Annotated in this window: 58 protein-coding genes, 1 tRNA gene and 1 pseudogene (1 of these 60 running past the window's edge); 52 read left to right on the forward strand and 8 right to left on the reverse strand. The window is 38.6% G+C overall.

Annotated features, from left to right (window positions below; translation table 11 throughout):
• The 19 genes from parE to BMG01_RS02655 all read left to right on the forward strand — a co-directional run.
• Positions 1 to 20, forward strand: partial view of a DNA topoisomerase IV subunit B gene (parE, locus tag BMG01_RS02565; RefSeq protein ID WP_004910877.1) — the end only. It extends 2,047 nt beyond the left edge of the window; 20 of the gene's 2,067 nt are visible here — the last part of the coding sequence; its start codon lies beyond the left edge, outside the window; the stop codon is at positions 18 to 20.
• 51 nt (positions 21 to 71) lie between these two features.
• Complete coding sequence (gene parC, locus BMG01_RS02570) at positions 72 to 2,510, forward strand: DNA topoisomerase IV subunit A (RefSeq protein ID WP_036067851.1); 2,439 nt, start codon at positions 72 to 74, stop codon at positions 2,508 to 2,510.
• A 49-nt stretch (positions 2,511 to 2,559) separates the two neighbouring features.
• Positions 2,560 to 3,468, forward strand: coding sequence for a manganese-dependent inorganic pyrophosphatase (locus tag BMG01_RS02575; RefSeq protein ID WP_004910881.1), 909 nt, complete (start codon positions 2,560 to 2,562; stop codon positions 3,466 to 3,468).
• Between the two features lie 161 nt (positions 3,469 to 3,629).
• The gene (rpmG, locus tag BMG01_RS02580) at positions 3,630 to 3,779 is read left to right on the forward strand and encodes a 50S ribosomal protein L33 (protein ID WP_002815032.1); all 150 of its coding nucleotides are present in this window, start codon (positions 3,630 to 3,632) and stop codon (positions 3,777 to 3,779) included.
• Positions 3,779 to 4,048, forward strand: a complete 270-nt coding sequence (gene rpsN, locus BMG01_RS02585; protein WP_004910882.1) for a 30S ribosomal protein S14 — start codon at positions 3,779 to 3,781, stop codon at positions 4,046 to 4,048. Before rpmG ends, rpsN begins: the two co-directional genes overlap by 1 nt.
• 258 nt (positions 4,049 to 4,306) lie before the next feature.
• On the forward strand, positions 4,307 to 4,783 hold the full coding sequence (gene rimP / locus BMG01_RS02590; RefSeq protein WP_010295229.1) for a ribosome maturation factor RimP: 477 nt from the start codon (positions 4,307 to 4,309) through the stop codon (positions 4,781 to 4,783).
• A 23-nt stretch (positions 4,784 to 4,806) separates the two neighbouring features.
• Positions 4,807 to 5,907: a transcription termination factor NusA gene (gene nusA, locus BMG01_RS02595; RefSeq protein ID WP_004910886.1), complete on the forward strand. Its 1,101-nt coding sequence runs from the start codon at positions 4,807 to 4,809 to the stop codon at positions 5,905 to 5,907.
• Positions 5,908 to 5,964: 57 nt separating this feature from the next.
• Positions 5,965 to 6,261 (forward strand): RNase P modulator RnpM, encoded by a 297-nt coding sequence (gene rnpM / locus BMG01_RS02600; protein WP_010295225.1) that lies wholly within the window; start codon positions 5,965 to 5,967, stop codon positions 6,259 to 6,261.
• Positions 6,251 to 6,571, forward strand: a complete 321-nt coding sequence (locus BMG01_RS02605) for a ribosomal L7Ae/L30e/S12e/Gadd45 family protein (RefSeq protein ID WP_036066420.1) — start codon at positions 6,251 to 6,253, stop codon at positions 6,569 to 6,571. Before rnpM ends, BMG01_RS02605 begins: the two co-directional genes overlap by 11 nt.
• Entirely contained in the window at positions 6,572 to 9,079 is a 2,508-nt protein-coding gene (infB, locus tag BMG01_RS02610) for a translation initiation factor IF-2 (protein ID WP_036067849.1), read from the forward strand.
• A gap of 44 nt (positions 9,080 to 9,123) precedes the next feature.
• Positions 9,124 to 9,477, forward strand: a complete 354-nt coding sequence (gene rbfA / locus BMG01_RS02615) for a 30S ribosome-binding factor RbfA (RefSeq protein ID WP_004910896.1) — start codon at positions 9,124 to 9,126, stop codon at positions 9,475 to 9,477.
• A gap of 93 nt (positions 9,478 to 9,570) precedes the next feature.
• Positions 9,571 to 10,758, forward strand: coding sequence for an aminotransferase class I/II-fold pyridoxal phosphate-dependent enzyme (locus tag BMG01_RS02620; RefSeq protein ID WP_036067847.1), 1,188 nt, complete (start codon positions 9,571 to 9,573; stop codon positions 10,756 to 10,758).
• Positions 10,755 to 11,294, forward strand: a complete 540-nt coding sequence (locus BMG01_RS02625; protein ID WP_036067844.1) for a PTS sugar transporter subunit IIA — start codon at positions 10,755 to 10,757, stop codon at positions 11,292 to 11,294. The genes BMG01_RS02620 and BMG01_RS02625 overlap by 4 nt, the downstream gene beginning before the upstream one ends.
• Positions 11,272 to 12,180, forward strand: a complete 909-nt coding sequence (truB, locus tag BMG01_RS02630) for a tRNA pseudouridine(55) synthase TruB (RefSeq protein WP_036067841.1) — start codon at positions 11,272 to 11,274, stop codon at positions 12,178 to 12,180. The genes BMG01_RS02625 and truB overlap by 23 nt, the downstream gene beginning before the upstream one ends.
• A 2-nt stretch (positions 12,181 to 12,182) precedes the next feature.
• The gene (ribF, locus tag BMG01_RS02635; protein ID WP_036067839.1) at positions 12,183 to 13,130 is read left to right on the forward strand and encodes a riboflavin biosynthesis protein RibF; all 948 of its coding nucleotides are present in this window, start codon (positions 12,183 to 12,185) and stop codon (positions 13,128 to 13,130) included.
• 121 nt (positions 13,131 to 13,251) lie between these two features.
• Positions 13,252 to 14,277 (forward strand): heat-inducible transcriptional repressor HrcA, encoded by a 1,026-nt coding sequence (hrcA, locus tag BMG01_RS02640; protein WP_036067837.1) that lies wholly within the window; start codon positions 13,252 to 13,254, stop codon positions 14,275 to 14,277.
• A gap of 17 nt (positions 14,278 to 14,294) precedes the next feature.
• On the forward strand, positions 14,295 to 14,855 hold the full coding sequence (gene grpE, locus BMG01_RS02645) for a nucleotide exchange factor GrpE (RefSeq protein ID WP_036067834.1): 561 nt from the start codon (positions 14,295 to 14,297) through the stop codon (positions 14,853 to 14,855).
• A 79-nt stretch (positions 14,856 to 14,934) separates the two neighbouring features.
• On the forward strand, positions 14,935 to 16,782 hold the full coding sequence (gene dnaK / locus BMG01_RS02650) for a molecular chaperone DnaK (RefSeq protein ID WP_004910910.1): 1,848 nt from the start codon (positions 14,935 to 14,937) through the stop codon (positions 16,780 to 16,782).
• A 66-nt stretch (positions 16,783 to 16,848) separates the two neighbouring features.
• On the forward strand, positions 16,849 to 17,754 hold the full coding sequence (locus tag BMG01_RS02655; RefSeq protein WP_036067832.1) for a DnaJ C-terminal domain-containing protein: 906 nt from the start codon (positions 16,849 to 16,851) through the stop codon (positions 17,752 to 17,754).
• Between the two features lie 65 nt (positions 17,755 to 17,819).
• Here BMG01_RS02655 and def read toward each other — a convergent pair whose 3' ends face one another.
• Entirely contained in the window at positions 17,820 to 18,398 is a 579-nt protein-coding gene (def, locus tag BMG01_RS02660) for a peptide deformylase (RefSeq protein WP_004913995.1), read from the reverse strand.
• Positions 18,399 to 18,453: 55 nt separating this feature from the next.
• On the opposite strand from def, the gene BMG01_RS02665 reads away from it, so the two are divergent.
• From BMG01_RS02665 to BMG01_RS02680, 4 genes are all read left to right on the forward strand, one after another.
• Entirely contained in the window at positions 18,454 to 18,726 is a 273-nt protein-coding gene (locus BMG01_RS02665; protein ID WP_004913994.1) for a UPF0223 family protein, read from the forward strand.
• Positions 18,723 to 19,508, forward strand: a complete 786-nt coding sequence (locus BMG01_RS02670) for an inositol monophosphatase family protein (RefSeq protein ID WP_004913991.1) — start codon at positions 18,723 to 18,725, stop codon at positions 19,506 to 19,508. Before BMG01_RS02665 ends, BMG01_RS02670 begins: the two co-directional genes overlap by 4 nt.
• A gap of 62 nt (positions 19,509 to 19,570) precedes the next feature.
• Complete coding sequence (gene typA, locus BMG01_RS02675) at positions 19,571 to 21,409, forward strand: translational GTPase TypA (protein ID WP_004913990.1); 1,839 nt, start codon at positions 19,571 to 19,573, stop codon at positions 21,407 to 21,409.
• Between the two features lie 50 nt (positions 21,410 to 21,459).
• Positions 21,460 to 21,548: transfer RNA gene (locus BMG01_RS02680), tRNA-Ser, on the forward strand.
• 213 nt (positions 21,549 to 21,761) lie between these two features.
• Here BMG01_RS02680 and BMG01_RS02685 read toward each other — a convergent pair.
• Together BMG01_RS02685 and BMG01_RS02690 are read right to left on the reverse strand one after the other, a co-directional pair.
• The gene (locus BMG01_RS02685) at positions 21,762 to 22,529 is read right to left on the reverse strand and encodes a hypothetical protein (protein ID WP_084013412.1); all 768 of its coding nucleotides are present in this window, start codon (positions 22,527 to 22,529) and stop codon (positions 21,762 to 21,764) included.
• A 17-nt stretch (positions 22,530 to 22,546) separates the two neighbouring features.
• Positions 22,547 to 23,260, reverse strand: coding sequence for a helix-turn-helix domain-containing protein (locus BMG01_RS02690; RefSeq protein ID WP_084013413.1), 714 nt, complete (start codon positions 23,258 to 23,260; stop codon positions 22,547 to 22,549).
• A 140-nt stretch (positions 23,261 to 23,400) separates the two neighbouring features.
• Between BMG01_RS02690 and BMG01_RS02695 the strand changes: the two genes are divergently transcribed.
• From BMG01_RS02695 to BMG01_RS02765, 17 genes are all read left to right on the forward strand, one after another.
• Complete coding sequence (locus tag BMG01_RS02695) at positions 23,401 to 23,601, forward strand: hypothetical protein (RefSeq protein WP_084013414.1); 201 nt, start codon at positions 23,401 to 23,403, stop codon at positions 23,599 to 23,601.
• Between the two features lie 100 nt (positions 23,602 to 23,701).
• Positions 23,702 to 24,592 carry a bifunctional DNA primase/polymerase gene (locus tag BMG01_RS02700; RefSeq protein WP_084013415.1) on the forward strand — a complete coding sequence of 297 codons (891 nt, stop codon included), beginning with the start codon at positions 23,702 to 23,704 and terminating at the stop codon, positions 24,590 to 24,592.
• Positions 24,576 to 25,829, forward strand: coding sequence for a VapE domain-containing protein (locus tag BMG01_RS02705; protein WP_084013416.1), 1,254 nt, complete (start codon positions 24,576 to 24,578; stop codon positions 25,827 to 25,829). Before BMG01_RS02700 ends, BMG01_RS02705 begins: the two co-directional genes overlap by 17 nt.
• 258 nt (positions 25,830 to 26,087) lie before the next feature.
• The gene (locus tag BMG01_RS02710; protein WP_084013417.1) at positions 26,088 to 26,315 is read left to right on the forward strand and encodes a hypothetical protein; all 228 of its coding nucleotides are present in this window, start codon (positions 26,088 to 26,090) and stop codon (positions 26,313 to 26,315) included.
• A 3-nt stretch (positions 26,316 to 26,318) separates the two neighbouring features.
• Entirely contained in the window at positions 26,319 to 26,492 is a 174-nt protein-coding gene (locus BMG01_RS11160) for a hypothetical protein (protein WP_158083646.1), read from the forward strand.
• 2 nt (positions 26,493 to 26,494) lie between these two features.
• Positions 26,495 to 26,866 carry a hypothetical protein gene (locus tag BMG01_RS02715; RefSeq protein WP_084007652.1) on the forward strand — a complete coding sequence of 124 codons (372 nt, stop codon included), beginning with the start codon at positions 26,495 to 26,497 and terminating at the stop codon, positions 26,864 to 26,866.
• Between the two features lie 256 nt (positions 26,867 to 27,122).
• Positions 27,123 to 27,524 (forward strand): HNH endonuclease signature motif containing protein, encoded by a 402-nt coding sequence (locus BMG01_RS02720; protein WP_084013418.1) that lies wholly within the window; start codon positions 27,123 to 27,125, stop codon positions 27,522 to 27,524.
• 330 nt (positions 27,525 to 27,854) lie between these two features.
• Positions 27,855 to 28,331 (forward strand): phage terminase small subunit P27 family, encoded by a 477-nt coding sequence (locus tag BMG01_RS02725; protein WP_036067823.1) that lies wholly within the window; start codon positions 27,855 to 27,857, stop codon positions 28,329 to 28,331.
• The gene (locus tag BMG01_RS02730) at positions 28,328 to 30,163 is read left to right on the forward strand and encodes a terminase large subunit (RefSeq protein WP_084013419.1); all 1,836 of its coding nucleotides are present in this window, start codon (positions 28,328 to 28,330) and stop codon (positions 30,161 to 30,163) included. Before BMG01_RS02725 ends, BMG01_RS02730 begins: the two co-directional genes overlap by 4 nt.
• Positions 30,164 to 30,175: 12 nt before the next feature.
• Complete coding sequence (locus BMG01_RS11285) at positions 30,176 to 30,340, forward strand: hypothetical protein (RefSeq protein WP_198493692.1); 165 nt, start codon at positions 30,176 to 30,178, stop codon at positions 30,338 to 30,340.
• Entirely contained in the window at positions 30,337 to 31,410 is a 1,074-nt protein-coding gene (locus BMG01_RS02735) for a phage portal protein (protein ID WP_084013420.1), read from the forward strand. Before BMG01_RS11285 ends, BMG01_RS02735 begins: the two co-directional genes overlap by 4 nt.
• Positions 31,407 to 31,967, forward strand: coding sequence for an HK97 family phage prohead protease (locus BMG01_RS02740; protein WP_084013421.1), 561 nt, complete (start codon positions 31,407 to 31,409; stop codon positions 31,965 to 31,967). Before BMG01_RS02735 ends, BMG01_RS02740 begins: the two co-directional genes overlap by 4 nt.
• A 10-nt stretch (positions 31,968 to 31,977) precedes the next feature.
• Positions 31,978 to 33,141 (forward strand): phage major capsid protein, encoded by a 1,164-nt coding sequence (locus BMG01_RS02745; RefSeq protein WP_084013422.1) that lies wholly within the window; start codon positions 31,978 to 31,980, stop codon positions 33,139 to 33,141.
• 56 nt (positions 33,142 to 33,197) lie between these two features.
• On the forward strand, positions 33,198 to 33,491 hold the full coding sequence (locus BMG01_RS02750; RefSeq protein WP_084013423.1) for a head-tail connector protein: 294 nt from the start codon (positions 33,198 to 33,200) through the stop codon (positions 33,489 to 33,491).
• 2 nt (positions 33,492 to 33,493) lie between these two features.
• Complete coding sequence (locus BMG01_RS02755; RefSeq protein WP_084013424.1) at positions 33,494 to 33,847, forward strand: phage head closure protein; 354 nt, start codon at positions 33,494 to 33,496, stop codon at positions 33,845 to 33,847.
• A gap of 6 nt (positions 33,848 to 33,853) precedes the next feature.
• Positions 33,854 to 34,042 carry a hypothetical protein gene (locus BMG01_RS02760; RefSeq protein WP_002814981.1) on the forward strand — a complete coding sequence of 63 codons (189 nt, stop codon included), beginning with the start codon at positions 33,854 to 33,856 and terminating at the stop codon, positions 34,040 to 34,042.
• A 118-nt stretch (positions 34,043 to 34,160) separates the two neighbouring features.
• Positions 34,161 to 35,282, forward strand: a complete 1,122-nt coding sequence (locus BMG01_RS02765) for a site-specific integrase (RefSeq protein ID WP_084013425.1) — start codon at positions 34,161 to 34,163, stop codon at positions 35,280 to 35,282.
• A gap of 207 nt (positions 35,283 to 35,489) precedes the next feature.
• Here the strand turns inward: BMG01_RS02765 and BMG01_RS02770 are convergent, their stop codons facing one another.
• The 5 genes from BMG01_RS02770 to BMG01_RS02790 all read right to left on the reverse strand — a co-directional run bounded on the left by BMG01_RS02770 (position 35,490) and on the right by BMG01_RS02790 (position 39,093).
• Entirely contained in the window at positions 35,490 to 36,668 is a 1,179-nt protein-coding gene (locus tag BMG01_RS02770) for a site-specific integrase (RefSeq protein WP_080539875.1), read from the reverse strand.
• A 228-nt stretch (positions 36,669 to 36,896) separates the two neighbouring features.
• The gene (locus BMG01_RS02775) at positions 36,897 to 37,733 is read right to left on the reverse strand and encodes an Abi family protein (protein WP_051586137.1); all 837 of its coding nucleotides are present in this window, start codon (positions 37,731 to 37,733) and stop codon (positions 36,897 to 36,899) included.
• Positions 37,734 to 37,991: 258 nt separating this feature from the next.
• Positions 37,992 to 38,303 (reverse strand): hypothetical protein, encoded by a 312-nt coding sequence (locus BMG01_RS02780; RefSeq protein WP_004912382.1) that lies wholly within the window; start codon positions 38,301 to 38,303, stop codon positions 37,992 to 37,994.
• A gap of 8 nt (positions 38,304 to 38,311) precedes the next feature.
• Positions 38,312 to 38,746 carry a hypothetical protein gene (locus BMG01_RS02785; protein ID WP_004912386.1) on the reverse strand — a complete coding sequence of 145 codons (435 nt, stop codon included), beginning with the start codon at positions 38,744 to 38,746 and terminating at the stop codon, positions 38,312 to 38,314.
• Positions 38,743 to 39,093 (reverse strand): helix-turn-helix domain-containing protein, encoded by a 351-nt coding sequence (locus BMG01_RS02790; RefSeq protein ID WP_004912390.1) that lies wholly within the window; start codon positions 39,091 to 39,093, stop codon positions 38,743 to 38,745. Before BMG01_RS02790 ends, BMG01_RS02785 begins: the two co-directional genes overlap by 4 nt.
• 287 nt (positions 39,094 to 39,380) lie before the next feature.
• Between BMG01_RS02790 and BMG01_RS02795 the strand changes: the two genes are divergently transcribed.
• The 12 genes and pseudogenes from BMG01_RS02795 to BMG01_RS02840 all read left to right on the forward strand — a co-directional run.
• Positions 39,381 to 39,596: a hypothetical protein gene (locus tag BMG01_RS02795; protein WP_004912392.1), complete on the forward strand. Its 216-nt coding sequence runs from the start codon at positions 39,381 to 39,383 to the stop codon at positions 39,594 to 39,596.
• 19 nt (positions 39,597 to 39,615) lie between these two features.
• A complete protein-coding gene (locus BMG01_RS11165; RefSeq protein ID WP_004912395.1) occupies positions 39,616 to 39,765 on the forward strand; it encodes a hypothetical protein in 150 nt (49 codons plus the stop codon).
• A gap of 96 nt (positions 39,766 to 39,861) precedes the next feature.
• Positions 39,862 to 40,089: a helix-turn-helix domain-containing protein gene (locus tag BMG01_RS02800; RefSeq protein ID WP_004912399.1), complete on the forward strand. Its 228-nt coding sequence runs from the start codon at positions 39,862 to 39,864 to the stop codon at positions 40,087 to 40,089.
• Entirely contained in the window at positions 40,067 to 40,798 is a 732-nt protein-coding gene (locus tag BMG01_RS02805; RefSeq protein WP_004912402.1) for a BRO family protein, read from the forward strand. Before BMG01_RS02800 ends, BMG01_RS02805 begins: the two co-directional genes overlap by 23 nt.
• Positions 40,795 to 40,974 (forward strand): hypothetical protein, encoded by a 180-nt coding sequence (locus tag BMG01_RS02810; RefSeq protein WP_004912405.1) that lies wholly within the window; start codon positions 40,795 to 40,797, stop codon positions 40,972 to 40,974. Before BMG01_RS02805 ends, BMG01_RS02810 begins: the two co-directional genes overlap by 4 nt.
• Positions 40,975 to 40,992: 18 nt before the next feature.
• Entirely contained in the window at positions 40,993 to 41,247 is a 255-nt protein-coding gene (locus BMG01_RS02815; protein ID WP_004912409.1) for a hypothetical protein, read from the forward strand.
• Positions 41,248 to 41,363: 116 nt separating this feature from the next.
• Positions 41,364 to 41,582 carry a hypothetical protein gene (locus BMG01_RS02820; protein ID WP_004912412.1) on the forward strand — a complete coding sequence of 73 codons (219 nt, stop codon included), beginning with the start codon at positions 41,364 to 41,366 and terminating at the stop codon, positions 41,580 to 41,582.
• Positions 41,572 to 41,727 carry a hypothetical protein gene (locus tag BMG01_RS11170; protein WP_155816959.1) on the forward strand — a complete coding sequence of 52 codons (156 nt, stop codon included), beginning with the start codon at positions 41,572 to 41,574 and terminating at the stop codon, positions 41,725 to 41,727. The genes BMG01_RS02820 and BMG01_RS11170 overlap by 11 nt, the downstream gene beginning before the upstream one ends.
• A complete protein-coding gene (locus BMG01_RS02825) occupies positions 41,720 to 41,917 on the forward strand; it encodes a helix-turn-helix transcriptional regulator (RefSeq protein ID WP_004912419.1) in 198 nt (65 codons plus the stop codon). Before BMG01_RS11170 ends, BMG01_RS02825 begins: the two co-directional genes overlap by 8 nt.
• The gene (locus BMG01_RS02830; RefSeq protein ID WP_004912422.1) at positions 41,914 to 42,123 is read left to right on the forward strand and encodes a helix-turn-helix domain-containing protein; all 210 of its coding nucleotides are present in this window, start codon (positions 41,914 to 41,916) and stop codon (positions 42,121 to 42,123) included. The genes BMG01_RS02825 and BMG01_RS02830 overlap by 4 nt, the downstream gene beginning before the upstream one ends.
• Positions 42,124 to 42,285: 162 nt before the next feature.
• Positions 42,286 to 42,684: a hypothetical protein gene (locus tag BMG01_RS02835; protein ID WP_004912431.1), complete on the forward strand. Its 399-nt coding sequence runs from the start codon at positions 42,286 to 42,288 to the stop codon at positions 42,682 to 42,684.
• A pseudogene (locus BMG01_RS02840) lies at positions 42,681 to 42,862 on the forward strand (hypothetical protein); the annotation flags it as partial. The gene BMG01_RS02835 and the pseudogene BMG01_RS02840, both read left to right, overlap by 4 nt.

Consider the following 42,862-nt stretch of genomic DNA (forward strand, 5'->3'; position numbering starts at 1 on the left):
CATGGCAAAATGACGATTAAGTCACGCAGTCGTTATTTTTACAGTTATAAATCAAGGAGAACCAAAGTTAAATGGCAGATCGTATAACTGATCTATCACTGGAAACAGTGATGGGAGAACGCTTTGGGCGTTATTCCAAATATATTATTCAAGAACGCGCATTACCAGATATTCGTGATGGTCTAAAACCAGTTCAGCGACGTATCTTATTTGCGATGGATCAAGACGGCAACACGTATGATCATCCATACCGTAAATCGGCAAAATCGGTTGGTAATGTGATGGGTAACTTTCATCCACACGGGGATTCATCAATCTATGAGGCGATGGTTCGCTTATCTCAAAGTTGGAAAGTGCGTGAACCATTAATTGATATGAACGGTAACAATGGTTCAATTGACAATGATCCAGCTGCTGCCATGCGTTACACAGAAGCACGTTTATCCAAAATTGCCGGTGAGATGATGGCTGATTTGGGACAAGAAACGGTTGACATGGTGTTGAATTTTGATGATACCACCTATGAGCCAACAGTTTTGCCGTCACGTATTCCAAGTTTATTTATCAACGGTGCGACCGGTATTTCTGCTGGTTATGCGACTGAGATTCCGCCACATAATCTCAAAGAAATCAATGCGGCGTTGACGTATTTGCTGGATCATCCAGAAGCAACGTTATCACAATTAATGCGTTACGTTAAAGGCCCTGATTTTCCAACAGGTGGTATTATTCAAGGCTTGGATGGTATCAAAAAAGCTTATAAGACTGGACGCGGTAAAATTGTTGTTCGCGCTAAAACAGCTATTTCAACGCTGAAAGGCGGGAAACAAAAAATTGAAGTTACTGAATTGCCATACGAGGTTGTCAAATCAACATTAGTTTCTAAAATAGATGCTATTCGACTCAATAAAGAAGTTGCTGGTATTGCTGAAGTGCGCGATGAGTCTGATCGTGAAGGCATGTCCATCGTCATTGAACTTTCAAAAGATGCGAATGCTGAAGGTATTTTGACGTATTTGTTCAAAAAGACTGACCTACAAATATCGTATAACTTTAACATGGTCGCCATTCATGATCAGCGACCTGTTCATGTTGGCCTAAAGGACGGTTTATCTGCTTTCTTGGATTTCCGAAAAGAAGTTGTCCTAAAACGATCTGCATATGAATTAGCAAAAGCTCAGGCGCGGCAACATATTGTTGAAGGTCTAATTCGCATGCTATCAATTTTGGACGAGGTTGTGGCGACAATTCGTGCTTCAAAAAACCGCAAGGATGCGACGCAAAACTTAATCGACAAGTTTCAATTTACGCAACCACAGGCGGAAGCAATTGTTACCTTGCAGTTGTATCGTCTAACAAACACTGATGTCACGCAATTAGAGGAAGAATTTGCGCAATTAAATGACAAAATTGCACGACTGAACTTGATTTTAACGGATGAGAGTGCACTAAAAGATGTGATTCGTGCTGAGATAGCGGCTATCACGAAAGGATATGCTTCTCCTCGTCGTAGTGAAATTGAGGCAGAAGTTGAAACGCTAGTGATTGATACAGCGGTTACGATTGCTGAAGAAGATGTCCGTGTATTGGTCTCACGAAATGGCTATTACAAGCGTTCATCGATTCGTTCATATAAAGCTTCAGATAACGAAAATGGCTTGGCGGATGATGATTTAACAATATTTGAGGGAACCCTCAATACCACGGCGTATTTGCTGATGTTCACTAATAAAGGGAATGTCATTTATCGACCAGTTCATGAGTTACCTGATACCAAATGGAAAGATACTGGTGAGCATTTTTCTCAGCAGCTTTCTAATTGGGTGAGTGACGAGTATGTCATCAAAGCAATAGCACTTACGGATATTGACCAAGGTGGCGATTTCTTATTAGTAGCCAATGATGGTTATATTAAGCAAACGTCAGTTTCAGATATTGTGCCGAAATCTTATAAGAAAAAGTCAGCCATGGCGATTAAGCTAAAACAGGAAACGAGTTATTTAGTGAACGTTGTTTATGTTGATAAGGTTGCTAAACAGGACGTATTGTTACTATCTCATAATGGTGTGGGATTGCGTTTTGCACTGTCTGACGTACCAGAAATTGGTGCGCGAACGGCAGGTGTCAAGGCGATGGATTTGCGTGATGGAGACACCATCAAAGCAGCACTATTAATTACTGATAACCAGCAAAAAGTTGCAATAGCCGCAACAAATGGGGCGTTTAAGTATATGCCCGTTTCTGAAATTAGCCGTTCAAAGCGTGCCAACAAGGGACTGCTGATTTTCACTCAAAAGAAGACAGTAGCTTATCATGTGGCAACAGCAACAATTTTTGACGAGACAGTTACTGCACTATCAATTCTGACAACGCGCTATCAAGTTCAAGAAATTCAATTGAGTGATTACCGACCATCTCAACGGATAGGAAATGGTCAGTATGTTGTAGATGTTGATAAAAATGGGACACCATGGATAATGACACCGCTAACATTGGTAACGACAAATTGACAATTTTTTGTTAAAATGAAACTATATTAATCTAGGAGATATAAAATTCATGGCTAAGACTTTAGTTTTTGGGCACAAAAACCCTGATACAGACACAATTGCTTCGGCGATTGCCACATCTCATTTATTACGTCACCTATACAACTGGGACACAGAAGCAGTTGCACTAGGGACACCAAACGAGGAAACAAAGTTCGCTTTGAGTTACTTTAAACTAGAAGCACCTCGCGTCATTACAAGTGCTGATACCGATGATGTTGTCTTAGTCGATCACAACGAGGCAGCGCAATCAATTGATAATTTAGCTGATGTGACAGTAGCAGCTATATACGATCACCATAAATTCAATTTTTCCAATAGCACGCCACTTTATATTGTGGCTAAGCCTTGGGGTTCAGTAGCTACTATTTTATACTTTGAATTTAAAAATAATGACATTACAATTCCAGCTAACATAGCTGGCTTGATGGCATCGGCTGTCATTTCAGATACTTTGTTGCTTAAAAGCCCAACGACCACTGAAGCTGATAAAGTTGCTTTGTCAGAATTGTCAGAAATAGCTGGTCTTGAAGACTATGAAAAGTATGGTTTAGATTTGTTGAAGGCAGGGACTGACCTTTCTTCACGTACTGATAAAGAGTTGATTGATGGCGATGCAAAGTCATTTGACATGGCTGGTCACCAATTCCGCATTGGACAAGTGAACACTGTTGATATTGATGACGTTTTGGCACGCCAAGCGGGTATTGAAGATGCCATCAAGTCTGAAGGCTACGAGGACTTTTTGTTTGTCATTACAGACATTTTGAATTCTAATTCAAAAGCAATTTATCTAGGGGATGCAAACGATGCCATTGAAAGTGCTTTCAATGCGAAATTAGCAGGCAATGTCATTGATTTACCAGGTGTAGTGTCTCGTAAAAAACAAGTTGTCCCACCACTTGAGCAACAATTTTAAGATTTTTTAAAAATCTTAAGCTGAGATATAAACTTTTACGAACAAAATTTCGTCAAGTTAGAAAAAAGGGCTTTACAGTGCCCAATAGTTCATGTATAATAGTTATTTGTATTGACAAGCAAATAAAAATTTTTAAGAAAACACACTAAGGAGCAAGGATTATGCGTATCCACGTCGTTTTAGGAAATGATGAAACTGGTGAGCGTATTTACTTGACGTCTAAAAACCGTCGTAATACGCCTGACCGCCTCGAGTTGAAGAAGTACTCACCAAAACTTCGTAAAGTAGTGACATTTAAGGAGATTAAGTAATGGCAAAAAAGTCAAAAATTGCTAAGGCACAAAAGCGTGAAGCTTTAGTTGCAAAGTATGCTGAAAAGCGTGCTGCATTGAAAGCATCTGGTGATTTCATCGGTTTGGCTGCTTTGCCAAAAGATTCATCTCCAGTACGTGTTCACAATCGTGATTTGATTGATGGTCGCCCTCATGCTTACATGCGCGAATTTGGTATGTCACGTTTGAACTTCCGTCAATTGGCACACAAGGGTCAAATTCCTGGTGTGCGTAAGGCTTCTTGGTAAGCACTTATATATTATTTTAAAAAGCCGGCTTGCGGCTTTTTTTATTTGTGAAAACAAACAGTGAATTTGCATTTTTTTCATAAATAAGCTATAATCAAGATAGTTAATTTACATAGCAATTGTAAATGAGCGGGTCACTTTGTAAAAAGAGGCCGGCTCATTTTTTATGAGATTAGCGCTTGCTGTCAATACACACGAACAGGTATTCAAATGTGTACCAAAAATAGTAGTCTGAATTTAGTCGAAAGGAGAAAGCAAATGACCAGTAAAACGGAACAAGTTGTTATAGACTTGATCACACCAATTTTAAAGACTCATGATGATTTGCTGTGGGATTTGACGATCACTAAAGAAGGTGGTCAAAAGATTTTACGCATACTGATTGACAAACCTAACCATGAATTTATTACGATGGATGAGTTAACAACTTTTACACAAGATGTTAATGAATTATTAGATACGGTTGATCCAGATCCAATACCTGAAGCATACATGTTAGACATTTCTTCACCCGGAGCCGATCGTCCATTGAAAGAGAATTGGCATTTTGAATGGGCGAAAGAAGCAAACGAGAACATACTAGTGTCTCTATTCACCAATAAAAATGGTCAAAAGAGGTGGCAAGGTAAAATTCAGTCGCTTGATCAAGATGGTTTAGTCTTAAAGACTGAAAATGGTGATTTGCCTTTGACTTTCGATGAGATAGCAAAAGCGATATTAGATGTTCAGTTTTAATCGGTAAAAAATGGAGAAATCGAATGAGTAAAGAATTAGTAGATGCACTTGATGCTCTTGAGGCAGAACGTGGTATTGATCGTTCGGTTGTTGTTGATGCTTTAGAGGACGCCCTAAAAGCAGCTTACAAAAAGCAATACAACACCGCCGATAATGTTGAAGCAACGTTTGACGATAAAAAGGGTAACATTAGTATTAAGCAAGTGAAAAACGTCGTCTTAGATGATGATTTGGAAGATGATGAAACTGAAATTTCATTGTCTGACGCTTTGGCTTTGAATAGAGCCTATGAAGCTGGTGACGAAATTCGATTTGATGTCACGCCTAAAGACTTTGGTCGTATGGCTGCACAAGCAGCCAAACAAGTGATTGTCCAAAAAATGCGTGAAGCAAGTCGTCAAGCGGTTTATAATAAGTTTGCTGAATATGAAAACGAAATTATTACCGGTGAAGTCGATCGACAAGATTCACGTTTCTTGTATGTGAACTTGCCAGGTAATCAAGAAGCTGTCATGGCCCCCAATGATCAAATGCCAAATGAACGTTACCACATGGGTGATCGTATAAAGGTTTTGGTTAATAAAGTTGAAAATAATGCCAAGGGGCCACAAATTTTTGTTTCACGTACAGCCCCTGACTTGGTTAAGCGTTTATTTGAACAAGAAGTGCCAGAGGTTTACGATGGTACGGTTGAAATTATGTCGATTGCACGTGAAGCAGGTGATCGTTCAAAAATCGCTGTTTACACGCATGATGGTGATTTAGATCCTGTGGGCGCTATGGTTGGTCAACGTGGTGCACGTGTTCAAAGCGTTGTCAACGAATTAGCCGGCGAAAATATGGATATTGTAGAGTGGGTTGAAGACGAAGCGCAATACATTGCGAACGCTTTGAATCCTTCTGAAGTCACGGACGTTATTTTTGATTCCGAAAATGACCGCGCAGTGACCGTCATTGTTCCTGATAATCAATTGTCATTAGCAATTGGTAAAAAAGGTCAAAATGCACGTTTAGCAGCTCGATTGACAGGATTTAAGATTGACATCAAATCAGAAAGTGAAGCGGCCGAATCATTGGCGCAAAAGCCATCTGACGACACACCGGTTGACGAAAGCGAAGAATAATTTGAAAGGATACATGGTGTGTGAAATCACAGATCTCACACCTAATGTTTTAAAACTATGAAACCTCGTAAAATACCAATGCGAAAAGACATTGTAACAGGTGAAATGTTTCCTAAAAAAGATCTCGTTCGTGTCGTTCGCGACAAAGAAGGTAAGGTCACTTTAGATCCTACAAGCAAGGCAAATGGCCGTGGTGCATACATTAGTTTAGATGTGGCCGTAGCGGAAAAAGCTAAACAAAAGCGTATCTTTGATAAAGCGTTTGAGGTGAAAGTGCCTGATCAGTTTTATGACGAACTGATAGCATACGTTGACCATCAGCAAGCGCGTCGGGAGTTGTTCGGTGATCAGTAAGGACGAACAAATCTTAAATTTGCTAGGTTTGGCAATGCGTGCTGGAAAATTAGTGTTGGGAACGGCACCAACTCTTGCAGCTATTCGTGGACAAAAAGTGTCATTGGCATTTTTTCCAAGCGACGGTGGCGCAAGCCAAGCTAAAAAATTAGCCGACAAATCATCGTTTTACAATGTCAGATTAATACAAGACTATACTAAACAGCAATTGACAGATGCCATCGGTGTTAATCGGGGTGTGTTTGCAGTTGCGGATCATGGTTTTAGTCACAAAATTAAACAATTAATATCAGAAAAGGAGCGGAACTAAATGGCAGAAGAAAAGAAATTCTCAGGCTCAAACCGTCCTGCAAGAAAACAGGCAGTGCCAGAACGTAAGGAATTGCCCGCATCGCAACGACGCCATGCGGCTAAGTTAGCAGATGGTGCAACACCAGCTCAAAATAGTTCACGTCCAGCACGTCAGGGACGTCCAAATAACAATAATGGTCAAGGTCACCAAAACAACGGTAGCCAAGGTCAAAAGCGTACTACATCTCAGAATCGACCAAATAATAATGGTCAGAGTCGTTCAAATACAAACAACGCTAACCGTAATAGTAGCCGACCAGGTTCACGAGTGGCCCCATCTGAAGGCCGTCCAATGGTTCGTGAAAAGAAAAATTGGTCAACCAAGCCACGTGCCGGACAAGTAGATTATTCAGCTAAACCTGATAATAGTCTCAAACAGTACGTGAATGAAAACGAAAAAAAGCGTCAAGCCTCTGAAGCAGTTAAACATCCCAAAAAGGCTGCTGCTAAACCAGCAACGCAACCTAAAGCGCAACCTGCAGCCGCAGCACAACCAGCAACTCCTGCCGCTGGAACAGGTAAGTTTGGTGGTGCACTAGCTTCTGGTAATAACTCTGCGCGTAATAATTCACGCAAGCGTAATACTAATGGAACTGGACAGCAAACGCCACGCCGTAATGATCGACCACGTGGGTCTAAAAAGTCACGTCGTATTGCCGCAAAGCACCAACCAGCAGCACCAGTGACTGTTCGAAAGGAGCAGCCATTGCCAGAAGTTTTGGAATATCGTATTGGCATGAACGTCCAAGATTTGTCAAAACTTTTGCATCGTGATACAGCAGAAATTATCAAAAAGTTGTTCTTGTTGGGAATTGTAACAAACCAAAACCAAAGTTTGGACGAAGATACAATTGAAATTTTGGCTGCAGATTACGGTATTGATGCTAAAGTTAAAGAAGAAGAAGATGTTGCCAATATTGATCGTTTCTTTGATGATGAAACGATTGATGAAAGCAAATTGGTACCTCGACCACCTGTTGTTACAATCATGGGTCACGTCGATCATGGTAAAACAACTTTGTTAGATTACTTGCGTAATTCACACGTGACTGAAGGCGAAGCTGGTGGTATTACACAACACATTGGTGCTTATCAAACTCGTTTGAATGATAAGTTAATCACTTTCTTGGATACACCAGGGCACGCAGCCTTTACAGAGATGCGCGCGCGTGGTGCTAACGTGACGGATTTGACAATTTTGGTGGTTGCTGCTGATGATGGTGTTATGCCACAAACAATCGAAGCGATTAACCATGCCAAAGCAGCCGGAACACCTATCATCGTGGCAGTTAACAAGATTGATAAGCCTGGTGCCAATCCAGATGATGTGATGAACCAATTGATGGCATATGATTTAGTGCCTGAAGAATACGGTGGTGACACAATCTTTGTTAAGATTTCTGCCAAGTTTGGACAAAATGTTGATGAGTTACTGGAAATGATTTTGCTACAAGCTGAAGTGCTTGAACTTAAGGCCGATCCTGATATGCCAGCTCGTGGTTCAGTGATTGAAGCACGTTTGGATCGTGGACGTGGACCTGTTGCGACTGTGTTGGTGCAACAAGGTAGTATGCATGTTGGTGATCCAATTGTTGTAGGAAATACTTATGGTCGCGTTCGAACAATGACAAATGAGCGCGGTGTTGAACTAGAAGCTGCGCTACCAGCAACTCCAGTTCAAATTACTGGTTTGAATGATGTACCGCAAGCTGGTGATCGTTTCATCGTTATGGCTGATGAAAAAACAGCTCGTGCAGCTGGTGAAGAACGTGCAAAGCGTGCGCAAGAAGCCATTCGTAATTCAGGTTCAGTCGTTACACTTGATACTTTGTTTAATACAATGGCAGAGAAGGCCATGAAGACTGTTCCTGTTATCGTTAAGGCTGATGTACAAGGTTCAGTTGAGGCACTTTCTGGCTCACTGAAGAAAATTGAAGTGGATGGTGTTCGTGTTGATATTATTCACACGGCTGTTGGTGCTATCAATGAATCTGATGTGACATTGGCCGAAGCATCTGGGGCTGTTATCATTGGCTTCAATGTACGTCCTACGCCATTGGCTAAATCTCAGGCTGAAACGGAAAAAGTTGATATTCGTTTCTACAACGTGATTTATAACGCTATTGATGATGTCGAAGCAGCTATGAAAGGCCAACTTGAACCTGTATTTGAAGAAAAGATTATCGGCCAGGTGGTTGTTAAAGAACTCTTCAAGTTCTCTAAAGTTGGTACCATTGCCGGTGCTATGGTTGAAGAAGGTAAAATTACCAAAGAATCTAAAGTTCGTGTCATTCGTGATGGTGTTGTCGTATTTGATGGTGAGGTTGGCTCACTTCAACGTGGTAAAGATGCTGTGAACGAAGTCAAAATGGGATTTGAATTCGGATTCACTGTGGCCAAGTACAACGATGTTCATGTGGGCGATGTTGTTGAAGCCTATGTGATGCAAGAAGTTAAGCCTAAGTAACCTGGAAACAAATATAATCAATTAAAGAAAAGAGGCATGCAGTTATGGCTAATCCACAACGCGCAGGTCGTCTTGCTCAAGAAGTTCAACGTGATGTAACAGATCTATTGCTCAAGCGAATCAATGATCCTCGTGTACAAGATGTTACGGTCACAAGTGTTGAATTGACAGGTGATTTGCAAATTGCAACAATTTATTATTCAATCTTGTCTGATTTAGCAAGTGATGCTAAAAAAGCACAAGCAGGATTAGAAGCCGCTAGTGGTTTAATTCGGAAAGAATTAGGTTCGCGTTTGACGGTGTATAAGATTCCTGAATTAAAATTTGTGCGTGATAATTCCGTTCAATATGGTAATCATATTGAGGACTTAATCCGTCAGTTACACAAAGAAAATTAATAAGTTGTGAAGAAAAGACTCTCCCCCATTTGGGGAAGAGTCTTTTGTGTTAAAATAGGATTATCAAATTATTTTAAGAAAATGAGCTAATACATGACTAAATTGACACAACCAATCAACAGTGCTGTTGCAGAGATGGCGGCAGATAAATTGCTGAACTTTCAATTGATGATTCGCGATATCCCCGGCATTCTTCGTCTTACTTTTGGAGAACCGGGTTTCGATGTTGACGATAAAATTAAACAAGCGACAATTAATGCGATTAATCATAATCGATCGCATTATGCTGAGAGTCAAGGTGAAACTAATTTGCGACAGGAAGTTGTCACCTACTTCAATGAAAAATATCATTTGAATTTTAAAAACGAAGATAATGTTATTGTGACGCAAGGTGTGAGCGAAGCCGTTAACGTCGTTTTTCAAACACTATTAAATGTTAATGATGGTTTGATAATTCCGGAACCAGCCTATGGTCCTTACTTTGCTTCACTTGATTTGGCGCGTGGGACCAGAATTAGTATTGATACAACACCAAATCACTTTAAATTGACACCAGAAATGGTTGACAAAGCAATTGCTGAAGCAACAGTACCTGTAAAAGCTATTCTGATGAATTATCCTACCAATCCTACTGGGGTAACATATTCACGTGAAGAATTAGAAGCGCTGGCAGTAACCTTTAAAAAGCATCATCTCTGGGTGATTTCTGATGAAATTTATTCAGTTTTGACCTATAACAAAGAGCATGTGTCTTTGGCTGAAATTATTCCTGAACAAACAATTTATATTAACGGTTTGTCAAAATCACATGCAATGACTGGTTATCGCGTTGGCTTTATTTTAGCGCAAAAAGAAATTATTGATGAAATGCAGAAAGTGCACGGTGCGCTTGTATTTGCGCTACCAACATTCGTTCAAGATGCAGCGTTAGTTGCTTTACGTGACGTGACAGAGGCACCGGTATTGATGCGTGATACTTATCAAAACCGTCGCGACAATTTGCTGGCACAATTGCAAGAGTTGGGATTTGAGGTTGTTGAACCTGAGGGTGCTTTCTACCTATTTGCAAAACTACCTGCAGATTTAGGTAACGATGGGGATAGCTTTGCATTAGAATTGGCGCAACAGGGCAAGGTTGCTGTGATTCCGGGATCAGCATTTAGTCACGGTGAAGAACCTAACCCATATATTAGAATTTCGTACGCTGCGTCTGATGCTGATTTAGCTGAAGGTATGAAACGTATAACAAACTATATTGAAAAGGTACGCAGTTCAAAATGAATTTTTGGCAACGAATTTTTCGCTTGAAGAAAAAACAAACACAAGTAAATGAGACTGGGCGGCTCAATGCTATTAAAATGGCAAAGAAAACGGGGACGCTTGTTTTGGTGGCACCGGCCACTGGACAATTACGACCTATTAAGGAAAGTCATGATGAGCACTATCAAGCGGCCAATGGTATTATGTTGATTCCAAACGGCGGAAATTTAATGCTACCCGTATCCGGAATTGTGAGTGAATCGACAACGGAAAAGCTAATGATTACTGATGGTCTTGACCAAAGCGTGACAATGAGCTTAGTTGGACAAGGCGAGGCTGCTCGATTAGCGCGTTATAGCGCTGGGCAACAATTACATGCTGGTGATGTTGTGGGAACAGCTAGTCAAAGAATCCTAGCACAAAATACTGAGGCTGTTCGCATATATGTTGTTTGGTCAGAACATCAAGTACCCAAAGTTCGTTTTGGTTCAGTTTATGCAGGACAAAACATTTGGCAATCCGAGGACGACTTTAATGACAAACAAGCAGATGATTGATGGCGTTCTGGTTGTCGATAAACCAAGGGGTGTTACTTCTTTTGATGTTGTTCGGCAGGTGCGTCGGCTGTTTGGACAAAAAAAGGTTGGGCACGCTGGTACATTAGACCCATCTGTGGCAGGCGTGTTAGTCGTTGCGCTTGGCAAAGCGACTAAATTAATTGATGAGCTCCAAACTAGGCCAAAACGCTATATTGGTGAGATTACGCTTGGCTTTGCTACGGAAACAGAGGATTTAGATGGTGCTGTTATTTCCAGAAAAACCATTGATACACCAATTGCAACGACAACAATTGATGCTGCAATAAAAGTTTTAAATGGCGCAATTAAACAGATTCCACCGATGTATTCAGCTGTGAAAGTGAACGGTCGTCGTCTCTATGACTATGCCAGATCAGGTGAGACAGTGACGCGCCCAGAACGCGATGCAATGATTTATGATTTTCATCGAACGTCAGATGTTAATTTTGAAAATAATGTCCAAAAATTTAATTTTGAGGCAACTGTATCTAAAGGAACCTATATCAGGACGTTAGCTTCAGATACTGGCAAAGCACTTGATATACCGGCAACTATGACGAGTCTAACACGGACGATGGGCAGTGGCTTCACATTGAGCCAAGCTCATGATCTAACAGAGATTGAAAAGCTTGCACCAGATGATTTGCTTCAAATTATTGTTCCAATCAAAGACATTTTGACTTGGCCGACTCACATTCTCTCAGATGATGAATGGTTTGCCGTTAAAAATGGTCAAAAAATTGCCCACTGGGAACCAAGTACAAATTTTAAACAACTTTATTATAACGATAAATTAAAAGCGGTCTATCAGTATGATAACAGTGAACAGGTTTGGCGTTCACGTTATGTATTTGATAATCAATAAATATGACAGATATAATTAAACTTCACTATCCAATTCAAAATGATTTCGAGCCAACGCAACAAGTTGTTGCGATGGGCTTTTTTGATGGTGTTCATCAAGGGCATCAATCAGTGATTAGACGTGCTAAACTTGAGGCTGAAAAACGGCACGTGCCACTCGCTGTATTAACGTATGACCCTCATCCGATTGTCGCTTTCAAAACGTTAACACAACCCTTGAGATATCTTACGCCATTGGATCAAAAAATTGAATTGATGTCAGATTTGGGTGTTGATCGTGTGTACGTCATGCGATTTACATCTGTTCTTGCGCATTTAACAGCACAACAATTCGTGGATGAGGTGTTAATGCATTTAAATCCAGTGGCAGTTGTTGCTGGATTTGATCACTTGTATGGTCCGGCACATACCAATAGTGACATGACGCATTTACAAGGTTATGCTGGCAAACGATTTGAAGCAATTACTGTGCCAAAATTCAGCTTAGACGATCAAAAAATTGGTTCTTCACGAATCAGGAAATCACTCGACGACGGTGATGTTGATGAGGCAGCGAGACAATTGGCCCGGATCCACACGACAACGGGGATGATTGTTCATGGCGAGGCGAGAGGGCGAGAACTAGGTTTTCCAACTGCTAATATTCAAACACCAGAACAAGAATGGTTACCAGGAATCGGCATTTATGCTGTCAAAATTAAAATTGCTGGTCAGTGGTATATTGGCATGGCAAGTATTGGTAGGAATGTCACTTTTGGCGAAAATAGACCAGTGACTGTGGAAATTAATATTTTGAATTTTCATAATGAGGTCTATGGTGAGGCAGTTAAGGTTGCTTGGTATCATCGTTTGCGCGGTGAGATTAAATTCAATAATGCTGAGGAACTAATTGAGCAACTTGTTAAAGATCAAACGGCGACGCAACAATATTTTGAGACACTTGAAAAATAATCAAGTGTCTTTTTTGGCACTCTAATAAAAAGAGTGCCAAAAAGGGTTGCTTTTTTGAAAAATTAGTGTATCATAATAGATGTTAGCAGTTAAAAAAAAGAGTGCTAAAAGGAGTGATGAGATGGCACTGACCGACAGACAAAAGTTAATTTTGAGTGCTATCATTTATGAATATACTCAGACTGCTCATGCGGTTGGTTCAAAAAGCCTGCAAGAGCAACTTAATATTAAAGTAAGTTCTGCTACTATTCGTAATGAGATGGCAACACTAGAAGCTGATGCTTTTATCAAAAAATTACACACTTCTGCAGGTCGAGTACCATCTTACGAGGGATATCGTTATTATCTTGACCATTTGATGGTTACTCGTAATGCATCCTCACAAGATGTTCGTGCTGTTATTCAATCCTTCCGAGGTAATTTTCATGAAATTGATGATTTGTTGGATGAAACAGCGAGAACACTTTCTGCACTAACTGGCTATACGGCTTTGATTCTTAAGCCTAAACGTTCGGACATTAAAGTTTCTGGGTTCCGTCTCGTACCATTAGAGGGACATCAACTGATTGCGGTTCTTGTTACTAATGATGGTAAGGTGACCAGCCAAACTTTCAAACTGCCAAACGAAATGGCGATTGAATCATTGGAGGGCATGGTTAAATATATTAACGAGCAGATGGTTGGTAGACCAGTTAATGATGTTCTAAAAATGATGCAATCTGATGAGTTACCGACTCAAATGAGTCGTATGATTCAAACACCGGCTGCATTTTTACAATTGTTTGGTGATGTATTAGCCCGCTCGGTCGGTGATAATGTTCACATTGGTGGCAGACTCAACGTCCTTGATTTCAGTGGTGAAACTGGTGTTAACAATATTAAGCAATTACTGGAGTTCCTCACTAATGCGAGAGCAGTTAGACAAATTGTGGCACCCTCGGCACAAGTACAAATTAAAATTGGTCGAGAAATTGGCGAAAAATTGCTTTCCAATTTTAGCTTAATCACGCGAGAATTCGTGGTGCCTAATCAAGGTAATGGTGTTATTGCCTTACTTGGTCCAATACCGATGGCGTATAGTAAAAATGCGTTACTAATGGACGCTTTCGGTGAAGCACTAAGTCAAAAGATGATTGAATATACATAATTTAGGAGGTCACACCTGTGACAGATAAAAACGAAGAAGTGGTTGAAGAACAAGTTGTTGACGACGAAACGACAACACAAGAAGTTGAAGCTAATGTTGATGATTTGGATACTGATGTTGATCCCAAACAGGTAGAAATTAACGAATTAACCGCAAAGGTAACAGAATTAGAAGATAAATTACTTCGATCTCAAGCAGAAATTCAAAATATTCAGCAACGTAATGCACGAGAAATACAAGGCATTCGCAAATATGACGGACAACGTTTGGCGACATCAGTTTTACCAGCAGTTGACAACTTAGAACGTGCTCTAGCAGTCGAAGCAGATGACGCAGTTGCAAAACAAATTAAAACTGGTGTTGATATGACACTTAAAACTTTAACTCAGGCGTTAACGGACAATGGTATTATTGCAACAGGTGAAGTTGGCGAGACATTTGATCCCACTAAACATCAAGCAATTCAATCAGTTGACAGTGATGATGTTGAATCAGATCAAATTGCACAGGTTTTGCAAAAAGGTTATATGTTGCAAGATCGAGTGTTGCGACCAGCAATGGTTGCTGTTGCGAAATAATTATTATGGTGATTCAGCGCTGGCACCACACCTTAAAAAGACTAACTAATTAATTAAAAAGTAAAGGAAGAATATATTCATGTCAAAGATTATTGGTATTGATTTAGGAACTACAAACTCAGCTGTTGCCGTCCTTGAAGGTGGCGAACCAAAGATTATTACAAACCCAGATGGTGGTCGCACCACACCTTCAGTTGTGTCATTTAAAAATGGTGAAAGCCAAGTTGGTGACGTGGCTAAGCGTCAAGCTATTACAAACCCAGACACAATCATTTCAATTAAGTCACACATGGGTGAAGCTGGTTACAAGGTTAAAGCCAATGGTAAAGACTATACACCACAAGAAATTTCAGCAATGGTTTTGCAATACATCAAAGGATATGCTGAAGACTACTTGGGTGAAAAAGTTGACAAAGCAGTGATTACAGTGCCTGCCTACTTTAACGATGCCCAACGTCAAGCAACTAAAGACGCTGGTAAGATTGCTGGCTTGGAAGTTGAACGTATCATTAACGAACCAACTGCTGCTGCTTTGGCGTACGGCTTAGATAAATTAGACAAAGATGAAAAGATTTTGGTTTATGATTTGGGTGGTGGTACATTTGATGTTTCTATCCTTGAATTAGGTGACGGTGTCTTTGAAGTTTTGTCAACAAACGGTGATACACACCTTGGTGGTGATGATTTTGATAACAAAATCATTGACTACTTGGCAGCGCAATTTAAAGCTGAAAATGGCATTGATTTGAAAGATGACAAGTTGGCTTTGCAACGTTTGAAGGATGCCGCTGAATCAGCAAAGAAGACGTTGTCTTCAGCTAACGAAGCACAAATTGATTTGCCATTTATTGCTTCAGGTGATCAAGGTCCATTGCACTTGCAAACATCTTTGACACGTGCTAAGTTTAATGAATTGACAGCTGATTTGGTTAAGAAAGCGGAGCAACCAGTTTTGAATGCTTTGAAGGATGCTGGCTTGTCATTCTCAGATATTGATGAAGTTATTTTGAATGGTGGTTCAACACGTATTCCAGCTGTTCAAGAATCAGTTAAAAAGTTGACTGGTAAAGAACCAAACCATTCAATTAACCCTGATGAAGCTGTTGCCTTAGGCGCTGCTGTTCAAGGTGGTGTGATTACGGGTGATGTTAAAGATGTTGTTTTGCTTGACGTGACACCTCTATCATTAGGTATTGAGACTATGGGTGGTGTCTTCACAAAGTTGATTGATCGCAACACTACTATTCCAACATCAAAGTCTCAAGTCTTCTCAACTGCGGCTGATAACCAACCTGCAGTTGATATTCATGTTTTGCAAGGTGAGCGTTCAATGGCCGCTGATAACAAAACGTTAGGACGCTTCCAATTATCAGATATTCCAGCTGCAAAGCGTGGCGTACCACAAATCGAAGTGACATTTGATATTGACCGTAATGGTATTGTAAATGTCTCTGCTAAGGATTTGGGTACTCAAAAAGAGCAAAAGATTACTATCCAAGCCGCTGGTGGTTTGTCTGATGAAGAAATTGAACAAATGATGAATGATGCCAAGGCCAACGAAGAAGCCGATGCTAAGAAGAAAGAAGCGGTTGACACTCGCAACGAAGCTGACCAACTCATTTTCCAAACTGAAAAGACTTTGGAAGAAGTTGGCGACAAGTTGGGTGATGACGATAAAAAGCCAACTCAAGATGCTTTGGAAGCTTTGAAAAAGGCCAAGGAAGGTGCTTCTGCTGAGGATGCTGACTTAACTGATTTGAAGGCTAAGTCAGAGGAATTGACAAAGGTTGCTGGTGAATTAGCAATGAAGCTTTACCAACAAGCAGCACCAAAAGATGGTGCTGAAGGCGAAGCGAAGGCAGCTGATGATAATACAGTTGATGGCGATTTTGAAGAAGTTGATCCCAAAAAAGACGACAAGAAGTAATTATTAATCATGCAAACCGCATTCGTTGAGTGCGGTTTGTGTACATAAATTAGAAGGAGCGGGCACGTGAATAACACAGAATACTATGACCGTCTCGGCGTAGATAAGAACGCTAGTCAAGATGAAATAAAAAAAGCATATCGAAAGTTATCAAAAAAATATCATCCTGATTTGAACCATGAACCAGGAGCTGAAGATAAGTATAAACAAGTCCAAGAAGCTTTTGAAACTTTGGGTGACGAACAAAAGCGGGCACAATATGATCAATTTGGACCAGCTGGCGCGCAGGGCGGTTTTGGTGGACAAGGTGGCTTTGGTGGTTACCAGCAACAGGGTGGTTTTGGTGACTTTTCTGACCTGGGAGATATTTTTAGCCAAATGTTTGGTGGCGGTTACGATCCTAATCGACCAAGAAAAGGACAAGATTTACAGTACCGTATGCGTTTGACATTTGAGGAAGCTATCTTTGGTAAGGAAACGACGATTAAGTTCAAACGCGGCGATGGTTCTGAACATGAAATGAAAGTGACCGTGCCTGCTGGTGTTGAAACTGGACAACAAATGCGTTTGGCTGGTCAAGGTGAAGAAGGCTTTAACGGTGGACCACATGGTGATTTGTTCGTTGTCTTCCAAGTATCTGCTTCGCGTGACGGATTTGAACGTGATGGTGCTGATGTCTATCTTGAACAAAAAATTAGTTTCGTGACGGCTGCATTGGGTGATGATATCCAAGTGAAAACTGTGCACGGAGAAGTTAAGTTACGTATTCCCGCTGGTACACAGACCGGTAAACGTTTCCGCTTGAGTGGGAAGGGAGCGCCTCGTTTGCGCGGCAATGGAAATGGTGATCAATTCGTGATTGTTACTGTTGATGTGCCAACGAAGCTGAATAAAGAGCAAAAGAAGGCGTTAGAAGCCTTCCAAGAGGCAACAACGGGCACAAAGCGCAAAGGTTTCTTCGATAAATTGTAGAATATATAATAAAATGAACTTCTTGAGTTGCTTTTATAACTCAAGAAGTTCATTTTATTTGATGATTATTCAATATATTTAGTATCATCATCAATTTGCCATGGGGCTTTGATATCAATATGATCATAATAAAGATGACCATGCAAATGATCAATTTCATGTTGGAAAACAATGGCAGGGTAGTCACGCAGTTTAATTGTTTGTGTCTTGCCGGTCTCATCTTGATAACGAACAGTGATTCGGTCGGCGCGCGGGACAAATCCAGGCACGTCTTCATCGACAGATAAGCAGCCTTCACCAACGTCCAGTGCGGCACGTTTGACTGACTCAGAAATAATCACAGGATTGAATATTGTACCTTTAAAATAGGGTTCATCTGGGTGCTCGTGTGGATCGAGTGATGGTACCAAAATTGACGCCATTCTTAAAGAATAACCAACTTGTGGCGCAGCTAAACCGACGCCGGGACGAAGGCCATATTTTTCATTTTCGGTTTCATCTTGAGAAACAACCAAATAGGTCATCATATCCTTAGCCAGCTGAGCGGTCTCATCGCTGAGCGGAAATGCAATATCTTTAGCTGTTTGGCGCAAGACAGGATCGCCGTCCCGCGTTATTTTATCCATTGTAAATCTGATTGTCATGTTTTTTACCTCATATTCTAGTATATCAAACGTTTGAACATGTTAAAATAAGATTATGAGTGAAAATTATACTTTACCAATTGACGGTAATTGGACAACTGAAGATATTGTGATTGTTTCAAATTTTGTTGACACTATTTTAAAGGCTTATGAAAGCGGTGTTTCAAGGGATGAATTGGTGCAACGCTATAATGATTATCGCGCTGTTATGCCTTCTAAAAGCGAACAAAAGCGTTTTGACAAGGACTTTGAGCGACAAACGGGACATAGTATTTATCAAGTAACTAAGTTATTGCAGACGAGCACAGAAAAGCGGGTGCGGCTATGACGATGAGTCAGTTTGAAGTTCAAAATATTGATCAAACGGTACTTCTGTGGCTTGATGAGCTACAAAAGGACACAATCAGTGCAATGAGGCAACATTTACAAGTTGGTACAAAACGTGATGAGCGTGATTTGGTTACCAATGTGGATAAGGCCAATGAACAAAAAATCAATGCGCTTATTAGATCTTTTGATACCAATGCACAAATTGTGAGTGAAGAGGGATTTGGTGATAAACCAACAGATATGAATGGTCACGTTTGGTTTGTTGATCCCATTGATGGCACAATGAACTTTGTCAAAGAGCATACTGATTTTGCTATCATGATAGCATTGTATGTGGATAATCAACCAGTTCTCGGTTGGATTCTGGATGTGGTTGACAATGTTGTATATCATGGCGGGCCAAAAATCGGCGTGTTTGCGAATCAGCTGCGCATTCAACAACCAGAAGACGACAGCTTGGCGGAAGGCGTGGTTTTGCTTAGCGGTGCCCGATTGCTGTATGGTATGTTTGGCTATGATCAAATTGCTAAAGCTGCTCTAGGATATCGAGTTATTGGCGCAGCCGGCCCCTCATTTATACGGGTTATTACAGGGCAAGCCGTTGGTTATTCGTCAAAAATGATGCCTTGGGATTTTGCTGCGGGCCAAGTTTTAGCGAAAACTTTAGGTTTAATTGTTTCAGATATTGACGGGCAAGTACTGGATATGTTATCATCAAACATAGTATTAGTTGCTACGAAACGAGCGCATCGCGACATTGTCGAGTTGCATAAAAGCTAGGGAATACGGATTCCCTAGCTTTTGTATGTGAGTAGCATTTAAATTAAAGGAGCACTGGAAAATTGGCAAATCGCGAAGACATTCGTAACATCGCTATCATTGCCCACGTCGATCACGGAAAGACGACGCTGGTTAACGAGCTTTTGAAACAATCAGACACTTTGGACTCACGCAAGGAATTGGGTGATCGCGCCATGGATACCAACGATATTGAAAAAGAGCGTGGTATCACTATCTTGTCAAAGAACACAGCCGTTAAGGTTGGTGACAAGCAAATTAACATTTTGGATACACCAGGTCACGCGGATTTTGGTGGTGAAGTTGAACGTATCATGGGTATGGTTGACGGTGTTTTGTTGGTTGTTGATGCCTTTGAAGGCACAATGCCACAAACTCGTTTCGTTTTGAAAAAAGCTTTCGAACAACACTTGACACCTATCGTGATTGTCAATAAAGTTGACCGCCCTGGTGCTCGCCCTGAAGAAGTTGTTGATGAAGTTTTGGATTTGTTCATTGAATTGGGTGCTGACGAAGAGGATTTGGATTTCCCAGTTATCTTTGCTTCAGCTATGAATGGTACATCATCATTATCACCAGTTGTTGAAGATCAAGAACACACAATGAAGCCAATCTTTGATGCTGTTTTTGCAACGATTCCTGCGCCAGTCGATAATTCTGATGAACCACTTCAATTCCAAGTGGCAATGTTGGATTATAACGACTTCGTTGGTCGTATTGGAATTGGTCGTGTTAAGCGCGGCACAATCAAAATTGGTGATAACGTTGAAGTTTTGAAGTTAGATGGCTCAACACAAAGTTTCCGTGTAACGAAATTGTCTGGTTTCATTGGCTTGGATCAAGTTGACATTGAAGAAGCCAAAGCCGGTGATTTGATTGCTGTGTCAGGTATGGAAGACATTTCTGTTGGGGAAACAGTTGCTGATCCTGCTCACCCAGATCCATTGCCAATCCTTCGTATTGACGAGCCAACTTTGCAAATGACTTTCCGTCAAAATGATAGCCCATTTGCTGGTAAAGAAGGTAAGTTTGTTACCGCACGTCAAATTGAAGATCGTTTGCGCCGCGAATTGCACACTGATGTTTCTTTGCGTGTTGAAGATACTGATCAAGCTGGTGCTTGGTTAGTATCTGGCCGTGGTGAATTGCACTTGGCCATCTTGATTGAAACAATGCGTCGTGAAGGCTTTGAATTGCAAGCATCACGTCCACAAGTTATTTACCGTGATATCGACGGGGTTCAGTCAGAGCCTTATGAATCTGTGCAAATTGATACACCTGATGAATATTCATCAACTGTTATTGATTCATTGAACCAACGTAAGGGTGAGATGGTTAATATGGAGTCTGTCGGAAACGGTCAAACACGTTTGACTTATATGGCACCTTCACGTGGTTTGATTGGTTATTCAACAGAATTCATGTCAGCTACAAGAGGTTATGGTATCTTTAACCATACGTATGCTGAATATCGTCCAGTTGTACGTAACTGGGAGCCAGGACGTCGTAATGGTGCCTTAGTTTCAATTAACCAAGGGGCAACTTCTAACTACGCTATTATGGGTGTTGAAGACCGTGGTCAAATGTTCGTTGGTGCCGGTGTTGAAGTATACGAAGGTATGGTTGTCGGTATGAATGCACGTGACAATGATATTTCAGTCAATGTCACAAAATTGAAGCCACAATCAAACGTTCGTTCTTCAAACAAGGATCAAACTGCTTCAATCAAGACACCTCGTACAATGAATTTGGAAGCGTCACTTGAATTCTTGAACGATGATGAATATGTTGAAGTGACACCTGAAAATGTTCGTATTCGTAAAGCTATTTTGAACACAGCTGAGCGTGAAAAGGCTGCAAAGCGCCGCAAAGCATCAAAGTGATTTTTATACGCTTGAAGTAGTGCAGGTATATATTCTAACTGCTTCATGATGGAGCTATGGCACAATCTGGTACTGCAACGGACTCGAAATCCGTCGAGCCGCTCTTGGCGGTGTGCGGGTTCAAATCCCGCTAGCTCCTTTTGGTCATTTCAAGAGCTTTCATAAGGTGTTAAAAACCTTGATATGACAGCATTTTATATGATTAACATTTCATAGAGTGCTATTAGCTTTCACACATTTAGGTACTTTCTAGGTACAAAAACTAAACAGGCGAGTGAGCATGTAACAGCAGAGATGCTGTTTTTTTTTGTACACAAAAATAAAAAGCCACAAGATATTTTGTGACTTCCATTTATACTTTTTTTCTTGCTAATTGACTAGCTCTTTCAATTCTTTGTTTTATCCAGTTGTCTTCATCAATTTGTTTACCGTGCGTTAATGTTTCTGATTGTAGTGCTAATTTTAATATTGCTATCTCCATCTCATAATTTTTAAGGTATCTCGCATTGATGGCTGCACGTTGGAAAGTAACAGGCATCTGGTAGCCAACGCTCCATGCCTCAAAAATTGCTTTTAGGCTTCTTTCATATTGTTTTTCTTTAGATAATTGTTCAGCCATACGAAAGAGCCTGTACCCTTTATCGAATGAAGCATCTAAACTTTCATCATAATTTACCAGCGTTACGTCAGAGAGGTTAATATTTACGTCGGTATGATTCTTAATGTCGTTCTTTGCTCTTCGTTTTATTCCATCAGGATCTTGGTGTTGTTCGATAATATCATGATGTTTTTGTATAAATTTGTTACCTTTTTCAGTAACTTCAAATTGATTGAGAAGCCCTTTTTTATTTAATATTTTAACTTGGTCAACAAACGAAATGCCATATTTAAAATAAAAATAACTTGGTACTTCTCTTTTTGAATCTGGATTATATTTCGTGAGCCACCAGAGCATAATGGTTTGACCCTCTAATGTTCGTTGTTCAGGTGTTTGACCATCATTAAATGTGAAAAAATCATTTAGTTCATTAGCTGTATATCGACTATCCAGCGTTAATTTTATTTGCTTTAGAGTGTCAAGCGTTTCTTTACTTAACTTGTATGATTTGCTGAATAACATTTGATACCTCGGCTACTTTAATCATCTGATTTATTTGGAAGTGATTCTATTAAGTCTTGCAAACGTTTAATTGATTCTTTGAGTAGAACAGTGCTTTGTTCATCTGATTGATTTTTAATTATATCCGTACCATTTGAGATAATTCTACTAGTTTCGATCAGTACGTTGTTAATATAATCTAAAATTTCAGGGTCTACATCATCATAATAAAATTCTTTTTTGTGACTCACTGGATGTCCAGTGTCGCCGTGTTCAATTCTTAGTTTCTGCTTTTTTTCTGGGTCAATGAAATATTTGTTTTCTATATCTGATTGTAAATTCATCAGTTCAATTTCTACAAAAGATATTGCAGAATCAACTCCATAACCAGATGGGAGGCGACTTAACTTTGCCACGACCGAACCAATGTCATTTTGTATATTACCAGTAGAACGTCCGCTATCTTTTAATTGCTTTAATTCACTTAATATTTGATCACTTGAGTAACCAGTGGCTTCCTCCCATGATTTTAGATCAACTGGATCATCTGAAATGCCTTGTAGATAGGGTACTGAAACGTTGAAGTGATTTGCTATTGATTCGAAAACGTCCAGTTTGGGTTGCGTTTTTTCTTGTTCGTATCGCATTATTGTTTGCGGAGAAGCTGTAATCGAGTAACTATCTTTAAGTATTTTAGATAATTTTGCAAGACTAACCCCATCTCGTTTTCGTAATTCTTGTATTCTATTCATTTTGTTTCTCATTTCTAAATATTGATATACATTAAATATAACATTTTCATTCCAAATATGAAATATATTATTGACATTCCAAAAAAGGAATGATATATTTAGTTTATGGAAATTCCAAAAACGGAATAAGGAGATAAAAAATGAAATCACTAGACAGCAAGTTTGTCAAAAAGATATTGATTGCTAAGGCATTGAAACGTTTGAGCATCAAAGAATTGGCAAAGTTGAGCGGTATAAACCATGTAACAATGTCGAAAATATTGAGTGGTGAACAAACTATTGTACATCAATCAACGTTTGACAAATTAAATGATTGGCTATTACAGGAGGAAAAGAAATGAATATTTTGCAGTGGACTGGTGAAGTTTTAACATTACTAATTTTGATTTGTTGTGCATTCATAGCTGGTTTGGCTATTGGAGATGCAAAGGGTGGTAAAAGATGACAGAGAACACAAAAAAAGCTCCTGAACAGAAGTTTGGCGACGAAGTTCAAGAGACTCAAAATAAATTTATCAACTCAAATTATATCACAAAGATCAATGAGTTGGTAGAGCAAGGTTTATCAGTATATTTGTTGCAACCAAAAACAAGTATTCCTTATAAAGGCTCAAAAGGCCATTTAAGTTCTGTTAATGACATTAAGGAACTAAAACGGTTAATTGAAGCACATGGTGATGACTCAAATGTTGGCATTAGTCTTGTTGACACTGATATAGTCACTTTGGATATAGACAGGCATGGCGATAAAAACGGCTTCCAAAGTCTACTGGATTTAGGAATTAAATTTAATCTTGACGAAGAAGCTGTTGAGATCACACCAAATGCTGGTGCGCATGTGTTTTTTAAAGTCCCTGATGGAGTAGATGTCAACAATTTAAACCACGTTTTAGCCACTGGTGTAGAGCTTTTGACAAACCACGTCACAGTTTCACCATCATCAAAAATAGTTGATAAGAAAGTAGCATTTTATAGACACTATGGTTTGAAAATAACTGAAGCTAACACTATGCCAAAGTGGTTGATAGACTTAGCCACTAAGGATGAAAAGCCAAATAAACCAATGCATAGCACAATGTACAGCGTGTCACAGCGTTGGGAAATGGTCTTAAATGGTTTCAGTGAGGGCGAAAGAAACAACCAAGCTGTTTCTGTATCAGGGTACTTGCTAAGAATAAATCTTGACCCGAATACTGCATTTGACGTTGTGAAACTCATAAATAGTCGTTCAGTTGCTCCGCTTCCAGATAGAGAAATATTTACAACATTTAAAAGTGTTTATGAAATAGAAAAAAAACGACGAAAAAGGGGAATAAATGACAGAACAATTTGAAAAACTCGAAGAAGAGCCAGTTTGGTATAGCTATTTTCAAAGAAATAAAGACGATATTATCAAAGGAAACATTGTAAATAATATAATCATTGTTTTGCAATATGATTCTATTTTCAAAAATGCCTTCAAATTCAACGTGTTCACAGAAGAAGAGATTGTTGATAAAGATATAAAAATTTATGGTGCTGTAATTAGTAAGGGTTATTTGAAAGATGTTGATGTTGCGTTCATAAAAAACTATCTTGAACGAAGCTATCATTTTACAACAGATTCCGCCAAAATATATGAGGCAATATCTTATGTGTCCCAATTGGAGGAAAACAAGTTCAACCCCATGATAGATTATTTTAACGAATCTTTAAAAAAGTGGGACAAAATTGAACGGTCTAGTACATTTTTACCTGAATACCTAGGGGCAGAAAAAACAGATATTACAACATTGATAACCGAAATTTTTTTCATAGGAGCAGTGGCAAAGGCATTCAATCCATTTACGAAGTTTGATTTTTCTTTAGATATTGTTGGTGATCAAGGGACAGGGAAAACGACTTTACTCAAAAAGTTGGGCGGTCAATGGTATGTAGATACAATACAGAATTTTAAAGACAAAGATGAATACGCTAAGATGCAACGTGCGTTGATTGTCAATGATGATGAAATGCAAGCTACTAATGACAGTCGATTTGATGTTTTAAAAAAATTTTTATCGACTGAAACGCTTGAATATAGAGCTCCATATGCACATAAAACCGTGAAACACGTAAAGCATTTTGTAATTGCAAGAACGTCAAATCAGGTTGATTATTTGAAAGATAAAACCGGAAACAGGCGGTATCTTCCAATATTATCTAAACGAAAAAATCAGGTTAAACACCCATATAAGGATTTAACACAAGCAGAGGTAGATCAATTTTGGGGAGAAATGGTTGCTAAGTACAAAGAAAATGGTATTAAGTATCCGACACTTGAACAGAGTGAGTCACTCCAACAGCACAGGGAAAATTTTGTTTATGTTGATGAGTTAGAAAATTTGATAAACGAGTTTTTAGAACACACAGATTTGGATTGGATAACTAGTTCTGATATTGCTGAGGCACAACTAAATAATATTGATTTAGTAAGGAACCAAAATATATCTAAACAGATAACCAATATCATGAATAATAAGCTGGAGTGGGACCGAAAAAGATTAAAAAGTGGACGAGGTTGGAAAAGAGTGACAGCAAGTGACACCTAAGTGACACGTAGGTGTCACCGTACAAAATCACTATTATCAATGGTTACGATGCATTAGTGACACCTATGACACCTATTTATAAAAAAAAAACTTAAATATTAGTTATGTATAGTCTCGGTATATATGTCGGTAAGAAAAATAGGTGTCATAGGTGTCACCGCCTTAGCGAAAGCCTTTACTAGCAAGCATTAAGGCGGTGACACCTACGTGTCACTTTGCTGTCATAGGTGTCACTACTTGGGAACATTAGGAGAAAAAATGAAAATTAAAGCACTAGGATATATTACAGATAAAGGGATCAATTTCGTTGGTCAAATATCAGTTGGCTTCAACAAAGTTATTGATATTTCTTTTATTGAATCAGATCACTTTTCAATTGACTATGAACGCAGGCATTTTGATGTTTATAAAATAACACTAAGTGATGGCAAGGTTATTATATTACCTGCCCAAAATTACATGGCAATTTATGAAGATGGAGAATAAACAATGGAACCTATATATCTAACAATGAAAGACGTTCGTTACTTCAATAATTTATTTGGTGAACAAATTTTAAAAGCACAAAATGGAAAAGCTGTTTTCACATCAGAACATGCGAAAGAGAAATTTTTAAATGAAATAAGAAAAGGCACTTATAAGCATGGTCAGGAGGTTGAGTGATAATGATGAGTTTGCTGGTATTGATTATATTCATTGTCCTAGTTATGTATATCATTTGGCAACGGTGGCAGATTAAATGGCTTCGCTATGCATCTGGTTTCTTGAGCCATCACAATAAATTTTTAAATTATTATGTTAAGTTCAATGAAAAAGCGTGGAAACATGCTGATTATAGAGCAGACCTAGCGGAGGGTATTATCAAAATACTTGGTTATGATATAGACAATTTATCGGGTGGTCATTTTCTAAGTCCAGAAGATCAAAATAAATTGTTGGCTAAGTTGGATAAACAGAAAAGTGAACTTGATGAGTCCGAAGAATTATTTGAAATTGAAGAAGCAAAGTATAAAAAGTATGCCAGTGATTGGTCATAAACCCACTCACATCAACGGTTTAGAGTCGTGATACTTTTGTGAGACTATTTGTGAGACTATTTACCCTGTTTTTGGTGGTAATATAGTATCATAAGATATTTCAGTTGATACAGTGAAATGAGGGATTGCAGTAATGCATTCTCTTTTTTATTGCGCTGGGAGGATTACTGTGCGATTACATAGATGTGCCGAGATAGGGTGTAGAGAGCTTATCAAAATAGGATTTTCGTTCTGTGATAAGCATTACAACAAACGCATGAACGCCTATCATTTAGAGCGTGATGCTGAAAAGGAATTAAACTCTAAAACTTTGAGAGGTCGTCACGATAGGATTAAATATGACGAGACGATCAGACCAGAGTTGGGACATGAGTTCTATCATACGAAGCAATGGACTAAGATTAGTCAGTATATTAAGCAACGTGATATGTATGTTGATGCCATTGATGGTCGTGGTTATGATACAGGTGAATTGATTGTTGACCATATTGTGCCTAGACGTTTGCTTGATACTAAAGCAGAACAATATGACATGGATAATCTATGGTTACTTAATCGAGCGCATCACAATCATAAGACAGCGATTGAAAATAAGATTGAAGACAATAAACTAAGACATTTAAGCCGTGAGTGGTGGATAAATGCATTAAAGGATTGATTGAGTTCAGTCCTTTTTATATTACGTACATGGTTGGTCGGGTGGGTACGTGAAGATTTTCATTTCTTTAGTGTTTTGCCGTTCACTATTATTCTGTGGTGGGTGGGAAAAATTTCATCTTTAGTCCCCCGTGACTTTAAACGGGCATTGAACGATTGCGTTGGAGCCTTCCTTGATGAAAAAAACAGTTATTTTTTCGTTTTAAGGCAGGACAAATAAAAAGCGCCCTTGTGAGGCGCTGAATTGGTATGCTTTATAGCTTCAGCATACCACCATATTTGTACTAACGCAATCTTTCAGTACATAAAATAAAAAGTTAGGAGGTAGCGAATGCCTAGAAAAGCTAAAATAACAACTGATGATACAGATCGTTCCTATCAGAGAGAGCGTACCGAAGCGCTAAAGCAAGCCAACGCAGAATTAAACCAGTTACCAAAAACATCACCAAAGCATTTAACTGGTGTAGCTAGTCGATTATGGACTACCTTAGTACCAGCGTTGAATAAATTGGGTTATATCACGGTAGCTGATAAGTCAACGCTAGAAGCCTTTTGTATCAATTACAGCGTTATGCGTGAAGCCTATGAAAATATCAAGGACGTTGGGGCTATCTATGAAAATAGTGGTCGATACTATAAGAACCCAGCCACAGCCGTCTTAAATGACGCCACTGGTAAGGTTAAGTCATTGGGTGGTGAATTAGGATTAAGTCCAAGTTCTCGTGCAACCCTGATTGATTTGGCTAGTGCTGATGATGGCAGTTTGAGTGCTGATGCCATTGCTGATATGTTTGGTGGTACAACATGATTGAACCCTATCAAGATGTTATCAATGAATATGGGATTGATGAACCAATCATCAAATATGCCGTTGGTGTCTTGACTGGTCACATCATTGCAGGCGAGAAAATCAAACTAGCCTGTGAACGCCACTTATCAGATTTACAACGGATAAAAGGTGATCCAGAATTTCACTACGTTTATGATGCAGAACGAACGGATAAAATTATCAAGTTTAGTACATTATTGGTTGATTTAGAGACACGTGAGCCGTTTAAAATCAGTCCTTATGAAGCGTTTATCGTTGGTTTGCTAGAGGGTTGGAAAGAGCCTGAAACAGGCGGTAAGCGCTTTGACAGGGCGATTATAACAATGGCGCGTGCGAATGGTAAAACAGCCGTGATGGCGTTGATAAGCCTGTTTAATTTCTTGTTTGGTCAACCTAAAACGAACAGACAGTTAGCGGTTGCTAGTGCTGATACAGCTCATGCTGATGCCTTGTTTAAATACATGTCTAGTCAATGGGCTAACTTAGCGAGTGGTACATTTTCTAAGATGGCTAAGCAGTGGGGTATCGAGTACAACCAACGTGAGATGCGGATTAAAAGCCAGTCTACTACCATGCGTAAATTAAGCGCATCATCAAGTACGACTAGTGATGGTATTGGTCATTTTAGTTATGCTGTGGTTGATGAGTACCACTTATTCAAAGACCGTTCGTTTATCAACTCAATTACATCAGGGCAAACGTTCCTACCGTATTCACAAACGATATTTATTAGTACCAGTGGGACAGATGTGCGCAGTCCAATGTTTGCAGACTATAAGCGGTATAGCTCATATATGGCGCAAAAGACGTGGTGTGAGATTGATAATATTCTGTTTCTAGCATGGGAGCAAGACAATGATGATGAAGCCTTTGGAGATCCAAGCATTTGGCAGAAGTCTAATCCATTGTTTGAATTGGAGAGTAAACGCAAGTCAGCAATACCAAAAATGACGGCTGAACGAGATGAATTAAACTCACAAGGTCGCTTGCCTGATTTTCTCACTAAGAACATGAACAGATGGCAGAATGCCAAAGAGAATGCGTTTCTACCAGTTGATTTGCTCACACAGGCAATTATTCCAGCGTTCAATATGCAAGGCAGAGATGTCTATATTGGGTTTGATTATAGCCAGACAAATGATGATACAGCGATAGCCTTTTTATTCCCTTACACAGACGATACAGGCAACCAAAAATATCACTTGTACCAGCACTCATTTATTCCATTGGCTAAGTTGGGAACGATTGAAGCAAAAGAACAGCGTGACGGTATCAATTATCGAGACGTTGAAAGTAAGGGCTTTGCGACAATTACTCGTGATAGATTTGGGTTGATTGATGAAGATGAGGTATTTAACTTCATGTTATCGTTCATTGAAAAATATGATCTCAATGTAAAGGCTATCTTGTATGACCAGTGGGGAACAGGGACGTTTATTAGGCGACTAGATGAGGTCAAAAATGAGTATTTGATTATTCCAGTTCGTCAGGGTATCAAGTCATTAAACGAACCCACAAAGTTCTTACAAATAGCGTTTATCAAGTCACAAATAACCATGCTTGATGATGAAGCCATGTTTGGTGCGTTATCTAATGCGGTTATTGTACAAGATAACAATGGTATCAAGATTGATAAGAACACCAACAGTGCAAAGATTGATGTGGCTGATGCGATTGTCAACGCCTTATTTGAGGGTATGTTTTACTTCACGTCATTTACGAATGCGCCTGATGAGACGAACAAAAGCCCATTTGCTGGTATGAACACAGATGAAGTCAATGATTACTTCATGAACGATTTTACATTTTAGAAAGGAGAGCCAATGAAAAAGATGATGACTTATGTACCATTTGCCCTGATTGTATTGGGTATTATATCAATCACAATCAGTGCATTTATGATATTTAAACCGTTGGGCTTCCTGATGGTCGGGATTGGGCTGTTTGTTTTGGCTTATATCTTAGTACCAAAGGGGGCTAATCAATGAGTATTAAAAATCCATTTGAGACAAGGCAGATGATTACACCTAGTAATTACATGCCTTTTATTTTTGCAGACAGTGGGACAAATATTGTCCCTAATGAGCTGATTAGTGCTGATACTGCATTGCGAAATAGCGATATATACAGCGTTGTTAGTTTAATAAGTGCCGACATTGCGGGAGCAATTTATATTGGAACAAATAAGAATGCTTTGAATGTTTTGAATAATCCCAGTCATCTCACAAGTCGATACAACTTTTGGCAGACAGTCATTTTAGAAATTTTGTTATCAGGTAATGCTTTTGTGGTGATTGATGGTAAAGAATTGCGATATATTCCAAATCAGAACGTCATGCTTGATTTAACAAATGATGTCTTGAGTTATCAAATTACACCGTTTGGCGATTATCAAGGTGGCACGTACAAAGCAAAAAGCGTGCTTCACTTTAAAATCATGGCACACGGTGTTAATGGTGGTGAGCTGGTTGGTCATAGTCCACTGGAAAGCCTTGTGAATGAGGTACAACAGCAAGCCCAAGCCGACAGACTTTCAATGGCTACGTTGGCACGTGCTATCAATCCGACTTCACTGATCAAAATACCTGATGCGGTCGTTAGTCCAGAAGCTAAAGAGAACGTCCGTAGAGAGTTTGAAAAAGCTAACACAGGAAGTAATGCCGGACGAACTTTGGTATTAGATCAGAGTGCAGACTTTCAAAGTATCTCAATCAATGCGGATATAGCCAAATATTTAAATAGTGCAACATATCAAAGGCAACAAATTAGCAAAGCATTTGGCGTACCAGATAGCTATTTGAATGGTCAGGGAGATCAACAAAGTTCTTTGAAGATGATTCAAAACATGTATTTAAACAGTTTGAATCGCTATATTGAACCGCTCATTAGTGAAATTCAACTAAAATTTAGTGATGATATTTCTTTAGATTTAAATAGCATTTTGGATTATTCAAACGCCACTTTGAAGCAAGATCTATTGAATTTTGTGGATAAGGGCATACTAGACGGCTCTCAGGCGCAAAAAATTTTAATTGACAAGGGGGTTATCAATTTATGAACGATAGAGAGACACGAACCTTTGATATTAAAGGGTTAGAAGTACGTGATACCGCTAGTGATGACTTTGTGGGTCAGATAGGTGGGTATGCCGTTGTCTTTGATGAACCAAGTCAAAATCTAGGTGGATTTATTGAACGTGTTGACCCCAACGCTTTTGATGATGTTGATTTTAGTGACGTAGTAGCGTTATACGATCATAATTTTGCGAATGTATTAGGCAGAACGTCAGCAAATACCTTAAAACTTGATATTGATAAAAAAGGCTTGCATTTCATTTTAGATATTCCTAATACAACGTTAGGTAATGACGTGTACACCAACATCAGAGCAGGTAATTTAAAGGGCATGAGCTTTGGTTTCACGGTTGATTCAGATGAATGGGGTAAAGAGACAGACGACACACCAAAACGAACTATCAACAGTGTAGGGGCGTTATATGAGGTGTCAGTAGTTACTATGCCCGCTTATCAGGAAACAACCGTAGCAGTAACCAGAGCGCTCAAAAATGATGCCTACAAGCAAAAGATGTTGGCAGTGTTGAAGTTATATGAATAAGGAGGAAATGATGAAAATTTCAGAAATAGAAACAGAGCTAGATGCTTTAAAAAAGCAAAAGGCAAACAAGATTGTAGAAGTTCGTGCATTAGCAGATTCTGATGATTCAGATGTAGCAGATGTGCAAAAGGGTGTAGCCAGTGTTGATGATTTGCAGAAACAAATTGATGACTTGCAAGCCCAATTAGATGCCGTTAAAAAGGCACAAGGTTTGTCAGATGATTCAACTGATGACAACACACGAGATGATGATCCAGATTTACAAGAAGAACGCAGTTTGAAAGGACGAGAAAACATGGAAATTAAATTGAACCAAGAACAAGAGACCACAGAAGTACGAGACTTCATGCACTACCTAAAGACTGGTGAAAAGCGAGCAAATGCTATCACTACCACAGAAGCAGGCGTTGTAATTCCAAAAGAGATTTTGGATATTCAAAAAGTGCCGACTGATGTTCGTAATTTGTCAGCCGTTATCAACCGTGTATCAGTCACATCAGGAATGGGATCACTTCCAATTCTACAAAAGAACACAGCACGATTGACAACAGCCGAAGAACGAGCTGCAAACCCTGAAATTGCAAAGGCAGTTTTGAAGAGTGTTGATTATAAGGCGCTTACTTATCGTGGTGCGTTGCCATTGTCTATGGAAATGGTGCAGGACGCTCCCAACCTCAAGACATTGCTTAATACCTACGTTCAAGAGGCTAAAGAATTAACAGAGCAGTATCAAATTGGAAAGATTTTGCAAACAGCCACAGCCGTGTCAGCAAAAACAACAGATGACTTGAAGACAGCATATAACAAGGGTTTGGCAAACTATCAACGCCAATGGATTGTGACTGAAAGTTTCTACAATGCCGTTGATTTGTTGAAAGACACTAACGGTCGCTACTTATTGCAAGACTCAATCGCTAGTGCATCAGGCAAGTCATTGTTTGGCTCAAACGTTTTGATTGTTGCTGATGATGTATTGGGTATCGCAAATGATGCCAAAGCCTTTGTGGGAGACCCTAAAGCGTTTGTATTGGAAGCTATGCGTTCTGATGTTGCGGTTGAATGGGATCACAACGAAAACTTTGAGCGTATTCTTGCAGTAGCTTTGCGTGCGGACTTTAAGGCAGCCGACACTAATGCCGGTAAGTTTATTACATTTACTAGTGCAGGTAAGTAACATCATGTACCCAGAAGTGGGTACGTACATATTAAATTAACCACAGGAGGTGGCACATGGCGATAATTACACCACAAGAGCTACAAGATGAATTAAATATTGATGATGATGAAAACGAACTCAAAACACTTACGAGCTTGATTGACGGTGCTACTGCAATGATTAAGGCATCTATTCAAATGAAAATCACTGATGATGATATTTTGGCAGTTGATGCAGAGTTATATAATCGTTTGATTAAAACATTGGCTACTTCAATGTATTATGACCGTGAGTTGAGTAAGGGCTATTCAACTGGTGTTCGTATCATGTTGACTAACCTTAGAAGTGAGATTGTGGGAGGAGAATAAGAATGTTGAATGTGAAGCCTAGTAATTTTAACCACATTGTTTATTTTGGCGAAGTTGGGTCTCAAATGGGTGAAGACGGTATTGAAAGAGATACATTTATACCAAAATTTTCAGCTAAGTTTTCTCCAAAAAGCAGAAGTATGACACAGCAATACAGCATATTTGGTACTGAATTACAAGATACTATTTTAATAGTAATTAGGCATAATAAGTCTGTTAAACGTGGATTAGTTGTTAAGATGCCAAACGGTAGAGCCTATGACATTGTTGATATTAGTTCAGATGAGCAAAATATTTATATTGCTTATGACATTATCACTTTGAAATTAAATGACAAAATTGAGATTGGAGATTAAAATAATATGGAAAAAGCAGAACAATATCCAAAGTGGTTGAACCGTAGTAAAGCACATCAATATATCAGTGCATCTGATAATACGTTCATGAAGTATTACGTTAATAATGGAAAAGTCACAGCATACCCAACTGAACATGGTATCAGATATGATCGTGATGAAATTGATGAAGCTGTGAAACATTACTACGATTAAAAACGTGCAACCAGTCGAATAGTGTGAAATAATAAAAGCGTGTGTACTTTATGTATCATGCTTTTTTTGTTTGACCTTTTGTACATAGCTCACTCGCTATTAAGTAATGAGGTAAATAATGAAGATACAACAAATAGACACACCAAAAGGCAAAGTTTGGGAGGTGAACGGTTATCTAAATTATAATGATGAAAAAGTAAGAGTGAAAAAACGTGGCTTTGAAAATAAAAAAAGTGCGCAACAATGGTTTAATACTGAACTTGTTAAGTTTGCAAATGGTGAAAGTCGATACAATAAAAAAACAACTCCCAGCGTGATGACCGTTAAAGAGTTGTACAGAATGTGGTTAGATACTTACCAGCATACCGTTGAAGAAAGTACCCTTAATCGAACAATGATTGTCTTTAAAACGCACATCATATCCGAATGGGGTGATACATTGGTTACTGATATAACACCTATTAAGTTACAACGCTATATTAACACATTACAAGGGAAATTGCTTAGGTATCGCAAGGTTGCTGGTTATTTTAGGCGGTTGCTTAATATAGCAGTTCGTATGGATATGATACCAGTTGACCCATTTACCAAGATTGAGATGCCAAAGGAACGCAGGCAAGTGAACAAACCCAAGCAGTTCATGGACGTTGATGAATTTAAAGCCTTTGTAGACGTTTTAGATAATCAGTACAAGTATATGAACCAACAGGCTTATACCTTGCTTAGATTGGCTGTATTCACTGGTATGCGAACAGAAGAAATACTTGCTTTACAGTGGAAACATGTAGATTTTTATGGTGGTTATATTAACATCGTGCAAGCTCTAGGGCGTGGTCTAGCAGGCAGTACCTACATTAAAGAACCAAAGAGCCAAACGAGCAGACGTACACTTAAAATCGAAAATAAGATGATGGTTGTGCTTGCTGATTGGTTTGAAGCCACAGGATATAATAAAAGTGATGATTACGTTTTTCAAAATGAGGGACATACGTTACAGACAATTAGACCTAATAAGTGGTTACGAAGTGTCAGCGATAAATATGGCGTAGCAGTTGGCTTATCCATGCACAAGTTACGCCATACATGGGCGACATTAGCAATAGATCAGGGTGCAAATATTAAACAAGTTCAAACATATTTAGGACATGCAGACGTTTCTATGACGTTAAATATATATAGTGACGTGACCAAAAGGGCAAGTGATGCGACTGGTGACATTTTAAATGGTTTGATTGATTAGGTACACAAAATGGTACAAAACGCTGTATACGTTGATATAACTAAGTGAAATGTAGTCCCGCTAGCTCCTTTCGAACGTGTGTTCGCATGTAACTATATGTACAAAAACGTTGTTAAATCAACGTTTTTTTATTTCACTAAACGTAAAATAACGTGAGAGAACAGCTCTCGTGGAGCCAAATTGGAGCCACACTCAACTTTTCTTAACCTAATCCCATATACCCTTGACCTTATCAGCTTCAGCGTTTGCAACCTCATCTAAAAACGCATGATAGTGCTTATGAATGATTTCAATTGTATGCCCAGATATTCTAGCAATATAATCCAATGAAATACCTTTTTGAATCAGAATAGTATCGTGGGTAGCTCTCAAAGTTTTAGGTGTTATGCTCAAACCGTCATGAGTTTTTAAAGGAATATCAAGTTGAGACAGAACATTGCGCAGGACTTTACCAGTATTAGCACCAGAAGATAATAGTCTATCACCACGAGAGGTTGGCGGACAATCATTTCTAAACATTAAATTATGCTCGTTGCTTATATTATAAGTAGCGAGCCTTTTTTGTTTGTCTTCACTAAATGAAATGATTAACTCCTCTAATTGTGGAGAGACAGGCACGTTTCGTTCGGAACGAGTTTTAGTGTAAGGCTTGATAGCATTGTCTTGTTCCACATACGTATTGTGAACATGTAGTAAGTGCCTTGTTACGTTTAAATCATCAAACTGCAATGCTTTAGCTTCACTAGGTCTTAGCCCACACTCTAGCATGATCAGTAGTGTTAAATATTCCTGATGAATCAAATTAGTGTGTTCATAGAAATAGTTTCGTAACTTACTTGCATCTTCCATGCTTAAACTAGCGACCGGTTTAAATAGCCCTTTATCCACGCCTGTGGTCTTTATACGGTTTTCTGAAGGCATAGGTGTCTTTCTGATTAAGCCGTCATATTCAGCGTCAGAGAACGCCTTAGAAAGAAATGAGCGATACTTATTGACGGTACTAGTAGCATAGCGTTTTCCCAATGAATTAAAATAGAGTTGAATAGCCGTTTTGTTACCATCGAAAAACTTTAGTGGTTTTCCGGGTAAGTCAATACGCAATCGTTTGATCAGTGTATTGTAGTTATTCTTACTATTTGTTTCAAGATATGGTTCAACGTTTGATAGATACCATTGTTCAAAATATCGCCACAATGCCATAGATCCGTTGGCGGCTATATAGCCACTTGCGAACGCAATTCTGTCTTCGCTTTCTATCTCCTTTGCCTCTTGATAGGAATCAACATATTTTCTAGGTGAAAAATGGCGTTTTCCCAATTGGTCACGAGTTGATGTTCTTACAACATATTTTCCGGCAAATCTGCCAGTAGTAACTTTTTTTATCATACTGATATTATCCTTTCTTTTTACGAAGGTATAATAGGCGTACAGATATGATAATAGGGCAGTTTAGAGTCATGACTTTGTGGACTTGCAAAGGATTATTGAGCTTTAAATAGCAAAAAGGTCAAGTAATCAGTTAAATTACTTGACCTTTTTTTATGTAGTAACCCCATCGATACCATCTCCGGAGCCAGTAGATTTATATACTGTTTCAATACATAAATTTTATCATCAATTTAACTGAAAGTCAATCAACTTAACGAGAATTTTTTTGAATTCCTGAATTGAATCTGTTTTTAAGTAATAGTCTTCATGTTTATCAAATCGTTTTACAAGAGCTTCGCCATCTCTTACCATATGCTGTCGGGACTCCCTGCTTGTCATCCGTTTATTTAAGTAAAACAGAGCAACTAAATCGTTTATTTTGACGTTGCGTAACAGGTCTTTTTCAATTCCCATTTCTGCTGCGGAACTAACAACCGAAGCAGATGAGCGCTGCCTTCTTCCAGTCTTTTGGTTAACGGGAAACAATCCAGCTTCATTATTCAGGTTCATTAAAATGGGGTTTGAGTGTGATACTGCATTTCGTATTCTTTTGGCACTTTTCATCTGTAATTGAAGTGTGTGAAACGAGCTTTCGCGTGTGGAGTATTTATCATCATAAAATCTTGCAAATTGCGAAAGAGCACCAAAAGTCATTGATTCGATCAAGACCCAAATTGCAAAATCTGGTTTATGTTTTTCATAAAGCCCTCGTGAATATAAATTTTCTTCCAAATATTTAACTGTTTGTTCGTATGCTGATGTTGTTCGTTCATCGTAATTTTTGAACTCCTCAACAATTTCATAACCATCAATAACATCATTTGCTGCGATCATATTGAGTAGTTTTACTTTGAAACCATGTTCAACATTCAAAGTTATTGGACTAAGAAACCTTCTTAACCAAGCGTCAATAGCAGCTAAATCAATTAAGTAAGCAAAATCTAAATTTGTATACAGACCGTTTATCTCTTCGAAATTGCGACGATATGAGTTAACTTTAAAATAATAATTTTTCTTTTCCAAAAAAGCTATTGCATCTTTACTACTTCAAATTTCAAAGCGAATATTTTTACTTTCCATCTTTTCTATCATTTTTTTGCTAGTTAATTTTGGTTTTTCTTCTTTAGTCATAGGTTATCTTCTTTTATATTTTATGTACGCCCGATAGGGCATGGGTGTTAATCTAGTGATTGTATTTCATCAACTTCCACATTGTGTTGTTCAAAGTACATAACGATAATCTCCTAAAGCGGTTTAATATGGTTGCCTAGCACATACTAATTAATCTTCTAAATCAAGTACTCCCATACTATCTTCGAGATTATCCAGCATTTCATGTTCTTCCATAAACCTAATCCAATCTGTGGAAGGGTGTTTCTTCAGTGTTTTTTCTGCATTCAATTTATCATGTAAGTTAACGACGATATTTTCCCACATTGTTTCGGCTTTGCTTGCTACCTTATCTTCACTAAAGCGTTTTTCCATCTTACGGCTGGTGTTTTTATTGTTTTGATAGACGAGCGCTTTTTCAATAAAAATGTCGTATGCTTTACTATTTGTTTTGATATATTCATTCAAATCTTCTGTGTTCATATTTTCTCCTATTCTAAATAAGCCAGTTCTCTAAATGTTCTGTCGACATCTTTTTCCAACCAAGAGGGTACGTGATAATATTCCATAAAACCATTAACGTTTGTTGGCATTTCAATAGACATTAACATCTTTATAGCGTTTTTATGTGCAAGCAATTCTTCACCGCGTTTACCGTATTCGCTGAATTGATAGACCGCTTGCGCTTCGTGATCTCCATACAATATATGACTCAATTCGTGAGAAAGTCGATAACAATAATCAACCCCAATATCAAAATTAGCATTCATTATAATTGCACGGCTTTTTACTAGTGCTGTATCGGGTACGTGAGATAGTAAATTATCAGCTAGTATAATAATTACGTTGTTTTTTCGAGCTATTGATTCAACGCTTTGAACTATTTCGGGATATAGTTGCTCACTGTAATTGTAAAATTCTGTCATTTATTCTCCTTCTCACGTAAGGAAATAATATAACGTGCATAATCACGCAACTTCTCTTTTTCAGACTCTTCTATTTCCATACCATCGAAAGCAAGAATAGTTTCGTCATCTAAAATATCAGCGACCTTTTTATCAGATGACGTTGGATTCATCTCATCAGTACGTCCTAATAGGTAGTCGGTTGAGACATTTAAAACATCCGCAACCTTTTTTAGGTTATCTGCTTTTGGCGTAGATTTTTTCCAATCATATATAGAATTTTCAGCTAATCCTGCCCTAATTGCTAGATTTTTTAATGAATATCCTCGTTGTTTTGATAATTTAGTTGTGCGCTCATATAGTGTCATTATAGGTTTTTCCTTTTTTAAAAGCACAAAAATTATGGAACTTCCCGTTTCGGCGTTGACAATTACAAAACTTCCAGTTATACTAATTCTTGTAAGTTGGTTACTAAGTTTTAAGCAAAACAAAAACACCTACAAATTTATCTATCTTGGCGGAGCGATAAGGTTAGTAGTCCTTTGATTATGCTTGTTTATACTGCCATTATATTATGAAACTTCCATAATGTAAAGCTAACCTTACAACTAATTATATGAAACTTACTAAGTTTTATAGGAAAGGAGATACACATATGACAGAAGAAATGATCGTAGACGCAGCACGTAGTTTTAAAAAGCGTGTTAAAGATGGTCTGTTTGACCGAGATATGACACAACGAGATTTAGCGAATGCGATTGGTGTTTCAGAAGCAGTATTGAGTTTAGCGATTAACACCTACGCAGTAAACAAACAGTCTCGTGAGGTTCGTGCAAAGGTTAGACAGTTGTTAGATATTCAGGACATTTAGAAAGGAAGGGAGAATAAACATGGAAGAGTTAATTAAATTAATAGTTGGCTTGATAAAGGGTCAATTCGAGTTGAAAGAATATACTCGCTTAAATGAAGAAGTCGATGATGATACAGTCGAAGTTAGCTTTAGATTCGACGTCATACAAAAATTCCCACTCAGAAAGTGAGAATATGCATTAAAACCTTGGCAAACTTATGTTCGTTTAAACGAACGTTTGTAAGTAAATTATAACAGAAAACAGAACTACTAAAGAGGACTAAACATGACCTTGCAATCAGAAAAAATAACTAAAGTATTACACGAAAAAAATCTTACGTGGGGCTGGTTGATGGAACATTCAGATGTTTCCAGATCAACCTTGTCTCAAATCAAAAACGGTAAGAACAACGCAACGTTTTCCACAATGGAAAAAGTAGCTGACGCACTAGATGTCAGCTTAGATGAATTTAGAACAAAGGAGGAAAAACATGAATCAAGTACAAGTATTTAATTTTGAAACAAGTAGAGTGAGAACCCTTAATTTAGAAGATGTGATTTGGTTTGTGGGTAAAGATGTCGCTGAAACTTTGGGTTACGCAAATGCCAGTAAAGCAGTTAGAGACCACGTTGATGACGACGATAAAATAGTGGGGGTCCAAAACGTTACCCCATCAATTTCTGATTCGTTAGGTCGTTCTCAAACGCCAACACTTATCAACGAATCAGGTCTCTACTCACTAATCCTATCAAGCAAACAGCCTAACGCTAAAAAGTTCAAACGTTGGGTGACATCGGAGGTGCTACCAACAATTAGACAAACAGGTGGTTATCAATTAGCGCCTAAAGATCCCATGCAGGTTTTTGAACTCATGTTTCAATCATTAAAAATACAAGATTATCGACAAGAGCGTTTGGAACGAAAAATCAATTCAATTCAATACGCACAAACAATTAGTGGCGATCAAGAATTAGTATTACGACAAATTAGAAATGACAAAGCAGTTCAAATTCTTGGATATAAGGGTAATGCACGTTATCAAGCATTATCGAGAATGGTATTTGCTCGTATTTCAAAAGAGTTTAAAAGTAAATTTAGCATTCCACGATATAATGCGTTGCTCGCAAAAGATTTTGAGAAAGCAAAACGCTACCTTATGAAATGGGAACCAGATGACGCATTCGCATACCGAATCGCTTATCGGAAAGGAGTAAACCAGTGAAACAACCAAATGTAGAAATTATCACGCAGTTAGCAATTCACAACATCAAGCAAAAGGAGTTAGCTAAAAGGATCGGCGAGCGTGAAGATGAAACAAGCCGTGCAATCAATGGCGAAGAAGCACAACGCTTCGAACGAATCAGAAACAAAATCTTTGATTACTTCCAGATTAATTAATTTGAAAGGCGTACAGATATGGATAACAAAATAATTGATTTACATTCTGAATCTGTTTTGGAAAAACTTTCAACTTACTTTGAGAGTGGACCAGAACACGAGATTATTACAGGTCAGCAAGATTTAGCTGAATTTCTGACAGGTAAGAGACGTGCTGACATCAGTAAGTTTCTTGCGCTGGACGACTTCCCACAGATTAGAGATAACGTGGGCAATGTGATTGGTTGGAGTTGGCGTGAAATTAGGAAATGGGAATTTTCAAGAAACCGTTAGGAGGTATGTATGTGGTTTTTACAAACAATAGCTAGTGTCATTATCGGAGGAATGATTTTCATTACAGGTATGACCGTTGGTTACACTAAGCATGAACATGAAACGAGGAAACGCCTATGAAAGACGCATTAACTATGCTGGGCGGTGACATTCAACATGATCCAGATGGTTATCGAGTGGAGTTATATGATATTGGCGGTCGTGGCTATCACAAAGAGCGATTTAGCACAGAGCAAGCAGCGTTCGATGCAGTAAATGAGAATGCTGATGAATTGCTAGAAATTGCAAAGTATATTGTCACACAGCAATATGAGCAGGTATTTAATGATGAATAACACAGTGGGTAAGATTGTACGCATTCGTGGTGATTTAAAAAATATTGTTGATGAGATTCCGGCTAAAAATAAAACAGCTAAATATTACGGTAAAAATGCTTTGAGTTTGATTGACATAATGATTAGGAGGTTGTCTGATGAATAGATTGCGTGAACTTCGTAAAGAGCGCAACGTGACGCAACAAGAATTAGCAGATGAAATGTTGGTAACGCAACGAACATTGGCTAGGTACGAATCAGGAGAACGTGAACCACGATTGCCAATGGTATTCGATTTAGCTGATTATTTCAATGTCTCAATTGATTATCTGGTCGGAAGGAGTGACGTTAGATGAATAGACTCGCAGAATTAAGAAAAAAGCGTGGCGTTTCTTTAGGCAAAATGACTAACGAACTAACAAGACGTGGTTTTAAAATCACAAATTCCACCCTATCTAATTACGAAAATGAAAAACGTGAACCAAAACTCGAAACATGGGAACTACTAGCCGATTATTTCAACGTAACACCGCAATATCTAGTGGGGTGGGCTGATGAATGAATCATTAGAACGCGCCCGATATGATTTCATCAAAGCTCGTGATGATTTGAAATATTATCGCAGATTTGTTTATCCACACGATAAGCAGAAATTAAAAAATCTAACTGACTGGCGTAACACTACCAGAGTTAGATTGTATAGACTACAACAGGAGATGAGTTGATGAAATTTACGGAAGAGCAGTATCAGAAGATTGTTGAAATTCAAGAAGAGCATTTTCAAACAACAATTATTTCAGAAGGAAGGCTTATAAATGATGGTGGATTTTGGAATGTTGTTTCGGAAAAAATGCCACTACTTTCAGAATACGTTTCTAGCAACGATTTACATTTTGAATTAGCAGCTATCGCTAACCCACTAACTCGTGAATGGGCGCATGACAGGTTTGTTGAAGAAGAGAAGAAATACTACTGGAAACTCAAAGACAATGAGGAATTCAGTTTAGCTTATGTTGGTGTATCAATAAATATTAATTTGCGTAATAAAAGCAAATTAACAGAGTCAGAAATCAAAGCATGGGGTTACAACCCAGAAATGTTCGACAGTGAGAAAGTACAATGACTGAAACATACGAAGTAACACAAGAACAATATGACAAAATTATGGCGCTATCTGATAGTGAATATCCACTACTAACGCTTGCTAATCGTCACGATAAATATTCAGATTTCCTTGAATCAATCACGACAGAAGAAGAATTAGCATTAGCTCGCTATATGGGTGGGGATGAACGAGTTTT

The sequence above is a fragment of the Leuconostoc sp. BM2 genome (assembly GCF_002095565.1).
GTDB classification, from domain to species: Bacteria; Bacillota; Bacilli; order Lactobacillales; family Lactobacillaceae; genus Leuconostoc; species Leuconostoc falkenbergense.

Bases quoted from the DNA above. Each gene is read 5' to 3' on its own strand.
- parC (WP_036067851.1), top strand. From the start codon at position 72: ATGGCAGATCGTATAACTGATCTATCACTGGAAACAGTGATGGGAGAA.
- BMG01_RS02795 (WP_004912392.1), top strand. From the start codon at position 39,381: ATGACAGAAGAAATGATCGTAGACGCAGCACGTAGTTTTAAAAAGCGT.
- BMG01_RS02690 (WP_084013413.1), bottom strand. From the start codon at position 23,260: ATGAATAGAATACAAGAATTACGAAAACGAGATGGGGTTAGTCTTGCA.
- truB (WP_036067841.1), top strand. From the start codon at position 11,272: ATGACAAACAAGCAGATGATTGATGGCGTTCTGGTTGTCGATAAACCA.
- BMG01_RS02745 (WP_084013422.1), top strand. From the start codon at position 31,978: ATGAAAATTTCAGAAATAGAAACAGAGCTAGATGCTTTAAAAAAGCAA.
- BMG01_RS02700 (WP_084013415.1), top strand. From the start codon at position 23,702: ATGACAGAGAACACAAAAAAAGCTCCTGAACAGAAGTTTGGCGACGAA.
- BMG01_RS02735 (WP_084013420.1), top strand. From the start codon at position 30,337: ATGAGTATTAAAAATCCATTTGAGACAAGGCAGATGATTACACCTAGT.
- BMG01_RS02780 (WP_004912382.1), bottom strand. From the start codon at position 38,303: ATGAACACAGAAGATTTGAATGAATATATCAAAACAAATAGTAAAGCA.
- BMG01_RS02825 (WP_004912419.1), top strand. From the start codon at position 41,720: ATGAATAGATTGCGTGAACTTCGTAAAGAGCGCAACGTGACGCAACAA.
- BMG01_RS02730 (WP_084013419.1), top strand. From the start codon at position 28,328: ATGATTGAACCCTATCAAGATGTTATCAATGAATATGGGATTGATGAA.
- BMG01_RS02770 (WP_080539875.1), bottom strand. From the start codon at position 36,668: ATGATAAAAAAAGTTACTACTGGCAGATTTGCCGGAAAATATGTTGTA.
- BMG01_RS11285 (WP_198493692.1), top strand. From the start codon at position 30,176: ATGAAAAAGATGATGACTTATGTACCATTTGCCCTGATTGTATTGGGT.
- def (WP_004913995.1), bottom strand. From the start codon at position 18,398: ATGACAATCAGATTTACAATGGATAAAATAACGCGGGACGGCGATCCT.
- BMG01_RS02765 (WP_084013425.1), top strand. From the start codon at position 34,161: ATGAAGATACAACAAATAGACACACCAAAAGGCAAAGTTTGGGAGGTG.
- BMG01_RS02625 (WP_036067844.1), top strand. From the start codon at position 10,755: ATGAATTTTTGGCAACGAATTTTTCGCTTGAAGAAAAAACAAACACAA.
- BMG01_RS02820 (WP_004912412.1), top strand. From the start codon at position 41,364: ATGAAAGACGCATTAACTATGCTGGGCGGTGACATTCAACATGATCCA.
- BMG01_RS02620 (WP_036067847.1), top strand. From the start codon at position 9,571: ATGACTAAATTGACACAACCAATCAACAGTGCTGTTGCAGAGATGGCG.
- BMG01_RS02805 (WP_004912402.1), top strand. From the start codon at position 40,067: ATGAATCAAGTACAAGTATTTAATTTTGAAACAAGTAGAGTGAGAACC.
- BMG01_RS02705 (WP_084013416.1), top strand. From the start codon at position 24,576: ATGACAGAACAATTTGAAAAACTCGAAGAAGAGCCAGTTTGGTATAGC.
- hrcA (WP_036067837.1), top strand. From the start codon at position 13,252: ATGGCACTGACCGACAGACAAAAGTTAATTTTGAGTGCTATCATTTAT.
- BMG01_RS02740 (WP_084013421.1), top strand. From the start codon at position 31,407: ATGAACGATAGAGAGACACGAACCTTTGATATTAAAGGGTTAGAAGTA.
- ribF (WP_036067839.1), top strand. From the start codon at position 12,183: ATGACAGATATAATTAAACTTCACTATCCAATTCAAAATGATTTCGAG.
- BMG01_RS02830 (WP_004912422.1), top strand. From the start codon at position 41,914: ATGAATAGACTCGCAGAATTAAGAAAAAAGCGTGGCGTTTCTTTAGGC.
- BMG01_RS02815 (WP_004912409.1), top strand. From the start codon at position 40,993: ATGGATAACAAAATAATTGATTTACATTCTGAATCTGTTTTGGAAAAA.
- BMG01_RS02785 (WP_004912386.1), bottom strand. From the start codon at position 38,746: ATGACAGAATTTTACAATTACAGTGAGCAACTATATCCCGAAATAGTT.
- rpsN (WP_004910882.1), top strand. From the start codon at position 3,779: ATGGCAAAAAAGTCAAAAATTGCTAAGGCACAAAAGCGTGAAGCTTTA.
- BMG01_RS02670 (WP_004913991.1), top strand. From the start codon at position 18,723: ATGACGATGAGTCAGTTTGAAGTTCAAAATATTGATCAAACGGTACTT.
- BMG01_RS02760 (WP_002814981.1), top strand. From the start codon at position 33,854: ATGGAAAAAGCAGAACAATATCCAAAGTGGTTGAACCGTAGTAAAGCA.
- dnaK (WP_004910910.1), top strand. From the start codon at position 14,935: ATGTCAAAGATTATTGGTATTGATTTAGGAACTACAAACTCAGCTGTT.
- rnpM (WP_010295225.1), top strand. From the start codon at position 5,965: ATGAAACCTCGTAAAATACCAATGCGAAAAGACATTGTAACAGGTGAA.
- BMG01_RS11170 (WP_155816959.1), top strand. From the start codon at position 41,572: ATGATGAATAACACAGTGGGTAAGATTGTACGCATTCGTGGTGATTTA.
- BMG01_RS02685 (WP_084013412.1), bottom strand. From the start codon at position 22,529: ATGTTATTCAGCAAATCATACAAGTTAAGTAAAGAAACGCTTGACACT.
- nusA (WP_004910886.1), top strand. From the start codon at position 4,807: ATGAGTAAAGAATTAGTAGATGCACTTGATGCTCTTGAGGCAGAACGT.
- BMG01_RS02755 (WP_084013424.1), top strand. From the start codon at position 33,494: ATGTTGAATGTGAAGCCTAGTAATTTTAACCACATTGTTTATTTTGGC.
- BMG01_RS02800 (WP_004912399.1), top strand. From the start codon at position 39,862: ATGACCTTGCAATCAGAAAAAATAACTAAAGTATTACACGAAAAAAAT.
- rimP (WP_010295229.1), top strand. From the start codon at position 4,307: ATGACCAGTAAAACGGAACAAGTTGTTATAGACTTGATCACACCAATT.
- BMG01_RS02710 (WP_084013417.1), top strand. From the start codon at position 26,088: ATGAAAATTAAAGCACTAGGATATATTACAGATAAAGGGATCAATTTC.
- BMG01_RS02750 (WP_084013423.1), top strand. From the start codon at position 33,198: ATGGCGATAATTACACCACAAGAGCTACAAGATGAATTAAATATTGAT.
- rpmG (WP_002815032.1), top strand. From the start codon at position 3,630: ATGCGTATCCACGTCGTTTTAGGAAATGATGAAACTGGTGAGCGTATT.
- BMG01_RS02695 (WP_084013414.1), top strand. From the start codon at position 23,401: ATGAAATCACTAGACAGCAAGTTTGTCAAAAAGATATTGATTGCTAAG.
- BMG01_RS02725 (WP_036067823.1), top strand. From the start codon at position 27,855: ATGCCTAGAAAAGCTAAAATAACAACTGATGATACAGATCGTTCCTAT.
- BMG01_RS02575 (WP_004910881.1), top strand. From the start codon at position 2,560: ATGGCTAAGACTTTAGTTTTTGGGCACAAAAACCCTGATACAGACACA.
- BMG01_RS11165 (WP_004912395.1), top strand. From the start codon at position 39,616: ATGGAAGAGTTAATTAAATTAATAGTTGGCTTGATAAAGGGTCAATTC.
- BMG01_RS02835 (WP_004912431.1), top strand. From the start codon at position 42,286: ATGAAATTTACGGAAGAGCAGTATCAGAAGATTGTTGAAATTCAAGAA.
- BMG01_RS02715 (WP_084007652.1), top strand. From the start codon at position 26,495: ATGATGAGTTTGCTGGTATTGATTATATTCATTGTCCTAGTTATGTAT.
- rbfA (WP_004910896.1), top strand. From the start codon at position 9,124: ATGGCTAATCCACAACGCGCAGGTCGTCTTGCTCAAGAAGTTCAACGT.
- BMG01_RS02720 (WP_084013418.1), top strand. From the start codon at position 27,123: ATGAACGCCTATCATTTAGAGCGTGATGCTGAAAAGGAATTAAACTCT.
- infB (WP_036067849.1), top strand. From the start codon at position 6,572: ATGGCAGAAGAAAAGAAATTCTCAGGCTCAAACCGTCCTGCAAGAAAA.
- BMG01_RS11160 (WP_158083646.1), top strand. From the start codon at position 26,319: ATGGAACCTATATATCTAACAATGAAAGACGTTCGTTACTTCAATAAT.
- BMG01_RS02790 (WP_004912390.1), bottom strand. From the start codon at position 39,093: ATGACACTATATGAGCGCACAACTAAATTATCAAAACAACGAGGATAT.
- BMG01_RS02665 (WP_004913994.1), top strand. From the start codon at position 18,454: ATGAGTGAAAATTATACTTTACCAATTGACGGTAATTGGACAACTGAA.